The organism is Curtobacterium sp. 1544 (assembly GCF_040544915.1).
GTDB classification, from domain to species: Bacteria; Actinomycetota; Actinomycetes; order Actinomycetales; family Microbacteriaceae; genus Curtobacterium; species Curtobacterium pusillum_C.
The window spans coordinates 1-46,889 of record NZ_JBEPKX010000033.1 but is presented as its reverse complement, the minus strand read 5'-3'; the positions used below and the strand labels follow the sequence as shown (position 1 = coordinate 46,889).

Here is a 46,889-nt window from a genome sequence, read left to right as displayed (position 1 = left end):
GAGCACTCCCGGAAGAGCTCCTGCGGGTGGGTCTCCTGAAAGTAGCCGGAGCCGATCTCCGCCGTGGGGATGTGCGCCGCGATCGCCAGGACGGGTACCCGGGAGCGGTTGGCGTCGTACAGGCCGTTGATCAGGTGCAGGTTGCCGGGGCCGCAGCTGCCCGCGCAGACGGCGAGCTCGCCGGTCAGCTCGGCCTCGGCGGAGGCGGCGAACGCGGCCGCTTCCTCGTGCCGGACGTGCTCCCAGCGGATCGTGCCGTCCTTGCGCAGGGCGTCGGTGAAGCCGTTGAGGGAGTCGCCGGGAAGGCCGTAGACCCGTTCCACGTTGTTCTGACGGAGGGTGGCGACGATGTTCTCGGCAACGGTTGTCATGGGTGAAACACCTTTCTGGGAAGCGCTGGTGAGATTGGTCAGACGAGGTGTTGTTCTCTCGCAGCTTCCTCGAGCTCCGACCGGTGCTCGGGTGCTGCCAGTGCAATGAGTGCCCGCGCGCGGTCGCTCGATGACAGCCCGCGCAGGTTCGCGGTTCCGTGTTCGGTCACGACATAGTGAACGTCGTTGCGCGGTGTTGTGACTGGGCCCGACAGTCGGGGGACGATCTTCGAGATGGTTCCGCTGCGCACCGTGGATGGGAAGGCGATGATGGACAGTCCACCCTTCGAGGCTGCGGCGCCACGGATGAAGTCGAGCTGTCCCCCGGACGCGCTGAACTGGTGGCCGTTGAGGTGCTCGCTGTTCGCAGCCCCCGTGAGGTCCATTTCAATGGTTGAGTTGATGGACACGACGCGGTCGTTGCGTGCGATCACTGCGGGGTCGTTGACGTAGTCGACGGGAGCGGACATGATCGCCTGGTTCTCGTGCATCCACCCGTAGAAGTCGTTGTCTCCCATCGCGAACGTGAACACGGCGCGGTCCTTGTCGATGTTCTTCCGGTTGCCGGTGGCGTTCCCTCGGTCGATGAGGTCGGCAAGCCCTGGCCCGAGGGCTTCGGTGTGGATGCCGAGATCGTTCCGGTCCCGGAGCGCTGCGCAGACCGCGTTCGGCAGCCCTCCGACGCCGATCTGCAGTGTTGCTCCGTCAGGTACGAGGGCCGCGACAGCGGATCCGATGCTTTGTTCGTTCGGACGGACCGGTCGCGGTGCCAACGAGGGAAGGTCGCTTGTGTGCTCGATGATGGCGTCGACCTCCCGCAGATGTAGCGGATCGGCGCCGTAGACGCGCGGCATGTTGGGGTTCACTTCGACGATCAGCCGCTTTGCCATGCGTGCCACGGCTGATGTGTAGTCGTTGTTGGTTCCGAAGCTGAAGTATCCGTGTGTGTCCATCGGGGAGACCTGCACGAGGAAGGTGTCCACGGGGATGGCGTCGCGGAACGTGCGGACGGACTGGCCGAACGAGCTCGGCACGAAGTTGACGACCTTTCGGTGTCCGTCGGCGGCGCCCTGGTCGATGAGCTTGCGTTCGGGAGCCTGCAGGAAGAACGAGTACGGGTGTAGATCATCCATCAGCTCGTATCGGAGCAGCGTGTCAGCCATGGGCTGCTCCGAGTGAAAGTAGTACAAGCGGACGTCGCTCAGCCCGCCTGCCGCAGCGCGGTCGGCGAGGCATCGCATGAGCTGGGGAGGTTGCCCTGCTGCTTGGCCGAGGGCGACGGTGGAGTGTGACTCGATGAGCGCGACCGCAGTGGGGCCGTTCGTGAGGCGCTCTGCGTACTCGGCTTTGAGATCCATCAGTAGTTCGCCTCCCGCTCCACGTCGTCGGAGCGCTTGTGCACGAGCATCGTGCGTTCGAAGACCATGACGACGTCACCGTCCTGGTTCGTGCCCGTAGTCTCGATGGTGACGATCCCCTGCGTCGGACGCGACTTAGACTCGCGCTTGCTGAGCACTCGTGACTCTGCGTAGAGCGTGTCCCCAGCGAACACCGGGTGCGTCGCGCGGACCTTGTCCCAGCCGAGGTTCGCGACGACCTTTGCGCTGACGGTCTTCACGCTCATACCAGTGAGGAGCGAGATAGTGAGGGTGGAGTCGACCAACAGACGCTTCCATTCGGTCTTCGACGCGTACTCGGCGTCGAAGTGCACCTGCTGTGTGTTCATCGTGAGCAGTGTCATCCAGATGTTGTCCGTGTCGGTGATGGTGCGACCGGGACGGTGCTCGAACACGTCACCAGGGACAAAATCCTCGTAGTAGAGGCCGCTCGTCTCGCGGTACCGGTGCTCGCTGAGAGCGCGGAGCTGGGTGGGCAGGGTGTCCATGATCTCTTCCCTTCTCGTGTTGCTGGTTCTGGTGAGCTCAGTCGCCCGCGGTCTGCGGATCGCGGCTGAGCACGTTCCGGGCACGCCGGGCCATCGCTTCGTCGACCATCTGCCCGTCGACCGTCCCGACACCGCGATTCGCGACGGCGATCACGCGACGAGCCTTCGCGACCTGGGCGGAACTCGGTGTCCACACCGCGTTGATGGGCGCGATCTGGGCCGGATGCACGGCGCTCTTCCCCGAGAAGCCCTCGGAGAACGCGGCGCCGATGTCCCTCCGGAGACCTGCCTCGTCGTTGAGCGCGAACCACGGAGTGTCGAACGCGGGCTTCCCGTACGCCGCAGCGGTAAGAACGATCTGCCCCCGTGGCACGGTCAGGAGCGGGCGTGTAGGCTCGGGGATCCCGAGGTCTGCGGCGAGGTCAGCTGCACCGACGAGCACGCCGACCACATCGCGCTCAGCAAGGATCTCGTCGGCGTGAAGCGTCCCTGCGGCGCTCTCGATGAGCGGCAGGACCGGTAGTCGCTTGGTTGCGGTCTCGTCAAACGTGCCGCCGACTCGCATGATCGTCGCGGCGTTCTCGACCTTCGGCACGACGAGCAGGTCTGGTCGGCTTCCGGAGGCCCGCAGCGCGGCGAGGTCCCCGATGCCTAGTGGGGTGGTCGGGTCGTTGATTCGGAGCGCGCGGAGGGTGCGTCCGCTCCGAGCGCTCCGCAGGTACTCGATCGCGTGGTGTCGAGCTGCGTCCTTTGCATCGGGTGCCACGGCGTCTTCGAGGTCGAGGATGACCAGATCCGCGCCGGCGGCCGCCCCCTTGTCGAAGCGGTCTGGTTTGTCCCCAGGGGTGAACAAGAGGCTTCGGACCCCACGAAGCACGGGTTCGCTTCGATCGTTTTCGTTCATACCTCGAACGGTAGAACCGTCGCACCATTGCGTCTATTGTCAACAATTGCACCAAATGTTGCGATTGGAGCAAAGGTGGAACTGACCGCGCTTCGCTACTGCATCGCCACGGCGCGACTGGGCACCGTGACAGCAGCAGCAGAGGAATTTATGGTCGCCCCCTCGGCCGTCAGCCGGGCGATCCGGATTGTGGAACGCGAGCTCGGCGTCGAGTTGTTCGACCGCGTCGGCCGCAACGTCATCCCGAGTCGTCTCGGACAGGCATTCCTCGACGAGGCTGCCTCAGCGATCCAGCAGATCGATGCAGCAGCACGTGCAGTGCGACAACGTTCCGGCGTCGACCACGGGTCGGTCCGACTCGGGTTCCTTTCGTCGCTCGGGGCGGGCTTCATCCCCGCGGTGCTGCAACGCGTCAGCCGCGCTTACCGGGACCTCACTGTCGAATTGGCGGCAGGGTCTGAACGGGCTGTAGTGGACTGGCTTCGGACCGGAGCGATCGACATTGCCATCGGAGTCCCCGGCATGTTCGATACCGACGGCGTCTTGTGGGAACCGTTATACGACGAGGAGCTTGTCTGTGCAGTTCCGACCGGGCACGTAGCCGGTACGAAGGAGAGTGTCTCCTTCCGGGATTTAGCGCAGGTCCGGCTCGTGCTGCTCTCAGCTGACTTCAGCGTCCGACGGATCGTGGATGACGGTTTCCGATCGGTCGGCCTCGAGCCTTCGGTGGTGTTCGAAGGACCGGATGTGGCAACCCTGGGCGGTTTGGTCCGTGCAGGGATCGGTATTGGAATCCTTCCGTCGGACGCGATGAAACGCCAGCCAGATGACGCGGAACTCGTGGTCGTACCCATCACCGGAGGCCTGGTACGGAGCATCGCCGTCGGCCGCGTCCGGCGGAAGATCGAGGCAGCCGCCGTCCACGCCGTGAGAATCGCTATTGCCGATTGCGCAGACGACTGGCGTCGCGCCGAGATGCAGCGAGAGTCTCAGGCTGAGGCGGGGGATGCGCAAGATGATTGATGACGCGTCCATCCTCGACGATGGACGCCGCTGGTGTGGTCGTGGCTGCGGCTTCTAGGAGCGTGATGTCGATGCCTCGGCGACTGAAGAGGACGAGCGCTTCCCGGTCGCCTCAGTCGGGGAACACCGCGACCGCAGCGACGACACCGTTGATGCCGAGCCGCCGGAGCCCGGTGCCCGATTGGCAACCCGTACGATCGCGCTCTGGCAGGACGCGGACCAGATCTCTCCTCGGACGTGAGCGGACACGGCGGACGAGTACTTCTCCGACATCGAAGTCCGTCCAGTCGATAGGATGGGGCACTTCGTCCCGCTCGAAGCCCCGGAACCGTTGGCTGCGGCGATGACGGAGGTCAGTGGTCAAGCTCGCACCGGTGGTGCGCGTGGCGACGTCGATCGGGACACAGTCGAATCAAGCATCGGAGTGACGGTCCGCGCCGCCACCGCTGAAGACGGGCCGGCATTCGCGCAACTCGACGCGTCGGCCTGGCTCGAGGCCACCCAAGTGGTGCCGCCAACAGCCGCGAGCGCCCCGCTTTTCACCGACCACCGCCGAGTAGGACGATAGTCGCCGAGGCGCATCATCGCGGGCCGTTCTCCGGTGCGGAGCAGCGGGGCCGTGCGTCCCGTACGCGCGGCCCCGCCTCTGGGAGCACCGCTCCCCGAGCGGGACGAATCAGAGATCCCGCTCCGTCCGCCCGGTCGAGGGCGGACGTCTGTTCACCGCACGGACCGCGGCGAGAGCTGATCCGGGTTCACCCCTTCACCGCCCCGGCTGCGAAGGCGTCGATGAGTCGTCGCCGGAGGATCGCGTAGAAGACGAAGACCGGGACGACGCTGATCACGACGCCGGCAGCGAGTCTGCCGAGATCGACGTCGGCGCCTTGGAATGCGCCTTCGCTGCGGAGGAGCGGTAGCGCGACCTGCACCGTGTAGGAGGTGTTGGTCGTGATCACCTGGGCGAAGATGTACTCGTTCCAGGCGGACAGGAAGCACAAGATCGCGACAGTGGACAGCCCCGGGGTGACGATCGGCAGCAGGACGTGCCGCATCCGTTGAGCCGCCGTTGCCCCGTCCAGTTCCGCCGATTCCTCGATCTCCTTGGGTACGGCTCGGAAGAACGGGATCATGAGCAGCACCGCCAACGGGACGTTCATCGCCGCGTAGAACAGGACGAGGAACAGCAACGGCGCATGGATCAGCCCCGTCTTCACCGCGAACAGGTACGTCGGCACGAGCACGGCGAACTGCGGGATGAGGAACGCGAAGCCGAACGCAACCTGCGCGAAGGTCGAGAAGGCACCGGCACGGCGAGCGATCCCGTGCGCCGCCGGAGCGGCGAGCAGGATCGTGAGGGCGACCGAACCGATGGCGACGCCGAGCGAGTTGCCGGACGACGCCAGCAGCGCGACCGACCGGTTCGCGTCGAGGAACTTCTCGAACGAGAACGCAGGCGGCAATCCGAGCGGATTCAGGGTGATGTCGAGGTTCGACTTGAACGCGCTGACCAGCAGGTAGTAGAGGGGCAGCAGGATGAGGATCGCGTAGACAACGACGGGGGTGTACGCCGCCGTCCATCCCAGCGATCGTTTCACCCGGGTGGCACGTGGTTGCATCGTCACTCCCTGGTCCGGAAGGCGAATCGGATGACGCCCATGCCGATCAGCCCGACGAGCAGGCCGACGACACCGATCGCCTGGCTGTAGCCGATTCGCCCGGACACGAACGCCTGGTCGTACAGGTAGAAGGCGAGGGTCATCGTGCTCGAGCCCGGCCCTCCGTTGGTGAGCAGCAGGACGGTTCCCGCCGATCCGAGGAAGAGCCAGAGGAACTGCAACATCGTCATCAGTCCCACGAAGTCCTTCGTCATCGGGTATGCGATGGAGAACATCTCCCGCCAGACGCCCGCGCCGTCGAGCCGCGCGGCCTCGTACGTCTCGGGCGAGATTCGGCCGAGGGCAGCAGAGAAGATGACACCGGTCGCGCCGATACCGGCCCATGCTTCCGTGGCGATGACGGACCAGAGCGCGGTCGACGGGTTCGACAACCAGAGGTGCTGCAGATTCCCGAGCCCGACCGCACCCAGGATGCTGTTGATCGCGCCGGACGGCTGGTACAGGCCGGTGAACATCATCGCCCGCGCGGACGCTGACACAATCCACGGTGTGAAGAGGATCACCGACAGCACCGCGTGGCCCGGTGGTCGTCGGCTGAGGAAGAAGCCGAGCAGGAACCCGCCGGGGATGATGAGCAGCAGCCCGACGCCGACGTAGAGGACGGTGTTGACGATGGCGGTTCGGAGGATCTCGTCCTGGAACAGGTACCGGTAGTTGGTCAGGCCACCGAAGTGCGGCTGGGCGACGAGGCTGTTCCAGTTGAAGAAGCTCAGCGCGATCATCGCCAGCAGCGGCAGGACCATGAACAGCCCGTACCACGCCAGCGCAGGCGTCACCTCGGTGACCTGACTGCGCCGTTGTCGGCGGACGTGGCGCCGTCGAGCGATCGTGCTCGGCAGCGCAACTGACTCGATCAGTTGGCTTGCCATGCCTGCTCCAAGCTCTGCGTGACCTGCGCTGCGGTCGCACCCTTGACGAACGCCTGGGTCGATGCGCGGAAGAACGCCGAGGTCACCGTGGGTGAAAGGCTGTTGTAGGTGGGCTGGAAGACGGACGTGTCCTTCGGCAGTTCTTCCTGCGACTCGACGTTCAGTTTCGGCAGGGTCTTCGTGTCCAGGTCGAGGGTCCCGGTCTTCGCCGGCGACACGTACCCGAGGTTCGCGAACGCGGTGAGGTTCTTCTTCTCGTACATGAACTGCACGAACTTCTTCACCGCGTCGGCCTTCTTCTCGCCGTTCGGACTGATCCAGACACCGGTGGACTGGCCGGCGAAGCTGATCGGCTTGTCGACGGGGCTGCCGCTCGGGAGCGGGAAGCCGCCGAGCCGGATATCGAGGTTCCCGAACGAGTTAGCGGCGTTGCCGTACCCCCAGGAGCCGTCGAAGAGCATCGCTGCTTTCCCGGCTCCGAACGCAGCGACTTGGTCGGGGTACTTCATCCCGGCGGAGTCGTCATCGAACACACCCGCATCGCGGAGCTGCAGCGTGCCGTCGATGACCTTCTGGCCGTCGGCATCGGACCAGTCCCCGGTTGCGAAGAGTTTCGTCAAGCGCTTCTCGCCGATCTTCGCGAGGCCCACGAGGGTGATCACGGCGGGCGCGGGGTAGTCGGCGGCGCCGACGGCGAACGGTTGGACGCCGGTGTCGCGGAGCTTCTTCGAGTCAGAGATCAGCTCGTCCCACGTCGCTGGGGGCGTGTCGATGCCCGCCTTCTTCAGGAGGCCCATGTTGTACCACATCGGCCAGTTGTAGCCTTCGAGGGGGAAGGCCTGCAGTTGCCCCTTCGTGTTCGTCCACGCCTGCAGCGCGGACTTCGAGAACGTGTCGTCGAGGCCCCAGGACTTCAGGTACTTCTTCACGTCCACGGTGGCGCCGTTTTGCAGCCAGGTCGTCGGATCACCGACGAGGTTCGTCATGACGATGTCCTGCTCGTTGCCCGCGACGATCGACTTGCCGTACGTCGTGGGGAGGTCGGTCTGTGCGACGAAGTCGTTGCTCACGTCGATGCCGGGGTTCGCCTTCTCGAAGTCGGCACTGAGGCCGTTGAGCCACTTCCCGGCCGGGCTGCTACCGGAGTAGAGACTCAGGGTGGTGATCTTCGTCGTCCCACCGGACGTGTCCGCGGTCGTCGAGGTGGAGCAGCCGGTCATGGCGATCGCCACCGCAGCGGCAAGGACCGCCGCTGCGGTGCTCCTGCGCCGAATGGTCCGGCTGGTCTGGATGATGGTCATCGGGTTCTCGTTTCTCGTCGTTGAGTGTGAGCATGGTGGTGCGGGAAGGGGGCGCCGTCGACAGGTCAGGCGTCGGCGGCGACCCCGGTCATCGACGTGCGTGCACGATCAGGGTCGAGATCGTTGCCGGGATTCAGGGCGACTGCCGCGAACGCGGGGAGGTGCACCGCAGCCGTGTCGCCGTTGGCGTGGCGGACGGTCGTGTCGCTATCCACCCCGGCCGTGTTGACGACGATCGTGTGGACGCCGCCGTCGTTGGTCAGCAGGGTGTCGGCGAAGGTGTCGAGGTCATCGGTGCTGGCGTGCGCGGACACGCCTGCAACGACGGCCAGCGCTCGGTAGAGCTGGGCCAGTGGGCGGTGGTCGACGTGCGGTGTGCGCGCGCTGAGGAGCTCAAGTGGGTACGTGGAGAGCACCGTGCGTCCGAGGCCGCGTTCGTGCACGAGGATCGCGGGACGTCCGTGCCCGTCGCGCGCCACGACCTGCGCCCCCTCAGCGTTGACGGGCAGGAACGCTCGCGCCTCTGAGGCGCCTCCGGTGGGGAACTGCAGCACGGTGCCTTCTTGGATGTCGCCGAATTCGGCGCAGAAGCGGATCTCGATGAGGTCGTCGGTGATGGGTTCCGTGACGCCGTAGCGCGATCGCTTCCAGATGCCGAACACTTCGTCGGCGTCGGGCCACCACCACGCGCGCTGGTTCAACGTCTCTCCGACGCAGTGGCTGACCCAGACGGTGGAGCCCGCGGCGGCTGCGTTCAGGAGCGCTCGCGTTCCTGGAGTGGTGATGGCCTTCGCGGACGGGACGATCAGCAAGGACGCCGACGGGATGGCGGCATCGTCAGCGACCATGGCCGGTGGCGCGTCTGCAAGTCGGGAGGCGATGTACGCCTCGAGCAGTGCAGCGCGGATTGCGTCGTTCTCGGTTTCGGACCAGAACGGCTGGTGCTCGGTGAAGTAGCCGCTGACGACCAGCCCGACCTGCGCTGGGGCGCGGTGAGCAGTGGCGAGGCAGCGTTCTTCGACAGTGCTCGAGAACCGGGCGAGCTCCTCCAGCGCCGGCTTGGCTCGTCCGGTGGTATCAGTGAGGCCGAACGAGAGCTCGAAGGGGCGGTGGTTGTAGGGCTCCTGTGTGACAGCGGCGAAGTCGGTGTTGTTCCAAGCGATCCATCCGGTCACGCCGGCAGTGAGTGTCGTCCACAGGATCTGCCGGTAGTAGTCCGCGGCGTGGTCCTCGGCAACGAACGAGTCGCTCACACCGAATTCCTCGAGGACGACCGGCTTGCCGTACCCCGCGCAGAGCTCGGCGTTGAACGCCGGGATGAAGTGCTGACGGAGCAGGTCGTCGCTCATGTGGTAGGCGTGCGGTCCGATCCAGTCGACCAACGGCGCGGTCCAGGAAAGCCGGAACCCGTTGTCCGCTCCCATGACCTCTTTACCCCAGGCGCCGTCGCCCAACGAGACGGGCTGGTGGCCGCCTGCTGCACGGACGGCTTGCACCATGAGCTCTGCCCAGGACCGGATCGCGTCGCCGTCGACGTGTTCGGCGGGACTCATCAGCCCGCCGCCGCCGCCGTACAGCGGCATTTCGTTCGAGATCAACCAACCGCTGATTGCGGGGTGATCGTGGAAACGGGCCACCATCTCGCGGATGAACCACGCCTGACGACCAACCATCCAGACGTCGCTGTAGAGGTCGCGCCCCCCACGCCAGGCCGGATCCCAGTTCTGACCGGACATGTGGCCGATCAAGAACGTCGGGATCGTGGTCATCCCCAGTGCCTGGTGCAAGTCGAGGAACTCCTCGAAGGCAGCACACCGCGTCTCGTCGATCGACCAGGGCTCCGGGTGGAAATCGGGCCAGAAGAAGAACGACCGCGTGAACGAGACACCGTGCCGCCGCATCACATCCAGCTCCGTTCGGACAAGCGCCGCGTCGAAGTCGCGCCACATGAACGGGCCGCCGCCGCGTGACCAGAAGTTCACGCCCACGGGAGGGTCGAAGTGTGCGCGCATCGGGCGCTCGATCTGGGTCCGCATCACCCGGTCCTTCCGCTTCGTCGTCGGGGTGTCGGAAGAGTAACCACGAAAACCGCTCACGTGCAAGCATTTTGTTCCGGAGCGCGGTACGCTCGCCTCGTGACGAACGGGAAACGGCGCGGACCCTACGCGAAGACCGCCGCCCAGCGAGAGAACATCCTCGCGGCGGCGAGGCGCAGCTTTGCTCGGTTCGGGTACAGCGGGTCATCGATGCGCGGCATCGCCGAAGAAGCAGGCATGACTTTCGCCGGCCTCCGTCACCACTTCCCGACGAAAGACGAACTCCTCATCGCGGTGCTCGAGCACCGGGATCAGGAGCACCAGGACCAACAGCGGCAGCTGCACGGCTCGGCGTACGTCCGTGACTTGACGCGTCTGCTGATGCAGTCGCTCGGTGAGCCTTCGATCACGGAGGTGTTCACGACGCTCTCCGCCGAAGCGGTGGCGAGGGATCATCCAGCGCACGAGTTCTTCACGACCCGGTACGAACGCATCCGACACCAGTTCGCGGACGAGGTCCGCCGGGCCGAGGACGAGGGGTGGTCACCGCGGATCGGCTCGGACGATGCGGCGGTGCTGATCGCCGCTGTGATGGACGGACTGCAGTTGCAATGGCTCCTCGACGAACGCATCGACGCACAGCGGATCTTCGGCGAGTTCATGCGCATCGCGGGTCTCGAGGCAGGAACCGCGGTCACCGCTCCCGCTGGCAGCTTCGACGACGCGTCGGAACACCCGCAGGCGCCCGATGACCGGCGCTGAGGTGCGCGGGTCCGTGGCAGCGGGCTTCGACGCCGTCGCCGACGCGTTCAGAGCGAATTTCGCGCGCGGAGCCGAGACCGGCGCCGCAGTGAGCGTGTACCGCAATGGGGAACCCGTCGTGCAGCTGTACGCCGGGGTGACAGATGACGGATCTGCCTTCACTGGGGCCACCCGCAGCGTGGTGTTCTCCGTCAGCAAGGGCATCACGACGATCTGTGTGCTCATGGCAGCCGAGCAAGGACTGCTCAGCCTCGACGCTCCGGTCGCGGAGTATTGGCCGGAGTTCGCCGCAAACGGCAAGAGCACCGTCACACTCCGGCAGATGCTCGCGCATCGAGCAGGTCTGGTCGCCCCCGATGAACCGATGACGATGCAGCAGCTCCGAGCGTGGTTCCCCGTCGCGGACGCGCTTGCTGCGCAGGAGCCGACATGGGAACCGGGGACGGCGCACGCATATCACGCCATCACGTTCGGTTGGCTCGCCGGCGAAGCCCTCCGTCGCGCAACGGGCCACAGGCCAGCGGAGTGGCTGCAGCACCACATCGCCGAACCGCTCGGCATCCAACTGTCATTCGGCGTCGATCCGTCGAGCGCCGACTTCTCCTACCAGATCGTCCCACCGCCCAGCAGCACACCAGACCGTCCCGCTGCCACAACGGCCGATCTCGAAGCGGTAGCAATGCAGAACCGGATCATGGGGATGCACGGCGCGTTCGATGGTGCGCACCTGTTCGACAGCGCCAACCGACCGGACTTCCTCGCCGCGGAACTACCCGCCGCCAACTTGGTCGCCACGGCGGACGAACTCGCGCAGATCTACGCAGCCACGGTCGGCGGTCTCAACGGCGTCGAACTGTTGCAGCCCGCGACCGTGCGAGATGCCCTGCGGGTCCAGTCGAGCGGCCCACCGTTCCTTGGCGCCGACTGGGGACTGCGCTGGGGCACCGGCTTCATGATCGACTCACCCCAGCGCCGCATGGCAGGCGCAGGCAGCTTCGGCCACGACGGCGCCGGCGGACAACTCGCCTTCGCGCACGCCGAAACAGGCGTGTCCTTCGCCTATGTCACCAACCAACCCGGAGGCGACGCCGACAGCCGTGCGGAATCGCTCTGCGAGGCGCTCCGCACCTGCCTCTGACCGTCCGACCACACACCAGTTGAGGACCACCACCATGCCCCTCGATCCGTTCCTCGTCCACTTCCTCGAGGCGCTTGCCCCGACCCCGCCGAGCATCAACAACTGGCCAGCGTTCCGCGCAGCCGATGACGCCGCCGCCAACGCGTTGGTCGGACCGGTCATCGAACCCGGACCTCCGGTCCAGCAGGTCGAGACGGTCGTGGTCCCCGTGCGGGGCGGATCGGTGACCGCCGCGGTGTACACGCCCTTCTCGGACGGCCCCCACCCGATGCATCTCTACCTGCACGGGGGCGGATTCGTTTTCGGGTCCGCCCACACCGCCCCAGTCGACGCGCTCTGCCGGGAACGGACGGTGGCCGCCGACTGCGTCACGGTGGCCGTGAACTACCGCAAAGCACCCGAACACCAGTACCCGACAGGTCTCGACGACGCCCAGGACGCGCTCCTCTGGGCAGTCGACCACGCCGAAGAACTCGGCATCGACCCCAGCCGTATCAGCATCGGCGGAGGCTCCGCCGGAGCGAACCTCGCAGCTGCACTGACGCTGAAGCTCCGCGACGAAGACGGCCCACGGGTCATGTTCCAACTGCTCGAAGTACCGGCCCTGGACCTCACCTTCCAGAGCCCCAGCGTGCAGGAACACGCCACCGGCTACGGACTGGACTTGCCGACCCTGCACATGCTCGGCCCCCTCTACCTCGCCGACACCGCACGCGCCGCCGCAGACCCATACATCTCCCCCCTCCTCGCAGAAGACCTGTCCGGACTGCCCAAGACCTACGCAATGTCGGCCGAGTTCGACCCGCTTCGCGACGACGCCCCGCGCTTCGTCGACCGCCTCCGAGCATCGGGCGTACCCGCCTCCGGGTACCTCGGCCACGGGCACATACACGGCTCCGGCGCCTACACGGCCGCGATGGAATCCGCGCGCCGCTGGCGGCAGCACGCCCTCACTGCCCTCACCGCCGCGCACCAGCCCGAGGCACCTCAGTGACGTTCAGAGCACGGCACGTGACCCCACTTGCCAGACACGCCCTGACGACAGCGGCAACCGTCGCGATCGCGTACACGCTGCTCGCCCAGCTGCTCACCATCGTGCCGGTGTCGTGGACGAGCCCCCTGCTGCAGTGGGATGTCTCGCAATTCCTGATCATCCTCCTCGGGACGCTGCGCGATGCGCTCGGCATCTGGAACGTGGTCGTCGGGATCGCCGGCGTCGTCTGCGCCGCCATACTCTGGCGAACACCCGTGGCACAGCGCCGGCGTGACCAACCTGAACGGGCGAGGCATCCCCGCCATCGGCTTCCGCTTGCCCTGCTCCTGACCGGGTCAGCCGGGACCCTCAGCGCGATCACAGCGACGACGGTCCTCGCGATCTCGATCGCCTCACTCGGCACCGGGTCGAGCGCACTACTGCCAACACTGCCCTTCACCGGGCTGAGCAGCTCCCCAGACCAGACCGTGACGGTCGGCAGGGCCGGGAACACCACGCTCCGAGCGGACCTCTACCTTCCCCGTGGTACCGCTCCGGATGCAGGTTGGCCCGTTGTGGTCTCGATCCACGGCGGCGGCTTCTCCACCGGCACCCGAGGACCCAACGCGTACACCGGGTTCCTACCCGAGCACGGCTACGCCGTCCTCGACGTCGACTACCGCCTCGCCTCCTCGCACTACCACCCGTGGAGAACCCAAGTCACGGACATCGGCTGCTCACTCGCGTGGATCGGCAAGGCAGGCCACACGGAACAGCTTGACCCGAGCAGGATCGCAACACTGGGTCTGTCCTCTGGCGGGAATCTCGCTGTCAACGCCGCATACATGTCCGCGAACCAGACCCTCACCTCAAGCTGCGACCCATCGGACGCCGCGATCCCCACAGTGCGGGCAGTGATAGCGGGCTATCCGGCAGTCGACCTCAGCGGCATCGGGAACCGCAGCGCGATCGGCCGCCTCGTTGAGCAGTGGTACGTCGGCGGCACGCCCGCCCAGTACCCTGAACGGTACCGCTTCACGGACTCAGCCACCCACATCAGCGCCCATTCACCGCCGACACTGATCTACCAGGGCGGGCGGGACCACCTCGTCTTCGCCGACCGAGCACGCTCCTTCGCCCACATCCTTGCCGAACACCACATCACTTACCAGTACGTCGAGTACCCAGGATTGGAACACGGCGCTGGCGATGCGAATGGAACCCTCACTGCCGCAGCAGCCGCGAGCCGTCAGCTCGCCCTCGACTGGCTCCGACACCACGACACCTGAAGCAACCGGCACACCCGCACTCATCGAATCTTAGGACCGAATCATGAAGATCGACCACCTCGACCATCTCGTCCTCACCGTCGAGTCCATCAACTCCTCGGTGGCGTTCTACGAACGGCTTGGCTTCGAGCATGTCGTCACGGACGACCGGCACGCGCTGCGGTTCGGGCAGAGCAAAATCAACCTGCACCAACACGGACACTCGTTCCAGCCGTCCGCCGAGCACCCCACGCCCGGCAGCGGAGACCTCTGCTTCATCGTCGACGACGGCCCCGAGTCCATCCGCGCGGCCATCACCAGTGCCGGGATCCCAATCGAAGAAGGCCCCACCGAGCGCTCCGGTGCACTCGGGCCAATGACCAGCGTCTACATCCGAGACCCCGACCAAAACCTCCTCGAGCTCTCGACGTATCAATGATTTGAGGGTGCCGCCGATCACAACACAGCGCAGAACCACGTCGTCGGCGACCACGCTGCTTGTCCAGCCATCCTCGTACCGGCGCCGATAGCGTGCGCTTATGTCAGTTTGTCGAGTTCCCATACATTCCCCTTCGTCTAAGCGACCAAGTGGCTGGGGCGAGTATGCGAACCGCAGCTGACTGCCGACAACCAGGGGCAGCTCAGCCGGGCGACGACCCGAGGCCGGCGATGATGACCCCGATCGCGAAGTCGCGCCGGTCGTGCTCAGAGGGACCGACGAGTGCGCGGGCGGCGTGCGCCACGCGGGGGAAGCGCTCGGGGTCCATCGAGCGGTAGGCCTGTTCGACGCTGTCCCGGTCCTGCACGTCGCCGGGCGCACCGCGGAGTGTCCGTTCGGTGGCGGTCGCGGCCACGAACTGCGAGATCAGGTCGATCGCGAGGGCAGCCCGTGGCTCCGGGACGCCACCGCGGCCCATGAGTGCGAGCTCGTGGTCGGCGAGGCGGAGCGCTCCGGGCAGGGTCGGGATCGAGCCGAGCGCCACCGCGCCGAGCCCCGGATGGTCGGCGAGGGCCTCGATGGTGTTGACGATCGTGGCCGCGAGCGCGCTCCGCCAGTCGTCGTCGACGGCGTCGACGAGGACGACCTCGCCGTAAACCTCGTCCAGCACGTGCTCGAGGAGGACGTCGCGGTTCGCGAAGTACGCGTAGAGCGACGCTGCGCCGGTCTCCACCTGCTGCGCGACGTCACGGAGCGAGACCGCGTCGACTCCTCGCTCGCGGATGAGCCGTGCCGTCGCGAGGACGATGGAACGACGCGAGAGCGGGGACTTCGCCGGCCGTGCCCGCCGGGACACGGGCTCGCGTGCGGCTGGCATGCCGAGGACGTTACCACTTGACACGAGCAGGGTTTGTGACGAACACTGTTCGCGAACGTTGTTCGTTAAGGAGGCGAGATGTCGGTTCTGGTGGTCGGCGCGAGTGGAGCCGTCGGTGGCGCGGTGGTGGAGGGACTCGTCGGTCGGGGGGTCGACGTCCGCGCCTCGAGCAGGAGCCCCGAGCGGTTGCGGTTCCCGGCGCAGGTGTCCGTCGTCGCGGCCGATCTGCGGGACCCGGAGTCCTTCCGTGCCCCTCTGGACGGGGCCGAGCGGCTGTTCCTCTACGCGGACGTCGACGAGCCGGAGGAACTCGTGTCCACGATCGCCGCTGCCGGGGTCCGCCACGTGGTGCTGCTGTCGTCGTCCGCGGTGACGTTCCCCGGCGCCGAGAGCGAATTCAACGGCGCCCGCTTCCTCCGGGTGGAGCGTGCGGTCGCCGGTGCGGGCCTCGAGTACACGTTCCTGCGGCCCGGCGGGTTCGCGAGCAACGCGGCCCGGTGGAGCTGGGGGATCCAGCGCGACGGTGTCGTGCCGCTGCCCCACCCGGACGCCGTGCAGGTCCCCGTCCACGAGCAGGACATCGCCGACGTCGCCGTGGCGGCACTGACCGGTGATGCCCTGGTCGGTCGGACACCGGTGCTGACCGGCCCGGAACGGCTCACGCTCCGTCAGCAGGTCGCGATCATCGCGGACGTCGTCGGACGACCCGTCCGGGTCCTCGAGCAGACGGAGGCCGAGGCGTCTGCGATGCTGTCGGAGCACGTGCCCGCCGTGTGGGTCGAACAGATCATCGCGGACTGGCGGAGAGCGGTCGGGACGGCACCGGCGGTCTCCGACGAGTACCGGGCGATCACCGGACGGCCGCCACGGACCTTCCGCCAGTGGGTCGTGGACCACGCCCGACTCTTCACCGCGGCCGCGCGCTGACGTCGTCCTCGTCCTGACCCGACGCCGCGTGACCCGTGCTCTCGACGGTACGCTCGGCGGTGGCTGCGACCCCTTCTTCCCCACAGCCCAGGAGGCACGAGTCGATGTTCGGCAGGGTCCCGATGCTCCCGGTGGTCGTCCCGATGGCCGTCGTCCTGTTCGTGCTCCTGCTCTGGGTGCTCCACCGTCGCGGACGGCTCACACCGGCACGGGGCGCCGTCGCGGCCGCAGCGGCCCTCTACGCCGGCGGTGTCGCTGCGAACACGGTGTTCCCGATCTTCCTGGCGTGGCCGCGGTCCGACGGTCCCGACCCGCTGCCGCTCAACCTGGTGCCGGTCGTCGGGTACGAGGTCGGCGACGCGGTGACCAACGCACTGGTGTTCGTGCCGCTGGGGATCCTCGTCTCGCTGATGCTCGCGCGGCCGACCTGGGCGCGCACGATCGCCGTCACGGCGGGGATCAGCGCTGCCGTCGAGGTGACGCAGTTCCTCACGGCGCGGTTCGCGCACGGCGGCCACATCGCCGACGTCAACGACCTGGCCTCGAACGTCCTCGGGGGTGCGCTCGGCGCTGCGGTGTACGCGCTGGCGATGCGACGACCGGCTCTCGCGCGCGTCGTCGAACGATTCCGGTGGCACCGCGAGGTGACGGCGTGACGCCCACGTCGCCGAGTGGGGACGGGTCCGCTGCCGACCGTCCCCGCGTCGCCGTCATCGGCCCGGGCGCGATCGGGACGACGATCGCGGCCGTGCTCCACGCCCGTGGGTCGACGCCGGTGCTCGCGGGTCGCTCCGCGCGTGCGGAACTCCGGTTCGTCGGCGAGGACGGATCCGTCGTCGTCCCCGGGCCGGTGCTGACCGACGCATCGTCGGTCGTCGCCCCGGTCGACGTGGTGTTCCTCGCGGTCAAGGCGACACAGACGGCCGAGGCACGCGAGTGGTTGCGGGCGCTCTGCACGCCGGAGACCATCGTGTGCGTGCTGCAGAACGGGATCGAGCAGGTCGACTCGGTCCGGCCGTTCGTCCCGGCGAGCACGGTCCTGCCCGCGGTCGTCTGGTTCCCTGCCGTCCGCGAGGAGGACGATTCGGTGCGGCTGCTCGCTCCGGCCCGGCTGACCCTGCCTGCGGGCCCCGCGGCCGACGTCGTCGCGAACCTGCTGGACGGGGACCGCTGTTCGGTCGAGCTGGTCGCGGACTTCTCCACCGTCGCCTGGCGGAAGCTCCTGCAGAACGCGGCCGCCGGGCTGATGGCGCTCACGACGCGCCGCTCCGGCGTCTTCCGACGGGCGGACGTCCAGGTCCTGGCGCTCCGGTACCTGCGCGAGGGGCTCGAGGTCGCGCGAGCCGACGGCGCCGAGCTCGACGACGACGTCCCCGACCAGATCCTGGCCGGCTTCCGCACGGCCCCGGCGGATCAGGGCACGTCCATCCTCACCGACCGCGAGGCCGGCCGGCCACTCGAGTGGGACGTCCGGAACGGCGTAGTCCAGCGAAAGGGGCGAGCACTCGGAGTGCCCACGCCCATCAGCGACGTGATCGTGCCCCTCCTCGCAGCTGCGAGTGACGGCCCCGGGTAGCACCCTGCACGCCTTCTTAGCCCTCGTCCTCGGACGGGTTGCTGGAGCCGAGACTAGGGTCCTCAGCGGACCTGCGAAGCGCTTGCGACAGTTCCGCTTCCGTCGGGAGCGCCGCTTGCACGGACGGTGGCAGGAGGTCGTAGCTGGCGACGCCGATTGGTGTCTGCTGCCCGGCAAGTGAGTACCGCACCACAGCGTCGTTCTTGTCCGCGACGAGGAGCAGCCCGACGGTGTCGGCGTGCTGGGGCCGGCGGAGTTTGTCATCGACGAGGGCCACGTAGAAGCCGAGCTGGCCGAGGTATTCGGGCTTGAACTTCCCCGTCTTGAGTTCGATCACCACGTAACGGAGTTGCTCGACGTGGAAGAACAGCAGGTCGGCCTAGAAGTCGTCGCCGGCAACATCGAAGTGCACCTGCCGGCCAACGAACGCGAACCCCTCCCCGAGCTCGCGGAGGGTGTCAATTATGCGGTCCACGAGGACCTGCTCGAGGTGGCGTTCCTTTGCGTCCCCGTCGAGGGCGAGGAAGTCCAGCACGTACGGGTCCTTCGTGATCTGCTGCGCCAGATCCGACTCCCCCGGTGGGAGGACGTCGGCGAAGTTCGTCGGCGCCGCCTGCAGCCTCGTGTGCGCTGCGGAGCGGATCTGGTGCTCGAGCACGTTTCGCGACCAACCGTGTGCAGCCGCCTGGCCGGCGTACCAGTCGCGGAGCTCGTGGTCATCGAGCCGGTCAAGCAGGACCGTGATGTGTCCCCACGGGAGTTGTCCAACAGCCTGTTGGACAACTGCGTCCGCCGCCCACTCCCCCGCGAATCGGCGCATGTAGAACAGGTTCGCGCGGGAGAACCCTTTCATCTCCGGAAACTCTGCACGCAGATCCGTCGCGAGACGACCGATGACGTTACTGCCCCACCCCTCATCACCCTGGCGCTGCAGGATGGTCGCGCCGATCCCCCAGTAGAGACGGACGAGCTCCGTGTTCACGCGGCGCTGCGCGGTGAACCGGGCGGCGCGAACCTGCTGCTTCAGTTCGGTAAGAGCGGCGGCATACCCGGATACGGCTGGCGACGAGTCAGACATCACTACTCAGTCTGCCCGACCACCATGCGGGAAGAACCCGACCACCATGCGGGAAGAAGGAGCAACAAAGCGCTCTCCGGGATCTGCTATGCCAGGGTGGATCTGATCCCCAGAGCGAAAGGCGGCCTCCTTATGGCGCAGAAAGTCACTACGCACCTCGTCGACGACCTCACCGGCGACACCATCGAAGAAGGCAAGGGCCGCACCGTCGCCTTCGGATTCGACGGCACCCACTATGAAATCGACCTCACCGACGACAACGCCGACGCACTCCGCGAAGCGTTGTCCGACTACGTCGCAGCAGCCCGAAAGGTCAGTGGCCGCTCCGGTCGTACCAGCGCCGGCAACGGTCCGAAGCGCGGCAACTCGGAGGATCTCGCGAGGATCCGCGAATGGGCGAACGCGAACGGCCACGAGGTGTCCAGTCGCGGACGCATCAGCCAGGCCGTACGAGACGCCTACGACGCCGCACACTGACAGAGCTCTCGGCACAGAACGGCCGATCACCCGCGGGTGGTCGGCTGTTCTAGTTCGTGCCGATAGGGCGCTCTTATGTCAGTCCATCAAACGGTGAAAGCTTGTCCGCAGAGGACGCAGTGAATCGGCATGGAAGCATCTTCGGGTACCTTGACCGGCTCCCAGGGGTGGCACGGCGGAGCAACCATGGCCATGTCGTCGGGCTCCACCAACGGGTCCGGCTCGGCCGGCCCGTCTGCCTTGCCGCGTTTGAATGTCAGGCCACTGTTCTTGCTGCATTTAAGTTCTTGCTCGAGCGCGTCAGCGATTATTCCCGGAGCTACTGCTGCGACGACAGCTTCTTGGTGCAAGATCTGCTCCTGAGTAAACCACTGGTCAGGCCCCGCGGCCCGACCAGGGTGGCCGAGGCTAGGACGTCGGCGGGCATCAGGCCGATTAACCCCCTCAGGCGTGATCAGCGAACCACTGCCGGGCTCGTCGTTGCACCTGCGGGGCATTGGGGTGTGCGTAGAAGGCGAGGTGTGTGCCGTCTTTCATCACAACGAGGGTGCTGTCAGGGATCGTGTTGTGTGCGTCAAGGCTGTATTGCGGGATGGCGTCGGTGTCGGCGTCGCCGTGAATGAGGAGCACTGGGCACCAGATGCGGTCGAGCTCGAGGGAATCGATCGCCCTGTAGTTGGCGACGTCGTTGTCCCATCCGGCTCGACGCGGTCCGCTCCAACTCATGGTGCGTGCTACCTCCAAGACCGCACGCCGCTGGTCCGGGGCCGCCATGACGCTCCTGGTGAGCGCCTGGAGGTCATCACCTCGGACAGAGCCCTCACCGGCAAGGGCCCCACCGACGATCTGCGCGGGGGCGAGGCGGCTGAGGAGGCGAACCATCCAGTTGCCAACCCTGGTTCCGAAGAGGAACGCATCGGACGGCGAGTATTGCGGAGCGGTCCACCGGCCACTGACGGCCGCGACCTGGACGAGACACGTTACGCGATTGGGGTGTCGGACGGCGAGACGGTAGGCGGAGGGCCCCCCACCCGACCACGCGAACACTCCGGCGCGATCAATGGCGAGGGCATCGAGCACGGCCGCGAGGAGGTCAGCTTCATGATCGATCGATGTGCCATCAGGGGGCAGCGGCGTGTTGAGGTACCCCGGCCGGGACAGAGCGATGGTCCGGAAGCGTTCCGCGGGCAGGAACCTGCCCATCATCCGTGCGCCGTCCACCCCGCCGGGACTGCCGTGGAGGACCAACACTGGCACGCCCTCGCCGTGTTCTTCGATCTCGACGGGTCCAAGCGCCGTGGAGACCGTTTCGGGGGAGCGGCTCACGCCAGGATCCCTGCGCGGAGGTCGTCGAGGTAGGCGCCGACCGCGCCCATCTCACCGGCGTCGGAGATGAGCGCGACATAGCCGTCCGGGCGGATGAGCACGAGCGTGCCGTCCGTCGCGCCGTATGCCGCAGCGAGGGACCCGTCGCTGTCGTCCACATCGATCACGGTGACGCCGTCGACGGCCCCCAAAGGTGCGCCGCCGAAGGGCAAGAGCGTCCAGGTCCCACCCGCCGTGAGTTCGAACAGCCGATGCACGGAACCGTCCCTCGCGGTGAGTCCAGTCGCGTCGGGGGCACGATCCCCGGCGCGAAGGACCCCCTGCCCGTTCCGGTCGTCGCGAGCGAGTGGGGAATCGCGGTAGGAGATGTCGAGCTGGATCGTGCTGCTGTCCCGGCTGGCGGGCAGGGCTTTGTCGCGGATCACGGCATTCATCCGACGGTTGGACATCGACAGCACACGTTCCGCGACCGGCCGGCGCTCCGCTTCGTACGTTGCGAGCAGGTTCGCGCTGGCACCGGCTTCGACCGCCGTGAGCTTCCAGCCGAGGTTCGTTGCATCCTGGATCCCAGTGTTCATTCCCTGACCACCAGCCGGCGGGTGGATGTGTGCAGCGTCCCCAGCAAGGAAGACCCTACCGTGGCGGTAGCGCTCTGCCAGCCGTGTGTTCGCCAGCCATACCGACGTCCAGGGAGCATCGACAATTCGTACATCGCCGCGGCCGGATACACGGTCGAGGACGGCTTGGAGGTTCTGGACACTGAGGTCCGGTTCGACGCCGGGCTCGATGCCGGCCTGGAACTGGAAAAGGTCCGTCGACGGCAGCGGACACAGCGAGGCCATCTCTCCCTCTGACCGCCACATGTACCAGGAGCCACGATCAAGCCCGTCGACCCTCACGTCCGCCACCAGCATGCGGACGTCGGGTCTCCCCGACGAAGGCGATACCGGACTGCTTCCGAATCACGCTGTGTCCGCCGTCACAGCCGACGAGCCAACGCGCCCGGATAGTTCCGGTGCCTCCCCCGCTGGAGACCGTCGCGATGATGCCGTCGCTCTGCTCGGCGCACGAGTCGAACGTCGTCCCGAAACGCACCGTGTGTCCGAGTCCCCCGAGCAGGTCGCGCAAAGCTCCTTCGACACGCCACTCCGGCGTGATCACGCTCGCTGGGTAGGGGATGTCGGATCGGCCGAGCAGCGATTGCGGAACCTCGTCGACGCGACTCGTCGAACCGTCCGGTGCGATCGCGAGCATCGGCATGACCTGGGCGTCCGAGAGGACCGCCTCCACAACCCCGAGATCCTCGAGGACCTCCAACGATCGAGGTTGCAAGCCCTTGCCCCTCGATCCGGCGTGCGGCCCCGGGGACGCCTCGATGATCTCGAAGAGCACGCCGCAGCGTGCGAGTTGGCACGCGAGCGTCAGACCGGTCGGCCCGGCACCGACGATGAGCACCGCGGTCGTTACTTCACCCATAGGAACTCCAGAGATAGTAAAAGCTATCTAATAAACGTAGTACGCCTTTGAGAAGGAAGTCAAAGCTTTCTAAACTGGCCGAATGGTTGAAGCGAACCCGGGCAAGCGCCGTCGGGGTACGGAGCTCGTCGATGCGATCCTCGAGGCAGCTTGGGTTGAGCTCGTGGAGGTCGGGTACGGGCGGTTGACGATGGACACCATCGCTCGCCGTGCACGGACGAGCGAACCGGTCCTTTACCGCCGATGGCCTAACAAGGATGCCCTGGTCGTCGCTGCGATCGAGCACCGTCGGGTGACGCACCCGGTTTCGGTCGAGGACACCGGCTCGCTCCGCGGCGACCTCGTGGCCGAGCTCACCGCGGCAGCATCCGCGCGGGCTGAGTTTTACGCAATCACGATGGCCGCGGCGTACGCGGGACTCACCGTCGCCGGAGTGAGGACCCCGAGCGAGGTGCGTGACCGCCTCATGGGTCCGCACCGATCGGGGCGCGATCGACCGCTCTACCAGCGTGCGTCGGATCGCGGTGAGATCGATCTCCGAGCTACCCCGGACATCGTGCTCGAGATGCCGTTTGCTCTCGTCCGACTGGACCTGCTGATGAACCTTGCACCCCCAAGTGCCGCGCGGGTCCAAGCAATCGTCGACGACTGCTTCATGCCGGCGATCGAGCACCACCGCCCGCACTGAGCTGCACAGATACGATCTGTCTCGATGCGCGCCGCAAGAGCGGATGAACGACCGAAGCGTTGTCGCCTTCGTTTGAGCTGGACTGCCTAGCCGGCGCCTTGGGAGGGGTGAGCGAACCGTCAGAATCGGGGTACGGGCGCGATCGACGCGGCTTTCGCTGCTCGAGACATCTCGTCGACGAGGATCTCTTGCTCGCCAGCGGCGATGGCGGCCAGTGCTGCGTCGGCAACCGAACGGGGGTCGAGCTTCGCGCCGGGGAAGTCGGCCATCATGTCGGTGTCGATGAATCCTGCGTGGATCGCGGTCACCTGCACGCGCTGCGACGCCAGTTCGGCTCGCGTGTTGTTGGTCAGCGACAGCGCTGCCGCTTTCGAGACCGCGTACGCCATGTTGCCCGGACCGGCGAGCCAGGAACCGGCCGACAGGACGTTGGCGATGACGCCGCTCCCGTGCGCGATCAAAGCTGGGGTGAAGGCGGCAGTCACGGCGAGCATGCCGAGCAGGTTTGTCCGCAGCATGGAGTCGACGACCTCGATCGCGTCGTCATCGAACAGCGTCGCCCGCCGATGAATACCCGCGTTGTTGATCACCATGGTCACATCCGAGAGCTCTCGGGCGAGTGTCACGACCTGGCCACGGTCGGTGACATCGAGACGCACCGGGGTGACGCCCGCCGGTTGAGGTGCCCGCGGATTGCGAGCGGCTGCATAGACCTTCGACGCTCCGAGCTCTACGAGCGCGCTCGCGAACGCTGCCCCGAGGCCGCGATTGGCGCCGGTCACGAGGACACGGTGATCGCTGTAGTAGCTCATGCTTGCTCCTTCGATCGGTGTCACCGACGCTCGCAGAGACCACTCACACCTCACTGACGTCACCCTGACACACGTCGCGAGCCATCGAGTCCCGGCACTTGACCAGGCTCAGGCATGGCCGTACTGTGCTGGTGTACATACACAGTCTGTCAGGAGTGGCGTGCGGATCATCTTGTCGAGCACGAGTTCGGTGCCGATGTACGAGCAGATCAAAACCCAGGTCCGTAACGCGGTGCACGCCGGTGAGCTCGCCGAGGGTGCGCTCCTGCCATCACTTCGGCAACTGGCGCTGGAACTGCGGGTGAGTGTCATCACGATTACCCGTGCTTACAACGACCTCGTCGCCGAGGGGCTCGTCCGAAACGAACACGGACGTGGCTTCGTTGTGCGCGAGGTCGACGCCGACCTCGCGGGGACGGCACTCGCTGGACGGGTCGAGAGCGCCACCAACGAACTCGTCCAAGCAGCTCGAGCGGCTCACATGAGCATCAACGACATCCGAAAGAAGGTTGAGGACGCATGGAACCGAACCTGATCGACGCCGCCGTCGCGGTCCGTTCGCTCCACAAGCAGCAAGGGGCGTTCGCGCTCCACGATGTCGACGTCACTGCTCCCACCGGGCTCGTGACCGGACTCGTGGGTCCGAACGGCGCCGGCAAGACCACCCTCGTGAAGACCGTGCTCGGCCTTGTACGAGCCGACCGCGGATCCATCACACTGTTCGGCAACCGGTACCCTGCGGACGCCGCGGTCCACGACCGGATCGGGGTGGTGCTCGACCAGGCGACCGCCGCGCCCGAGTGGCGCGTCGGATCGGTCGGGCGGTACGTCGGCCTGCTCTTCCGGCGCTGGGACGACCGTCGTTTCCGCGACTTGCTCGACCGGTTCGACGTGCCAGTCGGCAACCGCGTTGGCGGCCTCTCACGCGGGCAGACCGTGAAGCTGTCCCTCGCGATGGCGCTTGCGCATGATCCCGAGCTACTCGTACTCGACGAACCGTCGAGCGGCCTCGACCCGGTCGCCCGGCGAGAACTTGCGGACACGATCCGAGAGTTCGTTCTCGACCCGGGCCACACGGTGCTCTTCTCGACGCACATCACCGAGGAACTCGACGACCTCGCCGACCACCTCGTCGTGCTCGCTGGCGGCGCAGTCGCCTACGAAGGTGGCGTCGACGAGCTCCATGACGCGTTCGCCGTCGTCCGCGGAGCAGGACCATTCCCCGAAGCCGCAGGACCGTCAACGATCGGCTTGCGCCGCGACTCCACCGGGCGATGGGAAGGCCTCATACGCTCCCGTGACACCGCCTGGTTCGGACCGGACGTCGTCATTGACCGGGCGAGCACTGACGATGTCGTCGTGCACGTCGCCCAAGACTCGCGCGCACATCAGAAGGTGTCCGCATGACCGCCGTACTCCAGTTCGCCCGGTTCGACCTGCGCACCATGGCACTCACCCAGCCGCTGCGCGTCCTGCTGCCGCTCCTGTTCACCGTCGTCTTCTGCGTCACGCTTCCCGTACCCGGCTTCGGGATCGCGATCGGCGCGGTCGTTGCGACAGTCTCCGCGTCCATCCCGTTCCAGGGCGACGAACGCGGACGACTCGACACCCTCTACGGCATCGCCCCAATCGGCCGGACCGCGGTGGTCCTTGGCCGGTACTGCTCGATGACCGTGTTCGCCCTAACAGCGATCGGGGTCGGCACCGCAACCACCCTCGTCATGCGAGTTGTTCGACACCAGGACTTCGGATGGCCACTCGTCGGCACGATGCTCCTCGCGTCGCTCGCATGCGTCGGCGTCGCGTACGCCGTGCAACTGCCCTGGTTCTTCGCCCTCGGCTTCACCCGCGGACGGCCGATGATCTACATCCCGGTCGGGATTATCGCCGTCGCCGGGACCATCGTCGGCCGGAGTGGGTGGTTCGCGACTCCGAGGTCGATCGACGTGCTCGTACCCCCACTGTGGCTCGTGGCCCTCGTCTTCGCTGCGGTACTCGTGCTGCTCGTCTCCGCCGGGATCGCCATGCGGGTGTACCGGAGGCGGGAGCTCTGACGCACCCGCGAACAGCGCCGGCTTGTGCGCCGAGCGACCGGGCACTCGCAGTCGGATCACGTTGCCCCCTCGTACGGTCAGCTCCGTGCGAGCACGGCGACTGCGAGGAGACCGCCTCCGGCGGAGACGAGCAGGGCGAGCAGCGCGGCAGCGGTCACGGCCAACCCACTCCGATCATTCCCGACGAGGAGTCCCTTTGTCCGCAACACCCGCCCTCACCAGCACTCTCGATCTCGGTGGGATCACCCTGACCTACATTCCGGACGGCGAGTTCCGCGCCGAGCCAGCGCTTGCGTACCCCAGCGGCCACGAGGCGATGCTGTCCGACGACCTCGACGTCGTCGACGACGACGGCATGCTGGTCCTGAGCATCGGCGCGGTCCTGATCAGCACCCCGGACCGGAAGGTCCTCGTCGACACCGGCATCGGCATCGGCATCGGCATCGGCATCGGCATCGACAACCGGACTATCCCGCTCGTCCGCCCCGGAACCGCCCGGGATGCCTTCATGCGAGGCGGCACGCTGCTCGACGAACTCCGCAAGCTGGGCGTCCAATCCACGGACATCGATGCCGTGCTCCTGACGCACCTGCATGCCGACCACGTCGGATGGATCGACGGCATCTCGACGTTCCCGAACGCGGACTACCTCGCCGACAGCTCGAGGACGGCTCCGAACCCGTGGCCGGTGTCACGGCGATCTCCTCGACCGGACACGCACCGGGACACGTCGCCTTCGCAGTCCAGGGAAGTCGTTGTCGCGCGCTGATCGTCGGCGACGCTGTGCACTGCCCGGGCGAGCTGATCCACCCCGACGTGGTGTGGGTGGGCGATCACGAACCCGCCGAGGCGGTCGACACACGGCGTGCCATCGCCGACCGTGTCGGGGACGGCGACATGGTCGTCGTCGGACCACACTTCCCAGACGCAGTGTTCCGACAGTTCCACCATGATTCACCAACGGCGCTCACCGAGGTGATGGCGGGCGTCAGCCACAGCAGCAGTCCGGCGCACAGCTCCTCGGCCTGACGAGATCGTGCGGACCGTCCCTGCTGCCGAGCGCGAGGACGGTCCGATCGGCCGTCAGCCGGTCACGGACATCGAGGCCGCGAAGCCGCGAAGCTGACGCCAGCATCGCAAGCAGCACCCTCCGCGCATACTCGATCGGCGGCTGCGTCATTACGGAACGACGCCAAGGTCGAGCGTTGAGGGGTCTACTCCAGGGATACGCCGGCGCGGGCCTCCTCGCGCTATCCCGACGAACCCGGCTGAGGCGAACACGCACCCGGCGGGGGTCACAGCGCGGATGAAGTCGATGATCTTCTCCAGATGCGCGAAGGGTCCCGACATGGGCACGAGCAGGGTTCGGACCGGCTCGTCTGGAACGAAGTACGAATCCCCCGGGTGGTACACGTTCTCCTCGACGATGTAGCTGACGTTCGCCGACACCGGCAGGTCGGGGTGGATGATGGCGTGCGCACCGCCGACGACCGCCACGCGGAACCCGGCCACGATGCCGCTGTCGCCTGGAGCGACCACGCGGACGCGGTCCGGGCGATCGGGCAGGAGAGCAGCGACGCTCGCTGGTGCCCAAACAGTCAGGGTGGGCTGGCCATCGAGGGCGGCGGTGACGAGGTCGACGTCCGCATGAACCGGGTGCTCGTGGGTGATCAGCACCGCGGCCGCGGCACGGATCAGCTCCGGTGCCGCGGCGGTGAAGGTCCCTGGGTCGATGAGCAGCGATTTGCCGTTCTCTTCGAGGACCACAGTCGGGTGCGCGTACTTCCGCAAGATCATCGGTGCGAGGAGCTCTCCGCCGTCGTCGCAGTGCCGAGGTTCTGGGCGATCCAGGTGGCAAGCGTGGTGGTCGGGATGTTCCGCCGCGCGTTGAACGTTTCGGCCTTCGGCCACGCGACGCCGCGTCCCTGCGCGAACGCGGCCCGGTACTTCCGAGTCATGTTCTCCGGGTCAGCCGCGAGCTCCGCCATCAGCGTCGACTCGGACCACACCCGCAGCTCGAACGGACGCTCGAGGACCGTCTCGAGGGTCTCCGCGAGCTGGCCGTAGGTGATCGTGTCGCCGGCGACGTAGACGATCTCGTCGCGGATCCGCGGCTCGGTGAACACGATCTCCGCGGTCAGGGCGCCAATGTCCTCCGGAGTGGTGACCGTGACGGCGGTGTCCGCCGTGCCGAGGGCGTTCACGGTGGTGTTCGGCAGGTCGACCATGCCGGAGTCGGCGTCGAAGAGGTAGTTCATGAACATGCCGGTGGAGATGATCACCCACTCCGTGTCGTGCTGGGAGCGGAGCAGGTCACGGACGTCGAGCTGGGAGTCGAAGATGTCCTGGGGGCTGCCCCGGCCGATGACGTCGAAGTCGACGCCGAACTGCCACGGGAAGTACCGCGGCAGCTCCGCCACGAGTGCGGCCTGCGCGACCTTCATCGGGGTGTCGAGGCCGGCGGTGATGCCGGTGCAGCCGATGACGGTGTCGTAGTCGCGGAAGATCGCAGCGAGGTCCTCGACGCTGCTCTCCACCAGGTCGCCGCGGATGATGCCGATGCCGAGCTGGCGGATCTCGGCGACGTCGCGCTGCTTCGCTGGGACGGTCGAGTCGAGCGTTGTGCTCCGCAGCAGCACGTCGATCGTCGAGCCCTGCACCGCAGGTGCCCGGCGGGCGAGGTTTCGAAGGACGGGCATCCCGAGCTCTCCCGCTCCGATGACGAGGATCTTCCGTGACGTGCCGTCCCAGCTGCGCGCTGACATGTGTTCCTTCCTCCCGGGTTCCGACCGTCGGAACCAGGTACGCCAGGAAGGCTAAACTTTGACATCACTGTCAAGGTCAAGTCGGAACCCCGTGGAGGAGTCGAACAGCATGAAGATCAGCGACGCGGCGGAAGCGGTCGGAGCACCGGCGCGGATGCTCCGCTACTACGAGCAGCAGGGCCTCATCCAGGCATTCCGGTCGTCGAACGGGTATCGGGACTACACGGACGAGCAGGTCGAGCACGCGCGCCACGTGCGTGCTCTCGTGGAAGCAGGCTTGTCCACCCGGATGATCAAGATCGTCCTCGACATCGAAGCACCCGACCCCGGGCCGCGAGAGTCCCCCGGCGGTCGCGCCGCGGCGGAAGAACTCGCCCGTGAACTGCGGGTGGTCGAGAACCGGATCGTGTGCCTCGAGAAGAGCCGCGACGCGGTCACCGAATACCTCCTGCGCTCCGAGCACGCCGACCTCCTCAGCCCCGCACTCGCCTGACCCGTCCTCGGGCGGCTCGACTCCGACCGCCGGCAGGGCAACGGTGAGCCCCACCGCTGACGCGTCAACCCGCTCCGGGTGGCGCCGCATGCTCGGCCGCTGACACGACATCAGGCGCAGCATGCGGCTCTTCGATGCCAACGTCGTACCGACGCACGCCCTCCTCGCACCGCAGCACCGCAGCACCGCAGCACCCGTGACGGTGCACCACTACGCGGCAGCCTCTCCAGTCCCGGCCGGCTCCCCTCCCCAAGTCTCCGATTTGACCTTGACACAGATGTCAATGTTTACGCTGGCGAGCACGTGGGCGGACTCAGCGATTCCGCGACTCCCCCCTCCAAGGGGATGGGCGCTCATGCCGAGCCCGCGCATCCTGAGCGACGTTCCGGGTGACCAATCGCAACGCCCATGGAAACGACTCACCATGTCGAGAGAGAAATCATCTGAGATGAGCACCATGAAAGATCTGACCGCCCGAGAGTTCGGCTACGGGCACCCCACACCGCTGTTCATGATCGGCACCTACGACGAGGTCGGCAGGGTCAACTTCATGAACTCCCACTGGGGCGCGCTGAACCACGGCGGCTACATCAACCTCAACATCAACACCAATAAGAAGACCCATCGGAACATCGAGGCAATGGGAGCCTTCACGGTGACGCTTGCCACAGAGCAGCTGATGCCCTACGCCGACTTCTTCGGCATCCACTCGGGGTACCAGGTGCCCGATAAGTTCGCTAAAACAGGCTTGACAGTCCACAAGGCCAAGCATGTCAACGCGCCGATCATCGACGGCAGCACGCTCGTCATCGAGTGCGAGTTGGTCGAGGTTCTGTACGAGAAGCACATTCACACGGTGATTGGGCGCATCGCCAACGTTTCTGTTGATGAATCGGTACTCAACGCGAGCGGTCGAGTTGATGCGGGGAAGTTGGGCATGATCTTCTTCGACTCATTCAGCCGAGGGTATTTCACGTTGGGCGACAGGGTAGGCGACGCGTGGAGCGAAGGCCGGATCCTCTCGCCGCGATAACGCGAGGTCTCGGAGTGAGTCCCCGGTGAGGGATGACATCCGGAGCGTCCGCAACATCGGGAATACGCCGCGCCGACCGCCCGTTTGGTGACACGTCATCTAGATGCGGCGCCCCGCTGCCTTAGACAGCACCCACCCTCTTCCGATCGAAGGACACACCATGACGCTCACCGCCTCCGCCATCCCCGGCTACCAGACCGGCACCTGGAAGATCGACCCGACGCACTCCGAGGTCACCTTCTCGGTCCGTCACCTCGCCATCAGCAAGGTCAAGGGCTCGTTCGAGCGCTTCGACGCGACGCTCGTGACCGCCGAGAACCCGCTCGACACCAAGCTCGAGGCCTCGATCGACGTCGCCAGCATCAACACCAACCAGGCGCAGCGCGACCAGCACCTCGCCACCGGTGACTTCTTCCTGACCGAGGAGCACCCGCAGATGACCTTCGTGTCGACCGGCATCCGCGAGGACGGCGACGACATGCTCATCGACGGCAAGCTCTCCCTCCGCGGCGTCACCAAGGACGTGACCCTGAAGACCGAGTTCGGCGGCGTCACCACCGACGGCTACGGCCAGGTCAAGCTCGGCGCTGAGGCGACGACGAAGATCGACCGCACCGAGTTCGGTGTGAACTGGAACGCCGCACTCGAGGCCGGTGGCTTCACGCTCGGCAATGACGTGACGATCAACCTCGACGTGCAGTTCGTCCTCCAGGCGGCCTGAGCAACTCTGGCAGCAGCAGACGGCCCGCTCGCCCGATAGGCGACGGGCCGTTTGCTGTTGCGTTCGGTAGAAGGAGGGCCCCGCCGCGTGGGCACGAAGCACACTGAGCGCCTCGCGACGGCCCGGCCCGAGCTCGCTCGCTCGTGCCGCACCGGCGTCGGCGTGGGCTAACCGAGGACGCCGGTTTCCGCTGCCACGGCGTCGCCGTCGGCTTCTTCTGCCGTGTGGTCGGCGTCGCTGCTGTCGTCGCGTTGACGGTGGGCCGGGTGCCGGTGTCGGCGGTGTGTGTGCCGGTCCGTGTGCGCAGGCCCGTCGCCGCTGACATGGACGGTGACTTCCACCGGACCGGATTCCGCGGACGCTGTCGCGGTGATCAGGAGCCCGCTCCCGACTGATGGCGCGACACTCGGCACGTCATGATGCGGCGTGTGGGGTCGCCGCTCCTGCTGCACGAGAACCCCACCGCCTCCGCCGTGCGTCTGCGGGGCTTCGGTGTCAGCGGCGTGCGTCGACGCGTTCGCGTCGCGGCCGATCGTGGTCCAGTCATCGACGGGGGTGACGTAGCCGGCGTGGGTCAGTGAGGCGATCTGTGCGGAGGCCATCATGGAGCGCTTCCCGGCCCTGCGGTGCCGGCGGGCCTTCGCGATGAAGTACGGGCGCCCAACCAATGCCAGCAGGACGCCGGCGGCAGCGTAGCAGCCGAGCAGCAGCCAGCCCTGCCATGACGCGGGGCCGACGTCGTAGACAGTGCGCCGGAAGAGGTCGACGGTTGCGGTGCCGGTGACGAAGTCGTGGAGGAACTGGAACGGCTGCGGCAGCAGCTCTGCCGCGTACGCGCCGCCGGAGGCGGGCACGTTCGCGAACACGAACACCAGCAGCGCCGCTCCGGTGACGAACCTGCCGAGGAAGTACGCCAACCCGTTCACGACGCATCCCACAGCGAAGCTCGTCGACGCGCCGACGAGCCACAGCATCCAGAAGTGCCCCTCGACCGCGTGCACGACAAACCGGACCAGGACGACGGCGACGAGCGGGAGGATGACGCTGCCGGCGGCGATGACGGTGAAGCGTTGCCAGTGTCGGAGTCCCCCGCCCATCATCCCGACGAACATCGCGACCATGTACCCGGCGATGGTGCACAGCAACGTCAGGTAGAACAACGACGTCCCAAACGCGTCCGCCTTCGGCAGCGGCGCCAGATCGTCAATGGTGACGGTGGCTTTTGACGCGGTAGCGACGGAGCCGAAGAACTGTTGGGCGAAGGTGGAGAGCTGATAGTTCGCCGCGCTCGCGACCACGATCGTCGCCCGGCCTGTGCTCGGGTCGGGGGCGTAGGCGGCAGCGATGCTGCCATCGCGTACGGCTGTTCGCGCCTGCTCGAGCGTGCTGATGGTCGAGATGTTGACCGTGTCGCCGGCCGAGGTGCGGATTGCTGCTGCGGTCGGTCCGGTGATCTGGCTCTGCCCGACGACGGCGACCGGGATGTGGTGGAACGCCGGGGCGTGGAAGGCGAAGAGGTAGCAGAACACGAACGCGATGACGAAGAAGATCGGCAGCCACAGCTGCAGTCCGATCATCTGCAGCGCTGGCGGCAGCGTCTCGTACCAGGACCGGTACCGGCCGCGAAGGGACGGGCGGGACAGGGGGGTGACTGCGGTGTCGGTCATGCGTGCTGGCTCCTCACGGTCGCGGTGAGCCGCTCGGCGGCGTTGGTGTTGAACCGGCCGAGGAGCTCGGCGAAGCGCTCGAGGTCCTCGTCGGAGAAGTCGTTGGTGACCTCGCGAATCGTCGCGGCGCCGCTCAGGGACAGCTCGTCGAGGTGGCGTTGTCCTTCATCGGTCAGCGTCAGCAGCGACGCGCGTCGGTCGGCTGGATCGGTGTCTGCGGATACGAATCCGTTCGCCTCGAGCGCGGTGATCCGGCGGCTGATCGCTGCCCGGGAGAGCCCGGTGTCGCGTGCTGCGTCGCTGGAGCGGACCGGGCCGTTCAGCGCGATCGACTTCAAGATCAGCCGGGTGAGGGTGTCGGATCGTTCGTCACCCTCGGTGATGGCAGCGACGGTCACGTGGCGGTTCCACAGGCGGCTGACTTCTTCGTAGAGGCGGCGCTCGGATTGCTGTCGATGCTGGGTCATGTTGCGGACCACTATAGTTGCGCTGCGCACACAACCGATTCAGCATCCTTCTCCTGCACGCGGGAAGCGTCACATCAGGAGGCGCCTTGGGCGCTCACGAGGCGGGTAAGAAGGGCGGTGAGGGTGCGCTGTTCTTCGGTGGTCCACCCGTCGACGGACGCTCGAACCATGGCGGTTGCCGCGTCGCGCATCGCCGCGGCAACGTCTTGCCCCTGCTGGGTGAGGTGGACCAGTGCTGCGCGGCTGTCGTCGGGGTCTGGTTTCTGCCGGACGAGCTGCTGGTCAGCCAGGCGCCGCAAGGCTTTGGAGATGCCGGCTTTACCGATGCCGGTGGCTTTGACGATGTCGATCGCGCGAGCGGGCGGCTGCGCGTCGAGGCGCCAGATGATCCACCCTTCCGTGCTGTCGAGCGGAATCGGGAGCGTCGCGTTGAAGGCTTCCTGTCGAGCTCGAGAGCGCCAGAGGTCGGTGTAGGCGCGCAATGCGGTGATGAGCTCTGGGAGTGGATCCTCAGTAACAGGTTCCGGCGTGGGCACGACTCGACGGTAACACCGGCGTATGGTTTCCCAAGGAAACCAAAGCGGCGAGGGTGCCGCAGAACGGAGCAAGCATGTCTCGGACCATTGCTGTCACGGGAGCCGCGAGCGGCCTCGGCGCTGCAACCGCGGAAGCGATCGAGGCCGACGGCGACCGCGTCATCCGAGTCGATCTCCGCGAGGGAGATGTCACTGTCGACCTGAGCACCCGGGAGGGGCGCACCGAGGCGGTTGCGAAGATCGGTGAAGCAGCCGGCGACACCCTCGACGGGATCGTCACCTGGGCGGGCCTGGGCAGCGGAAGCGTGGCAACGCTCCTGGTGAACTATTTCGGATCGGTCGACGTCATCGAGGGCGTCCACGATCTCCTGGTCCGCTCACCGCAGCCCCGCGTCGTTGTCACCTCGTCACGGATGTCGCTCTACCCCGCCGATCATGGCCTTGTCCGACAGCTGCTCGAGCACGACCTTGACAGCATCGAGGCGCTCGGAGACGAGCCGGAGCAGTCGTTCTACTACAAGGCGTCGAAGACCGCGACGGCGAAGTGGATGCGGAAGAACGCTGTCGCACCCGAGTGGGGCGGGCGAGGGATCAAGATCAACTCGATCGCGCCGGGACTGATCGAAACTCCCATGACTCGGGGCACGCTCGACTCGCCGGAACACGCCCGCATGCTGCTTGACATGCACCCTCAGGCAGAGGACGTGCTCTCGCAGCCGTCCGAGATCGCGGCGATCGCACGCTTCCTCGCCAGCCCCGACGCTGGCCTCCTCGTCGGGCAGTGCCTGTGGGCCGATCGCGGCACCGAAGCCATTGAACGCGGCACGGACATCTGGTGAGCCCGGCAATCTCCACACAGTGCTCGCTGCGGCGCGACGTCGCGCGCAGGCAGTCTCAAGGAGCCCTGTCGTGAAAGCGTTCCGTCTCCTCGACGTTAATCAAGCCTCCGTCCAGTAACTTGACCAACCTGTTCCCGGTCAAGGGCAGGTGCTGGTCAGGGTCGCCGCCGCCAGCTTCTGCCAAAGCGTGCGGCGGATCGTCGACTGATCCCAGTACCGATGTACACGGTGAGCCCTGCAACTACCGTCTGAACGCCCCTGCAGCGCTACTAGGCGTCCCTTCGCCAGACCGCGGCACAAGCGGGCGATCACGGTCTATCGGGATTTAGCAGGCGAAGGAGCTCCTGGAGCCATCGGGAACTCGGGCCGGCGGCGCCAACGGCGACGGCAACGGCGACGGCGGCGGCGGCGGCGGCGGCGGCGGCGGCGGCGGCGGCGGCGGCGGCGGCGGCGGCGGCGGCGGCGGTGACGTCATGCTGCTCCAGCGGTACGCGGGATCCATGAACCTGATCACCGGCGTGAGCTCGTCACGAAGTTAGGTAAGGGCACGACGCTGGTGTGCCGGCGCGCGGCAGGGGGGTATCGGCTGTGTGCGCCGCATGACCCGGGCAACTCTCGGCCGTGCTCACGCTTCGCCGTGGAGCGTGTCCGGTTCTGGCCGCAAGGCGGAAACTAGATCAGCTTCTGAAGGAAGCGCCGCACGTGCCGCGGGCGGGAGTAGGTCGTAACTGGCAACCCCGACCGGGCTCTGCTGGCCCGCGAGGGAGTAGCGGACGACAGCGTCGTTCTTGTCCGCGACCAGCAGCAGACCAACGGTGTCGGCATGCTGGGTGCGGCGGAGGCGGTCGTCGACGAGGGCGACGTAGAAGCCGAGCTGGCCGAGATACTCGGGCTTGAACTTCCCGGTCTTGAGCTCGATGACGACGTAGCGGAGTTGCTCGACGTGGAAGAAGAGCAGGTCGACGTAGAAGTCGTCGCCGTCGACGTCGAAGTGCACCTGCCGGCCGACGAACGCGAACCCCTCACCGAGCTCGCGGAGCGTGTCGATGATCCGGTCGACGAGCGCTTGCTCGAGGTGGCGTTCTTTCGCGTCGCCGTCGAGGGCGAGGAAGTCCAACACGTACGGGTCCTTGGTGAGCTGCTGCGCGAGGTCAGAGTCTCCCGCCGGCAGAGTTGCCGGGAAGTTCGTCGGTGCCGCCTGCAACCGGGCGTGAGCGCTGGTCTTGATCTGATGCTCGAGGACGTTGCGCGACCAGCCATGCGTCGCTGCTTCGTGGGCGTACCAGTCGCGGAGGTGGTGATCATCGAGCCGGTCGAGGAGCACGGTGATGTGACCCCAGGGCAGTTGTCCAACAGCCTGTTGGACGACCGCGTCCGCCGGCCACTCTCCCGCCAGCCGGCGCATGTAGAACAGGTTCGCGCGGGAGAAGCCCTTCATGTCCGGGAACTCGGCTCGCAGATCCGATGCAAGCCGGCCGATGACGTTGCTTCCCCACCCTTCTGCCTCCTGCCGCTGCAGGATGGTGGCGCCGATTCCCCAGTACAGCCGCACGAGTTCCGTGTTCACTCGCCGCTGCGCAGTGAACCGCGCATTTCTCACCTGCTGCTTCAGTTCAGCGAGGGCTGATGCGTACCCGGACGGGATCGGCGTGGTGTTGGTCATCACGACCATTCTGCCTCGTAACCAGGTTTGATCGTCGCCCTCATGGCGCAGGGGTCGATCCAATTTCTATGCCACAGAAGAAGCGCAGTCCCTCGAATGAAAGGCGGCGTTCCTATGGCGCAGAAAGTCACCACGCACCTGGTCGATGACCTGACCGGCGACACCATCGAGGAGGGCAAGGGCCGTACCGTGTCCTTCTCGTTCGATGGCAACCACTACGAGATCGATCTCTCCGACGACAACGCCGAGACGCTTCGGGAGGCATTCTCCGACTACGTTGCTGCCGGTCGAAAGGTCAGCAGCGGCCGTCAAGCGCGCACCAGCGCCGGCAGCACAGCCAAGCGAGGCAACTCCGACGAGCTCGCGAAGATCCGCGAGTGGGCAAACGCGAACGGACATGAGGTCTCGAGCCGCGGCCGCATCAGTCAGGCAGTGCGCGACGCGTACGACGCCGCACACTGAGGATCTACGATGATAGGACGGCCGCTTTCCCCTCGGGGGGCGGCTGTTCTGTTGCGCCAAGATATGCGGCGGAGGCGCCCGGGATTTTCTGGTGGTACGGCCTGGTGCCATCTGGCCAAGCAGAAGGCGGGCGAGCAGCGTGGCAACCCGAATGCCGTGCTGCTCGCCCGACTCCACCCTCCAAAACCGGAAGCCAGACAGCAAGCATCGTTCGTGAAGAGGACTGGGTGTGGTGCTGGTCGTCCCGGCGCGACCGAGGCGGTCGCCACCGGTCGGGTGCGACTGCCAGCACCACACCAACCTGTCTAACCGGCCCCATTGCTCATCGCACCGGTCTACCCGCGCACTGGGGCCGTAGACGCTCAATTTCGTGGATGGGCGCCCACATGGGGTCGAACCGTGTGGGCGGTTATGCGCAGGATGCGGCTTGAGTAAGGGCGTCGGTGGTGACTTTGAGATCGAGACCCGGGCCGGCGGACGGAGTGCCGTGTTGGGTGACCTCCCACACGGCGCCAATGGGGTCGGCCCCCATGAGGGTCGCGACGGACGGGAAAAACTCGTGTCCCATCCCGCTTGATGAGGATGCCCATGCGAGCTCGAGTTCGTCATCGAACGCGGCGTGCATCGAGGGTTGGCGGTCGATGCTGACGTGCGGCGTGAAACCGCCTCGTAGGGGGTTCTCCGCACCATAGGTTGATAGGGCGGGCATGCAGGTGCCGTTAGCGAAGCGGGTGGCGTGGTTCGCGTTGACGATCGTGCCCGTGAGGGTGTCGCCGTCGGTGTGCTTCTCGAACTGGATCGCGACCGGGAGGGTGTCGTGTTCGTCATACCCGAGGCCGGATCCGCGGTAGGGGGAGATAGTGCCGGCGAGGATCTTGCCGCCGAAGACGCTGCTGAGGATCACGGAGTTCGGGATGCTGAGCACTGCACGAACACCGGTGACTGTGGATCCGACAACGTCAGCTTCGTACACGGTGGTCGCGTAGGCATTTTTCTCTGAAATCTGCTTCGACACGGCGCTGTTCATGGACAGCTTCTTCCCGTCAGCGCTCAGGAATGCCTTCCCGTCGCGCCCGACAGCGCCAACCACCGCACCGCTGGTGGGCAGACGGAGAGCCTTGCCGGTGGTGTACGCCGCCGTGCAGGCGAGCTTTCCATCGACCTTCGCGATGCTGGCGCATGCCTTGGACAGGTCAACGGTCTGCGGCTGCATCGAGCAGCCGGCAAGGGTCGTGACCGCGGCCGCTCCGACAAGGAGCGCGGCGATGGTTGTGGTCGTGCGGGGGGAACGCATGAGGGGTCCTGTCTGCTTGGGGCGCGAGAGCGTCGGTGGAGCGGGGGGTCAGGAGCGGGGTGGTCAGGTGAGGGTCTGGTGGGGTGGGGTCATGAAGACGTGCACGATGACATGGCAGATCGTCTCGGCGTGGTCGGATAACATCGCGGCGCACGGCCCGGCCCCGTCGGCGTGCGCGGGGCGGGCAGCGAGGAGCAGCAACGTGGCAGCGGTGACAGCGACCACCGCCAAGGCAACCGCGACTTGAACCCCGGCTGTGGCGGCGGGCTGCCGGTTGGTCATCGGTCGGTCACAGTCACGGTGAAGGTGGTGCGGTGGCCGTACCGGTCAGTAACCCATGCGGTCGTGGTCCCGGGCTTGGTGAAGGTGAACCCGGCGTTGAAATCGACACCATCGGAAAATTGAGCGGCGCGGAACTGGGCGATCGCCGGGACGGCCGATCCGCCCGTCCACTGGGTTCCGTCGGGACTACTCACGATGAGAACGTCACCGGTGCGGACGATCACTGATCCGGCTTCGAGCTGCTCTTTCGTGCGGAACAGCGGAGCCGGTACGCCGCCGAGCTCGTGTGTGCGAGAAACATCGGGAGTGGTGTGCACGTCTGCGTGTTCGTTCCCGTGGCGGTGGAGCGCTTCGTCGAATCGAGACGACGCGATCGCGGCGCTCGCGCCACCTCCGACGATGACGATCGTGGCCGCGGCAGCGGTGAGGAGGGCGGTTGTCCGTAGAGGCATGGTGATCCTTTCCGTGTCCGGAGCTGAGGACGAGTGGGCTGGTGTTCCAGCCCGTCGTCACCTACATGGCCGGTACCTCTCGGGGGCTTTCACACGGTGCGAAGTTTCTTGGACACGGGCCGGTGAAAGGTTGGGCCGGGGGTCGGCCATGATGTTGCATGTGCACCCGCCTGGCCGAACCGTTGCGTACGAGGTGTTCGTGCGGACCCACGGCGATGCGGTGCTGCGGTTCCTGCGCCGTCGAACCGATGCGGACACTGCGGATGACGTGTTCGCGGAAACGATGCTCGTCGTGTGGCGCCGCTTCGACGTGATCCCGTCCGAACCGCTGCCGTGGCTCTATACGACCGCGCGGAACTGCCTCCGAGACGCTGAGCGGGCTGCCCGTCGTCGGCACCGGCTCGTCAATCGGATCACCACCGTTGATCCGCCGGTGGTCGCGTACACGCACTCCGCCGGCGAGGACGATGACCGGGTGTCGAAGGCGCTGACAAGCCTCCGGCCCGCCGACGCAGAGATCCTGCGGCTCTGGGCGTGGGAAGAACTCACTCCAGCACAGATCGCCAGCGTGCTGACGATTACCGTTAACGCAGCAACCATTCGGCTGCATCGGGCGAAGAAACGCCTCCGCACACGCCTCGAGTCGATGGAGATCGATCCCGCGCAGCGCACCACCACGGAAGGAACGGTGTGATGGACATCCGCGACGATGACGAACTGCGCGCTGCGCTTCGCCGCACCGATCCTCACCGTCACCCGTCCCGTCTCGACGACACGCGCATCCGTCGCCTCGTCGCGGCCGCTGAACGCGGCGAATCGCTCACGTCCACCGGCCGGCGTCGTCCGCGGACGACCCGCCCCAGATGGCTGCTCCTCGGCGGGGCCACGACCACGCTCGCTGCGGCCGCCGCCGCGTTCGCGATTCTCACCCCAGTGACGACTCCAGCCGGTGAGCACACCGGATCAGGAGTGATGCAAACCCCACCTTCCGCGTGCCCCACGCTGAGCGTCGACCAGATCCGCGCGAACGATACCGCGTTCGAAGGAACCGTCACCCGGCTCGACGGGGACACCGCAACCCTGCAGGTCTCGAAGGTCTACGCCGGCACACCAGGTACTACGCAAAGGCTCACCCAGATCCCGGACGACACCACCGGATCCGACACGCTGTTCATTGATGGGAAGACATATCTCGTCGCACTTTCCAACGGCGCCGTCACCGGATGCGGTGAAACAGGAGTCAGCACACCACAGCTTGAAGCACTGTTCAACGAAGCATTTCCACCCAGTCGTACCCACTGAGCAGTGCCCGATCAACGTCCCGGCGTGAGCGATAACGGCTGCCCCCGTCGGGAGCCGGCGGCCGCTGCTGCTGCCGGCAGAGCAGCAGTCCACGAGCCCAGTTACGAGTGAGGAGCCTGATCCTCGAGGGTGTGCGTCACGGCGTCGGCGACGATGTGCGCGACGTGCGCGTCAGCGAGGGAGTATTCCGCTTCGCGCCCGTGCCGGGCCACCGTGACAAGCCCGGCGGTGCGGAGGGTTCGCAGGTGCTGTGACACGAGGGGTTGTGAGAGCTGAGCTGCATCCGCGAGGTTCCCAACCGACGTGGGTTGCTCGCTGAGTAAGCACAACAAGTGCAGACGCGATGCCGACGACAACACCTTGAAGAGCTCAGCTGCAGGTTCGAGGTTCGCTCGGGGTGTCACACGGAAACATTAGTACTTGGACATGCGTTGCAACAGCAGCGGCGCTCTCCCGTCCGGGAGAGCGCCGCTGCTGAAGCGAGCTCAGTGCTCGTCGTAGTGGCCGTCGTGCTCGGCGTGCTTGTGGCCGTCGTGCAGATAGTCGACGTGGTCATCGTGCTGGACGGCTTCGTGGCCGCAGTCAGCTGCGTGCTGGTGCTCGGCCACGGTGTGCTCAGCGTGCGTCTCAGTGGCTGCCATGGGGGTCCTCCTGGTGTGGGTGTAGCGATGGTGTGGTCTCAGTACACCCGTTGTATGCATCAGTTGCAATGCTTTCATGTGAGAGCCTTCCAAGCTCGCTTGCCCTCGAGCACGGCGACGGCGCCGCCTCCGAGGGAACGCTCGTCGCGCTCACCCTCGTTGCCTTCGATCGCGCGTTCGCCGCAACCGACGACGCGAGTGGGGTCGCTGCGACGATCACGATGTCACGAACCATGGCCGGAACGGCCGGGGCGTTCGAGACGCGTACGAAGCTGCACACTAGGCCGAAACGCACTCCTCCGGGCTACGCTCCACTCGAGCACCGCTTGCCCGGAGCTCCGGCCGGACCGTCACGACACTGACAGTCCGGCCGTTCTCGTTAAAGCGCCGATAGCGGTCTCTTATGTCAGTTTGATCGTCCCGAGCATGCCTCTCCACCGCCACCCCCTCTTTTTCATCGCAGCCTGCGAGGAGCGCTAGGGCATGTAACGTTTGGCGCCCCTCACCGGGCATTCTTGCGGGACAGCTACACGCGAATGCCCAGGTCAACCAGCACACGGGCAAGTTGTCGCGGTTGACGCCTCGTCCCATGCCCCCATCAGGGACCGGCTATCGAGATGGCGCTGGTGGGCTGTCGAGCGCGAGGTGTTCGAGGACTCGCACCAGCGCAGCCTGGTCGGTGCCCTCGGTGCGTTGCAGGAGGTGTTTCCGGACCGCGTCGGCGTGGATCGGTCGGGCCACACGCACGAGACGCGCTCCCTCGTCCGTGATCCGCACGAGCACACCACCATCGACCGCACTGCGGCTGACGAGTCCGCGCTTCTCCATCCGCGTGAGCTGGTGGGACAGACGGGTGCGATCCCACTGCAGCGAGGCGCTGAGGTCGTTCTGTCGGAGCTCGCCGCCCCCGAGCTCGACGAGTCGGGTCACGATCCCGAAGTCTTGGTCGGAAAGTCCGCAGCCAGCCTTGATGTCCTCGGCCACCCGCTGCCGGACGGTGTCCGCTGCGGTCTTCCACGCATGCCAGAGGCGTTGTTCCTGCTCGGTCAGCGGCGCGGTCATGGGGCGACTCTATCGACCCTCTGTTGACGCATCAACACTGAGGGAGCATGCTGTTGACATGACAACGCCAAACAGGATGCAGAAGGTCGCGCTCGTCACCGGCGGGAACAAGGGCATCGGGATCGCGATCGTCCGCGGTCTCGCGCGAGAAGGTTTCACGGTCCTCCTCGGCGCGCGCAGCGCCGAGGTCGGCCGGGCAGCCGCCGCCACCGTCGACGGTGACGTGCGCCCGGTCGTTCTCGACGTGACGAATCAGGACCAGATCGACGGTCTCGTCGCGGACGTCGCTGACGAGTTCGGTCGGCTCGACGTCTTGGTGAACAACGCCGGCGTGAACACGCTCACGTTCCGGCCACTGGAGGACCTGCCCAAGCCGAGCGAGGAGACCGTCGACGACTTCAAGAACGTGTACGAGGTCAACGTCTTCGGCGTCGTGCGGATGATCGCCGCATTCCTGCCGCTGCTGACGAACGCAGCGGCGCCTCGGATCGTGAACGTGACGAGCAAGCGCGGCTCGATCGGCGAGGCGGGGGCCTGGGTGGGGCAACCCTCGATGGTGTACTCGAGCTCGAAGACCGCGGTCAACGCCATCACGGTGCACTACGCCCGCGAGTTCGCGGACACCACGCTGAAGATCAACGGCGCCGCCCCTGGACACGTCGCCACGGACTTCAACGACTTCCGCGGCACGCGCACCCCCGAAGAAGGTGCGGCTGTGGCGGTGCGACTCGCGACCCTGCCCGCTGACGGCCCCACCGGCGCGGTCTTCGAGGACGACACGCAGCTCGCATGGTGACCGCGACCTCGCGCGAGATCCCGGTCGCCGGCAATCCCGAGATCCATCCGACGAGACAAGCATCCCGGAAAGGAAGCGGTCTCAACCGGCACTCGGCTCCTAACGAGGGGGCGTCCGGTGAGGGGGTGCGATCAGTTCGAGGAATCCGCCGTGCGCACCCTCGAGATAGATAATGCGCGTGCCGGCGCGGGCACCGTTAGTCATCCGGTGTGGCGTCCCGGCTGGTCGCCAGCCGTGTATGGCACACAACTCGAGCACCCGATCGAGATCCGAGACCGTCAGCGCGATGTGCACCGTGCCGATGCGCGCCGGGGAGCCCGCTCGCTCCGGCGGCTCGGACGGGGTGTACTGCAACAGCTCGACTCGTTGGTGACCGAGCGTGACTGTAGCTGCGCGGATCGTCGCCCCGCCGACGCCGGTAGTCGCGGCCGTCGTGTCTGCGTCGAGCGAGAAGACACGTTCGAGGGTGGAACCGAGCCCGGAACACCACAGCGACAAGGCGTCGTCCAGGTCACGGTGAGTCCGGAGTGAGCGACGTTCGAGACGAGCGGTGGTGTCATCAGATCAGTAACGGGCTCGAACTCGTAATCACGATCTGCGGGCGACTGGCGCCGACACGGCCGTGTTCAGGGCGTGCTGCGCCAGTGGGGCGAGCCGTGAGTCGCTGGTACGCGGGCTGGCAGTATCCGCGAACGACGCGTCGCGGCTTCACAATGGGCCGTTGCTCGTCAGTTCCTGAGCTGCGGTCTTCAGGAGTGCGGTGTCGATGCCTCGGCGGCCGAAGAGGACAAGCGCTTCGCGGTCGTCTCGGTCAGGGAAGACCGCGACCGCAGCGACGGGTTCCTTTGAGAGGCCGTCACTCCAGGCCGTTCGTCGCCGCCGGATGGTGGGCAGGAGCCGTTCGTATTCGTCGACGAGCTCCGGATGCGCTGGGCGCGCGTCGCGAAGCACGTTTGCACGCACGTCCTTTGGCGCAGCGCTCAGGAGGAGCCGCCCGGCGGCGGTCGTGAGTGGGTTTCTCGGGAGGTACTGATCAGCAACGACGGCGAGGCGCTCGTCGAAGGGCCGCTGTGATCTTGCGGTGTAGACGACGTGGCGGCCGAGGAGAACGGCGATCGCAGTTGCGGTGTTGAAGCGTTCCGCGATCGCGTCAACGTCGATCCGGGCCCACTGGACGTGCCGCGCGGCGAGGAGTTCGAGGACCAAAGGAGCCGGCCCGATACTGAGTCCACGCTCGGTGCGGATGAGCCAGCCGCGCGACACCAGCCCGAGAGCGATGTCCTGAACGGATGACCTCGGGATGCGCAGTCGGCGCGCCAATTCACTCACCGTCAACGGGACGTCCGCGCGGGCCACCATGTCGAGTACGTCGACGATCCGATCAACGCTGCGATGGACACTCACACGTCCAGGGTGCCGCAGATGCGGCAATTCTGTGATCTGCACCATCGGTGGCCCGAGGCTTCGCGTATGAACTCCACGCCGCTTCAGGACCTGTCCAAAGTTCTTCGCCTCGATCTCTCGAACGCAGAGATCGATGGCTCCGAGCCCGAGACGACCTCCCCCCACCGCCTCGCCGAGTGCATGGCGGCGGCGATGGCCGCACACGGCTTGGCGGCAGCGGGGTTCGGTGCGCTGCGAGGCGGTCCAACACGATCTGTGCGCGTCCGAACCGAGGATGCGCTGCTGCAGCTCATGGCCGTCTTCGCGACGCGGATCGGTGACGTGCCAGCCGCGTCCACCATGGAGGACCCGCACCTCTTGAGCGACAGCGACTTCTACACGTGCCGTGACGGCCGCGAGATCTTCATTCTCCTGTCCTTCCCGCACCTGCGCGATCGAGCTCTTCGCGTGCTCGGCTGTGCGCCGGGAACTGACCGGATCGCGGCAGCAGCCGCGGGCTGGGACGCGCTCGCACTCGAGGAAGCAATCGTTGCCGCTGGCGGGACGGCCACCATGGTGCGGTCCCGAGAGGAGTGGGCAGCGTCGGCCGCAGGGCACGCGATCGCCGGAGAACCCTTGGTGCGCATCGAATGCACCGGTGATGCCTCCCCCGTTGGCCGCGCGGCGCTCGCTCCGTCCGATCCACCACTGTCCGGTGTTCGTGTCATCGACTTCACGCATGTGATCGCCGGGCCGATCGCTGCTCGTCTGCTCGCCGAGCTTGGCGCAGAGGTGCTTCATGTGTCGCGTCCCGACCGGGCCGACCCGAACGCCATGATCATCGAGACCGGCGTCGGGAAGCGGAACGCGTTCTGCGACCTTCGGACGGCAGCGGGCAAGGCGCAGTTCGATGACGTTCTCGCCGGTGCGGACATCGTCATCCACAGCTACCGCCACCTCGCCAGATTTGGATTGGATGCAGCACAGCTCGCGACCGAACACCCGGGCCTCGTCTTCGCCGACGTGCACGGCTGGGGCGACCGCGGGCCGTGGGCAGACCGAGGCGGGTTCGATCAGCTCGCCTGCTCCGCGACCGGTTTCGCTCTCGAAGAGGGCGGCGGGGAGCATGCCGCTCTCCCGCCGACGTACCTGTTGAATGACTACGTCGCCGGGTTCCTTCTGGCAGCAGGGATCGAGACCGCACTGACCCGGCAGGCGACCGATGGCGGTTCCTGGCACGTGCACGTCGACCTCGCACGGGTCTGCACGTGGGTGCAGTCATTCGGACAGAATCCGAACCAAATCACGGCGGGACCCGACCTTCGCGCTGGGCTCGCCGCCGTTGACACTGTGCAGATCGACGGACCGTTCGGACGAATCAGTGCCCTTCCGAGTTTCGTGCAGATCACCCCACCCTGGGATTCTGTACGCGGTGTTCCTTCCCCGTTGGGATCATCCGCAATGAAGTGGTCAGACGCTCACTGACCTTCCTGGACTGCCGCCCGGGCGACTAGTTGATTCGCGGACCGTGGGTAGCACGATCACATTCGCGGCTGAGGCGACCCGTCGGAACGGCATCTCCGGTGCGGAGCGGCGGGGCCGTGCGTCCCGTACGCGTCGCCTGGGTCGCTTCGCGTGCTGCGCGCCGAGCGGTGCGCCAAAGCTGCCGTACCGTCCGAACACACGATCGCGGACCGCTTCCGGAGTGCTCTCCCACTTGTCCAGTAGCATTCGAAACCGTCGGATCGCGACGTGGCTGCCACCGTTCATCCACGGAGCGTCGGACGCGCCAACCCAGACGGTGTCACCGGACAAGCCCCGGCTGACGGCGCTGTTGTTCATCCCACGGATTTGGCCCATCAGGTTCAGGTCGTTCGTGCTGCCAGCTCCGCCTGCTCGACTGCCTTTGCCGACGGCGACGCTGCAACACTGATGCCGTCGTCGCGGTCCGCGAGCCGAAACCAGCGGGCCAGGCAAGACCCGGACACCCCGAAGTCCTTCGCGACCTGCCGCGCCGACGTCTCACCGCTCCAAGCGACCGCGATCACGTCACGTCACGTCACGGCGGAACTCTTCCGGATTCACCTTCACCATGGTGCACATCCGTCCAGCAGGAGCCAAAGCTCCTACCTGTCAGGAGTCAACCGAACCTGCAGCAGTCCCTTACGCTGTTGATAGCGCAGCGGGGAACCATTGAACCGTGCCGGGCCTCAGCGTCGAAAAATCGGCCGCACTGCACTGACCTGAGAGCAAACCAGCCATCAAAGGTCCGGGCCAGCGGCGGGCGGTGAGATCAGCTCGAGGAAACCTCCGTGCGCGCCCTCGAGGTAGATGATATTCGTGCCGGCCCGGCTTCCTTTCGGCATGAGATGCGATGGCCCGAACGCATGCCAGCCATGCGCCGCACAGATATCGAGGACTAGGTCCAGATTCGCGACCTCGAGAGCAAAGTGAATAATGCGTATCTGCGAGGGCGAAGAAGACGCGAGCGCGGATCCGGGCGGTTCGCGTACCGAAGGAGCTCGACTCGCTGGACCCCGAGTGTGACCGTAGCGCCCCGGATCCTCGTCTGCGCGACGCTGGTTGTCTCTTCGTCGAGCGTAAACAACCGCTTCGGAGTGAGCCCGAGGCCTGAGCGCCACATGTCGAGTGCATCGTCTAGATCAGCGACTGTAAGCTCGGCGTGAGTTACCTCGGTGATCAGGGACGACATGGCATCATCATTTCGCGCTCACCGGCGAAGCTGCCTAGCGATTGGCCGTTATCCCGCGTCGCGAGACCGTCGTTGGTCTGTCGTAGCCGAGAGGCTCCGCAATACGCTGGAGCGGTATAGGACAGGTCCGCGATCCCTCGTCCGATCGACCGTTGCACTAAATGTCTCACAGCAACTGGCGGAGGTTCGTCGATGCGAGGTCGAGCAGCTCGTCGCCGCGGCCGGACAGCACGGTGCGGATCGCGTAGAGCGTGAAGCCCTTCGCCTGCTCGAGGGTCACCGCCGGCGGCATCGAGAGCTCCTGACGGTCGGCCTTCACCGACACGAGCGCGGGGCCGTCGTGCGCGAGGGCGGCGGCGAGCGCGTCCTCGAGCTGGTCGGA

General features: G+C 66.5%; 52 protein-coding genes and 2 pseudogenes. 24 read left to right on the top strand and 30 right to left on the bottom strand.

Features of this window, described 5'->3' with window-relative positions:
• The 4 genes from ABIC61_RS16130 to ABIC61_RS16115 all read right to left on the bottom strand — a co-directional run.
• On the bottom strand, positions 1–371 hold a 371-nt coding region (locus tag ABIC61_RS16130; RefSeq protein ID WP_354030728.1), incomplete at its 3' end, for a thiamine pyrophosphate-binding protein.
• A gap of 38 nt (positions 372–409) precedes the next feature.
• Positions 410–1,729 (bottom strand): acetyl-CoA hydrolase/transferase family protein, encoded by a 1,320-nt coding sequence (locus ABIC61_RS16125; protein ID WP_354030727.1) that lies wholly within the window; start codon positions 1,727–1,729, stop codon positions 410–412.
• A complete protein-coding gene (locus ABIC61_RS16120; RefSeq protein ID WP_307224615.1) occupies positions 1,729–2,256 on the bottom strand; it encodes a MaoC/PaaZ C-terminal domain-containing protein in 528 nt (175 codons plus the stop codon). Before ABIC61_RS16120 ends, ABIC61_RS16125 begins: the two co-directional genes overlap by 1 nt.
• A 37-nt stretch (positions 2,257–2,293) precedes the next feature.
• Positions 2,294–3,160, bottom strand: a complete 867-nt coding sequence (locus tag ABIC61_RS16115) for an HpcH/HpaI aldolase/citrate lyase family protein (protein ID WP_354030726.1) — start codon at positions 3,158–3,160, stop codon at positions 2,294–2,296.
• Between the two features lie 75 nt (positions 3,161–3,235).
• Between ABIC61_RS16115 and ABIC61_RS16110 the strand changes: the two genes are divergently transcribed.
• Positions 3,236–4,183: a LysR family transcriptional regulator gene (locus ABIC61_RS16110; protein ID WP_354030725.1), complete on the top strand. Its 948-nt coding sequence runs from the start codon at positions 3,236–3,238 to the stop codon at positions 4,181–4,183.
• Positions 4,184–4,938: 755 nt separating this feature from the next.
• On the opposite strand, the gene ABIC61_RS16105 is transcribed toward ABIC61_RS16110, so the two are convergent.
• From ABIC61_RS16105 to ABIC61_RS16090, 4 genes are all read right to left on the bottom strand, one after another.
• Positions 4,939–5,778 carry a carbohydrate ABC transporter permease gene (locus ABIC61_RS16105; protein WP_354030724.1) on the bottom strand — a complete coding sequence of 280 codons (840 nt, stop codon included), beginning with the start codon at positions 5,776–5,778 and terminating at the stop codon, positions 4,939–4,941.
• Positions 5,779–5,801: 23 nt separating this feature from the next.
• Positions 5,802–6,728: a carbohydrate ABC transporter permease gene (locus ABIC61_RS16100; RefSeq protein ID WP_354030723.1), complete on the bottom strand. Its 927-nt coding sequence runs from the start codon at positions 6,726–6,728 to the stop codon at positions 5,802–5,804.
• Positions 6,713–8,029 (bottom strand): ABC transporter substrate-binding protein, encoded by a 1,317-nt coding sequence (locus ABIC61_RS16095; protein ID WP_354030722.1) that lies wholly within the window; start codon positions 8,027–8,029, stop codon positions 6,713–6,715. The genes ABIC61_RS16100 and ABIC61_RS16095 overlap by 16 nt, the downstream gene beginning before the upstream one ends.
• Positions 8,030–8,094: 65 nt before the next feature.
• Positions 8,095–10,065: a glycoside hydrolase 5 family protein gene (locus tag ABIC61_RS16090; RefSeq protein WP_354030721.1), complete on the bottom strand. Its 1,971-nt coding sequence runs from the start codon at positions 10,063–10,065 to the stop codon at positions 8,095–8,097.
• Positions 10,066–10,164: 99 nt separating this feature from the next.
• Between ABIC61_RS16090 and ABIC61_RS16085 the strand changes: the two genes are divergently transcribed.
• The 5 genes from ABIC61_RS16085 to ABIC61_RS16065 are packed head-to-tail and all read left to right on the top strand — an operon-like array spanning position 10,165 to position 14,645.
• Positions 10,165–10,827 (top strand): TetR/AcrR family transcriptional regulator, encoded by a 663-nt coding sequence (locus ABIC61_RS16085; RefSeq protein WP_354030720.1) that lies wholly within the window; start codon positions 10,165–10,167, stop codon positions 10,825–10,827.
• The gene (locus ABIC61_RS16080) at positions 10,814–11,965 is read left to right on the top strand and encodes a serine hydrolase domain-containing protein (RefSeq protein ID WP_354030719.1); all 1,152 of its coding nucleotides are present in this window, start codon (positions 10,814–10,816) and stop codon (positions 11,963–11,965) included. The genes ABIC61_RS16085 and ABIC61_RS16080 overlap by 14 nt, the downstream gene beginning before the upstream one ends.
• 34 nt (positions 11,966–11,999) lie before the next feature.
• On the top strand, positions 12,000–12,959 hold the full coding sequence (locus ABIC61_RS16075) for an alpha/beta hydrolase (RefSeq protein WP_354030718.1): 960 nt from the start codon (positions 12,000–12,002) through the stop codon (positions 12,957–12,959).
• Positions 12,956–14,227: an alpha/beta hydrolase fold domain-containing protein gene (locus tag ABIC61_RS16070; protein ID WP_354030717.1), complete on the top strand. Its 1,272-nt coding sequence runs from the start codon at positions 12,956–12,958 to the stop codon at positions 14,225–14,227. The genes ABIC61_RS16075 and ABIC61_RS16070 overlap by 4 nt, the downstream gene beginning before the upstream one ends.
• A 43-nt stretch (positions 14,228–14,270) precedes the next feature.
• On the top strand, positions 14,271–14,645 hold the full coding sequence (locus tag ABIC61_RS16065; RefSeq protein WP_309887469.1) for a VOC family protein: 375 nt from the start codon (positions 14,271–14,273) through the stop codon (positions 14,643–14,645).
• A gap of 202 nt (positions 14,646–14,847) precedes the next feature.
• Here ABIC61_RS16065 and ABIC61_RS16060 read toward each other — a convergent pair whose 3' ends face one another.
• Positions 14,848–15,522: a TetR/AcrR family transcriptional regulator gene (locus ABIC61_RS16060; RefSeq protein ID WP_354030716.1), complete on the bottom strand. Its 675-nt coding sequence runs from the start codon at positions 15,520–15,522 to the stop codon at positions 14,848–14,850.
• A 78-nt stretch (positions 15,523–15,600) separates the two neighbouring features.
• Between ABIC61_RS16060 and ABIC61_RS16055 the strand changes: the two genes are divergently transcribed.
• The 3 genes from ABIC61_RS16055 to ABIC61_RS16045 all read left to right on the top strand — a co-directional run bounded on the left by ABIC61_RS16055 (position 15,601) and on the right by ABIC61_RS16045 (position 18,025).
• Positions 15,601–16,449 carry an SDR family oxidoreductase gene (locus tag ABIC61_RS16055; RefSeq protein ID WP_354030715.1) on the top strand — a complete coding sequence of 283 codons (849 nt, stop codon included), beginning with the start codon at positions 15,601–15,603 and terminating at the stop codon, positions 16,447–16,449.
• Between the two features lie 104 nt (positions 16,450–16,553).
• Entirely contained in the window at positions 16,554–17,105 is a 552-nt protein-coding gene (locus tag ABIC61_RS16050; protein ID WP_354030714.1) for a VanZ family protein, read from the top strand.
• The gene (locus ABIC61_RS16045; RefSeq protein WP_354030713.1) at positions 17,102–18,025 is read left to right on the top strand and encodes an oxidoreductase; all 924 of its coding nucleotides are present in this window, start codon (positions 17,102–17,104) and stop codon (positions 18,023–18,025) included. Before ABIC61_RS16050 ends, ABIC61_RS16045 begins: the two co-directional genes overlap by 4 nt.
• A 16-nt stretch (positions 18,026–18,041) precedes the next feature.
• Here the strand turns inward: ABIC61_RS16045 and ABIC61_RS16040 are convergent.
• Positions 18,042–19,103 (bottom strand): annotated as a pseudogene (locus tag ABIC61_RS16040) (PDDEXK nuclease domain-containing protein).
• Positions 19,104–19,235: 132 nt separating this feature from the next.
• Between ABIC61_RS16040 and ABIC61_RS16035 the strand changes: the two are divergent.
• Positions 19,236–19,580, top strand: a complete 345-nt coding sequence (locus ABIC61_RS16035; RefSeq protein ID WP_309887661.1) for a histone-like nucleoid-structuring protein Lsr2 — start codon at positions 19,236–19,238, stop codon at positions 19,578–19,580.
• A 444-nt stretch (positions 19,581–20,024) separates the two neighbouring features.
• Here ABIC61_RS16035 and ABIC61_RS16030 read toward each other — a convergent pair whose 3' ends face one another.
• Genes ABIC61_RS16030 through ABIC61_RS16020 form a run of 3 tightly spaced genes read right to left on the bottom strand, consistent with a single transcriptional unit; the run spans position 20,025 to position 22,382 of the window.
• Positions 20,025–20,906: an alpha/beta fold hydrolase gene (locus ABIC61_RS16030; protein WP_309887430.1), complete on the bottom strand. Its 882-nt coding sequence runs from the start codon at positions 20,904–20,906 to the stop codon at positions 20,025–20,027.
• Positions 20,903–21,820 (bottom strand): FAD-dependent monooxygenase, encoded by a 918-nt coding sequence (locus ABIC61_RS16025; protein WP_354030712.1) that lies wholly within the window; start codon positions 21,818–21,820, stop codon positions 20,903–20,905. Before ABIC61_RS16025 ends, ABIC61_RS16030 begins: the two co-directional genes overlap by 4 nt.
• Complete coding sequence (locus ABIC61_RS16020; protein WP_354030711.1) at positions 21,786–22,382, bottom strand: FAD-dependent monooxygenase; 597 nt, start codon at positions 22,380–22,382, stop codon at positions 21,786–21,788. Before ABIC61_RS16020 ends, ABIC61_RS16025 begins: the two co-directional genes overlap by 35 nt.
• Before the next feature lie 82 nt (positions 22,383–22,464).
• Between ABIC61_RS16020 and ABIC61_RS16015 the strand changes: the two genes are divergently transcribed.
• Positions 22,465–23,070 carry a TetR/AcrR family transcriptional regulator gene (locus ABIC61_RS16015; RefSeq protein ID WP_309887426.1) on the top strand — a complete coding sequence of 202 codons (606 nt, stop codon included), beginning with the start codon at positions 22,465–22,467 and terminating at the stop codon, positions 23,068–23,070.
• A 119-nt stretch (positions 23,071–23,189) separates the two neighbouring features.
• Here ABIC61_RS16015 and ABIC61_RS16010 read toward each other — a convergent pair whose 3' ends face one another.
• Positions 23,190–23,882 carry an SDR family NAD(P)-dependent oxidoreductase gene (locus ABIC61_RS16010; protein ID WP_354030710.1) on the bottom strand — a complete coding sequence of 231 codons (693 nt, stop codon included), beginning with the start codon at positions 23,880–23,882 and terminating at the stop codon, positions 23,190–23,192.
• Positions 23,883–24,042: 160 nt separating this feature from the next.
• On the opposite strand from ABIC61_RS16010, the gene ABIC61_RS16005 reads away from it, so the two are divergent.
• The 4 genes from ABIC61_RS16005 to ABIC61_RS15990 all read left to right on the top strand — a co-directional run bounded on the left by ABIC61_RS16005 (position 24,043) and on the right by ABIC61_RS15990 (position 26,705).
• Positions 24,043–24,417, top strand: coding sequence for a GntR family transcriptional regulator (locus tag ABIC61_RS16005; RefSeq protein ID WP_309887422.1), 375 nt, complete (start codon positions 24,043–24,045; stop codon positions 24,415–24,417).
• Positions 24,402–25,289, top strand: coding sequence for an ABC transporter ATP-binding protein (locus ABIC61_RS16000; protein WP_309887420.1), 888 nt, complete (start codon positions 24,402–24,404; stop codon positions 25,287–25,289). Before ABIC61_RS16005 ends, ABIC61_RS16000 begins: the two co-directional genes overlap by 16 nt.
• Positions 25,286–25,936 (top strand): ABC-2 transporter permease, encoded by a 651-nt coding sequence (locus tag ABIC61_RS15995; RefSeq protein WP_309887418.1) that lies wholly within the window; start codon positions 25,286–25,288, stop codon positions 25,934–25,936. Before ABIC61_RS16000 ends, ABIC61_RS15995 begins: the two co-directional genes overlap by 4 nt.
• Positions 25,937–26,132: 196 nt before the next feature.
• Complete coding sequence (locus ABIC61_RS15990) at positions 26,133–26,705, top strand: MBL fold metallo-hydrolase (protein ID WP_354030709.1); 573 nt, start codon at positions 26,133–26,135, stop codon at positions 26,703–26,705.
• A gap of 410 nt (positions 26,706–27,115) precedes the next feature.
• On the opposite strand, the gene ABIC61_RS15985 is transcribed toward ABIC61_RS15990, so the two are convergent.
• Positions 27,116–27,733, bottom strand: a complete 618-nt coding sequence (locus tag ABIC61_RS15985; RefSeq protein ID WP_354030708.1) for an MBL fold metallo-hydrolase — start codon at positions 27,731–27,733, stop codon at positions 27,116–27,118.
• Positions 27,730–28,701, bottom strand: coding sequence for an aromatic alcohol reductase (locus ABIC61_RS15980; protein ID WP_309887412.1), 972 nt, complete (start codon positions 28,699–28,701; stop codon positions 27,730–27,732). The genes ABIC61_RS15985 and ABIC61_RS15980 overlap by 4 nt, the downstream gene beginning before the upstream one ends.
• A 109-nt stretch (positions 28,702–28,810) precedes the next feature.
• Here ABIC61_RS15980 and ABIC61_RS15975 point away from each other — a divergent pair, with 109 nt between their 5' ends.
• The 3 genes from ABIC61_RS15975 to ABIC61_RS15965 all read left to right on the top strand — a co-directional run bounded on the left by ABIC61_RS15975 (position 28,811) and on the right by ABIC61_RS15965 (position 30,948).
• A complete protein-coding gene (locus ABIC61_RS15975) occupies positions 28,811–29,194 on the top strand; it encodes a MerR family transcriptional regulator (RefSeq protein ID WP_354030707.1) in 384 nt (127 codons plus the stop codon).
• 448 nt (positions 29,195–29,642) lie between these two features.
• Positions 29,643–30,227, top strand: a complete 585-nt coding sequence (locus ABIC61_RS15970) for a flavin reductase family protein (protein ID WP_354030706.1) — start codon at positions 29,643–29,645, stop codon at positions 30,225–30,227.
• A gap of 160 nt (positions 30,228–30,387) precedes the next feature.
• Positions 30,388–30,948 (top strand): YceI family protein, encoded by a 561-nt coding sequence (locus ABIC61_RS15965; RefSeq protein ID WP_354030705.1) that lies wholly within the window; start codon positions 30,388–30,390, stop codon positions 30,946–30,948.
• A gap of 167 nt (positions 30,949–31,115) precedes the next feature.
• Here the strand turns inward: ABIC61_RS15965 and ABIC61_RS15960 are convergent, their stop codons facing one another.
• From ABIC61_RS15960 to ABIC61_RS15950, 3 genes are read right to left on the bottom strand one after another with little or no spacing between them, the layout of a single operon-like run.
• Entirely contained in the window at positions 31,116–32,615 is a 1,500-nt protein-coding gene (locus ABIC61_RS15960; protein WP_309887406.1) for an ABC transporter permease, read from the bottom strand.
• Positions 32,612–33,112, bottom strand: a complete 501-nt coding sequence (locus tag ABIC61_RS15955) for a MarR family winged helix-turn-helix transcriptional regulator (protein WP_309887405.1) — start codon at positions 33,110–33,112, stop codon at positions 32,612–32,614. Before ABIC61_RS15955 ends, ABIC61_RS15960 begins: the two co-directional genes overlap by 4 nt.
• Positions 33,113–33,156: 44 nt before the next feature.
• Positions 33,157–33,618 carry a MarR family winged helix-turn-helix transcriptional regulator gene (locus ABIC61_RS15950; protein ID WP_354030704.1) on the bottom strand — a complete coding sequence of 154 codons (462 nt, stop codon included), beginning with the start codon at positions 33,616–33,618 and terminating at the stop codon, positions 33,157–33,159.
• 74 nt (positions 33,619–33,692) lie between these two features.
• Here ABIC61_RS15950 and ABIC61_RS15945 point away from each other — a divergent pair, with 74 nt between their 5' ends.
• Positions 33,693–34,457: an SDR family oxidoreductase gene (locus ABIC61_RS15945; RefSeq protein WP_309887404.1), complete on the top strand. Its 765-nt coding sequence runs from the start codon at positions 33,693–33,695 to the stop codon at positions 34,455–34,457.
• A 625-nt stretch (positions 34,458–35,082) separates the two neighbouring features.
• Here ABIC61_RS15945 and ABIC61_RS15940 read toward each other — a convergent pair.
• A complete protein-coding gene (locus ABIC61_RS15940; protein WP_354030730.1) occupies positions 35,083–36,120 on the bottom strand; it encodes a PDDEXK nuclease domain-containing protein in 1,038 nt (345 codons plus the stop codon).
• A gap of 114 nt (positions 36,121–36,234) precedes the next feature.
• Between ABIC61_RS15940 and ABIC61_RS15935 the strand changes: the two genes are divergently transcribed.
• Positions 36,235–36,582: a histone-like nucleoid-structuring protein Lsr2 gene (locus ABIC61_RS15935; protein WP_354030703.1), complete on the top strand. Its 348-nt coding sequence runs from the start codon at positions 36,235–36,237 to the stop codon at positions 36,580–36,582.
• A gap of 409 nt (positions 36,583–36,991) precedes the next feature.
• Here the strand turns inward: ABIC61_RS15935 and ABIC61_RS15930 are convergent, their stop codons facing one another.
• The 3 genes from ABIC61_RS15930 to ABIC61_RS15920 all read right to left on the bottom strand — a co-directional run bounded on the left by ABIC61_RS15930 (position 36,992) and on the right by ABIC61_RS15920 (position 38,475).
• The gene (locus ABIC61_RS15930; protein WP_309887401.1) at positions 36,992–37,876 is read right to left on the bottom strand and encodes a hypothetical protein; all 885 of its coding nucleotides are present in this window, start codon (positions 37,874–37,876) and stop codon (positions 36,992–36,994) included.
• 63 nt (positions 37,877–37,939) lie between these two features.
• A complete protein-coding gene (locus ABIC61_RS15925; RefSeq protein WP_309887400.1) occupies positions 37,940–38,158 on the bottom strand; it encodes a hypothetical protein in 219 nt (72 codons plus the stop codon).
• Entirely contained in the window at positions 38,155–38,475 is a 321-nt protein-coding gene (locus ABIC61_RS15920) for a hypothetical protein (protein ID WP_309887399.1), read from the bottom strand. Before ABIC61_RS15920 ends, ABIC61_RS15925 begins: the two co-directional genes overlap by 4 nt.
• An 82-nt stretch (positions 38,476–38,557) precedes the next feature.
• On the opposite strand from ABIC61_RS15920, the gene ABIC61_RS15915 reads away from it, so the two are divergent.
• Positions 38,558–39,304 carry an RNA polymerase sigma factor gene (locus ABIC61_RS15915; protein ID WP_354030702.1) on the top strand — a complete coding sequence of 249 codons (747 nt, stop codon included), beginning with the start codon at positions 38,558–38,560 and terminating at the stop codon, positions 39,302–39,304.
• A complete protein-coding gene (locus ABIC61_RS15910) occupies positions 39,304–39,912 on the top strand; it encodes a hypothetical protein (RefSeq protein WP_309887397.1) in 609 nt (202 codons plus the stop codon). Before ABIC61_RS15915 ends, ABIC61_RS15910 begins: the two co-directional genes overlap by 1 nt.
• A 101-nt stretch (positions 39,913–40,013) precedes the next feature.
• Here ABIC61_RS15910 and ABIC61_RS15905 read toward each other — a convergent pair whose 3' ends face one another.
• From ABIC61_RS15905 to ABIC61_RS15895, 3 genes are all read right to left on the bottom strand, one after another.
• Positions 40,014–40,316 (bottom strand): ArsR/SmtB family transcription factor, encoded by a 303-nt coding sequence (locus tag ABIC61_RS15905; RefSeq protein ID WP_309887396.1) that lies wholly within the window; start codon positions 40,314–40,316, stop codon positions 40,014–40,016.
• An 81-nt stretch (positions 40,317–40,397) separates the two neighbouring features.
• Complete coding sequence (locus tag ABIC61_RS15900; protein ID WP_204621140.1) at positions 40,398–40,553, bottom strand: zinc transporter permease; 156 nt, start codon at positions 40,551–40,553, stop codon at positions 40,398–40,400.
• A gap of 609 nt (positions 40,554–41,162) precedes the next feature.
• A complete protein-coding gene (locus ABIC61_RS15895) occupies positions 41,163–41,615 on the bottom strand; it encodes a MarR family winged helix-turn-helix transcriptional regulator (RefSeq protein ID WP_354030701.1) in 453 nt (150 codons plus the stop codon).
• A gap of 58 nt (positions 41,616–41,673) precedes the next feature.
• On the opposite strand from ABIC61_RS15895, the gene ABIC61_RS15890 reads away from it, so the two are divergent.
• A complete protein-coding gene (locus tag ABIC61_RS15890; protein WP_354030700.1) occupies positions 41,674–42,411 on the top strand; it encodes an SDR family NAD(P)-dependent oxidoreductase in 738 nt (245 codons plus the stop codon).
• Between the two features lie 99 nt (positions 42,412–42,510).
• Here the strand turns inward: ABIC61_RS15890 and ABIC61_RS15885 are convergent, their stop codons facing one another.
• Positions 42,511–42,921 (bottom strand): VOC family protein, encoded by a 411-nt coding sequence (locus tag ABIC61_RS15885; protein WP_354030729.1) that lies wholly within the window; start codon positions 42,919–42,921, stop codon positions 42,511–42,513.
• A 198-nt stretch (positions 42,922–43,119) separates the two neighbouring features.
• Positions 43,120–43,815, bottom strand: coding sequence for a helix-turn-helix domain-containing protein (locus ABIC61_RS15880; protein ID WP_354030699.1), 696 nt, complete (start codon positions 43,813–43,815; stop codon positions 43,120–43,122).
• A gap of 66 nt (positions 43,816–43,881) precedes the next feature.
• Here ABIC61_RS15880 and ABIC61_RS15875 point away from each other — a divergent pair, with 66 nt between their 5' ends.
• The gene (locus ABIC61_RS15875; protein ID WP_354030698.1) at positions 43,882–45,279 is read left to right on the top strand and encodes a CoA transferase; all 1,398 of its coding nucleotides are present in this window, start codon (positions 43,882–43,884) and stop codon (positions 45,277–45,279) included.
• Here the strand turns inward: ABIC61_RS15875 and ABIC61_RS15870 are convergent.
• Both ABIC61_RS15870 and ABIC61_RS15865 read right to left on the bottom strand, forming a co-directional pair.
• Entirely contained in the window at positions 45,265–45,654 is a 390-nt protein-coding gene (locus ABIC61_RS15870; RefSeq protein ID WP_354030697.1) for a hypothetical protein, read from the bottom strand. The two genes, ABIC61_RS15875 and ABIC61_RS15870, sit on opposite strands and share 15 nt — an antisense overlap.
• A 1,019-nt stretch (positions 45,655–46,673) precedes the next feature.
• Positions 46,674–46,889, bottom strand: a pseudogene (locus tag ABIC61_RS15865) (ubiquinone-dependent pyruvate dehydrogenase); the annotation flags it as partial.

Coding starts and splice junctions, on each gene's coding strand:
- ABIC61_RS16125 (WP_354030727.1), bottom strand. CDS start 1,729: ATGGATCTCAAAGCCGAGTACGCAGAGCGCCTCACGAACGGCCCCACT.
- ABIC61_RS16120 (WP_307224615.1), bottom strand. CDS start 2,256: ATGGACACCCTGCCCACCCAGCTCCGCGCTCTCAGCGAGCACCGGTAC.
- ABIC61_RS16115 (WP_354030726.1), bottom strand. CDS start 3,160: ATGAACGAAAACGATCGAAGCGAACCCGTGCTTCGTGGGGTCCGAAGC.
- ABIC61_RS16100 (WP_354030723.1), bottom strand. CDS start 6,728: ATGGCAAGCCAACTGATCGAGTCAGTTGCGCTGCCGAGCACGATCGCT.
- ABIC61_RS16095 (WP_354030722.1), bottom strand. CDS start 8,029: ATGACCATCATCCAGACCAGCCGGACCATTCGGCGCAGGAGCACCGCA.
- ABIC61_RS16090 (WP_354030721.1), bottom strand. CDS start 10,065: ATGCGGACCCAGATCGAGCGCCCGATGCGCGCACACTTCGACCCTCCC.
- ABIC61_RS16080 (WP_354030719.1), top strand. CDS start 10,814: ATGACCGGCGCTGAGGTGCGCGGGTCCGTGGCAGCGGGCTTCGACGCC.
- ABIC61_RS16075 (WP_354030718.1), top strand. CDS start 12,000: ATGCCCCTCGATCCGTTCCTCGTCCACTTCCTCGAGGCGCTTGCCCCG.
- ABIC61_RS16065 (WP_309887469.1), top strand. CDS start 14,271: ATGAAGATCGACCACCTCGACCATCTCGTCCTCACCGTCGAGTCCATC.
- ABIC61_RS16060 (WP_354030716.1), bottom strand. CDS start 15,522: ATGCCAGCCGCACGCGAGCCCGTGTCCCGGCGGGCACGGCCGGCGAAG.
- ABIC61_RS16055 (WP_354030715.1), top strand. CDS start 15,601: ATGTCGGTTCTGGTGGTCGGCGCGAGTGGAGCCGTCGGTGGCGCGGTG.
- ABIC61_RS16050 (WP_354030714.1), top strand. CDS start 16,554: ATGTTCGGCAGGGTCCCGATGCTCCCGGTGGTCGTCCCGATGGCCGTC.
- ABIC61_RS16035 (WP_309887661.1), top strand. CDS start 19,236: ATGGCGCAGAAAGTCACTACGCACCTCGTCGACGACCTCACCGGCGAC.
- ABIC61_RS16025 (WP_354030712.1), bottom strand. CDS start 21,820: ATGCTGGTGGCGGACGTGAGGGTCGACGGGCTTGATCGTGGCTCCTGG.
- ABIC61_RS16020 (WP_354030711.1), bottom strand. CDS start 22,382: ATGGGTGAAGTAACGACCGCGGTGCTCATCGTCGGTGCCGGGCCGACC.
- ABIC61_RS16015 (WP_309887426.1), top strand. CDS start 22,465: ATGGTTGAAGCGAACCCGGGCAAGCGCCGTCGGGGTACGGAGCTCGTC.
- ABIC61_RS16010 (WP_354030710.1), bottom strand. CDS start 23,882: ATGAGCTACTACAGCGATCACCGTGTCCTCGTGACCGGCGCCAATCGC.
- ABIC61_RS16000 (WP_309887420.1), top strand. CDS start 24,402: ATGGAACCGAACCTGATCGACGCCGCCGTCGCGGTCCGTTCGCTCCAC.
- ABIC61_RS15995 (WP_309887418.1), top strand. CDS start 25,286: ATGACCGCCGTACTCCAGTTCGCCCGGTTCGACCTGCGCACCATGGCA.
- ABIC61_RS15985 (WP_354030708.1), bottom strand. CDS start 27,733: ATGATCTTGCGGAAGTACGCGCACCCGACTGTGGTCCTCGAAGAGAAC.
- ABIC61_RS15980 (WP_309887412.1), bottom strand. CDS start 28,701: ATGTCAGCGCGCAGCTGGGACGGCACGTCACGGAAGATCCTCGTCATC.
- ABIC61_RS15975 (WP_354030707.1), top strand. CDS start 28,811: ATGAAGATCAGCGACGCGGCGGAAGCGGTCGGAGCACCGGCGCGGATG.
- ABIC61_RS15970 (WP_354030706.1), top strand. CDS start 29,643: ATGAGCACCATGAAAGATCTGACCGCCCGAGAGTTCGGCTACGGGCAC.
- ABIC61_RS15965 (WP_354030705.1), top strand. CDS start 30,388: ATGACGCTCACCGCCTCCGCCATCCCCGGCTACCAGACCGGCACCTGG.
- ABIC61_RS15960 (WP_309887406.1), bottom strand. CDS start 32,615: ATGACCGACACCGCAGTCACCCCCCTGTCCCGCCCGTCCCTTCGCGGC.
- ABIC61_RS15945 (WP_309887404.1), top strand. CDS start 33,693: ATGTCTCGGACCATTGCTGTCACGGGAGCCGCGAGCGGCCTCGGCGCT.
- ABIC61_RS15940 (WP_354030730.1), bottom strand. CDS start 36,120: ATGACCAACACCACGCCGATCCCGTCCGGGTACGCATCAGCCCTCGCT.
- ABIC61_RS15935 (WP_354030703.1), top strand. CDS start 36,235: ATGGCGCAGAAAGTCACCACGCACCTGGTCGATGACCTGACCGGCGAC.
- ABIC61_RS15930 (WP_309887401.1), bottom strand. CDS start 37,876: ATGCGTTCCCCCCGCACGACCACAACCATCGCCGCGCTCCTTGTCGGA.
- ABIC61_RS15925 (WP_309887400.1), bottom strand. CDS start 38,158: ATGACCAACCGGCAGCCCGCCGCCACAGCCGGGGTTCAAGTCGCGGTT.
- ABIC61_RS15915 (WP_354030702.1), top strand. CDS start 38,558: ATGACGATCGTGGCCGCGGCAGCGGTGAGGAGGGCGGTTGTCCGTAGA.
- ABIC61_RS15910 (WP_309887397.1), top strand. CDS start 39,304: ATGGACATCCGCGACGATGACGAACTGCGCGCTGCGCTTCGCCGCACC.
- ABIC61_RS15900 (WP_204621140.1), bottom strand. CDS start 40,553: ATGGCAGCCACTGAGACGCACGCTGAGCACACCGTGGCCGAGCACCAG.
- ABIC61_RS15895 (WP_354030701.1), bottom strand. CDS start 41,615: ATGACCGCGCCGCTGACCGAGCAGGAACAACGCCTCTGGCATGCGTGG.
- ABIC61_RS15890 (WP_354030700.1), top strand. CDS start 41,674: ATGACAACGCCAAACAGGATGCAGAAGGTCGCGCTCGTCACCGGCGGG.
- ABIC61_RS15875 (WP_354030698.1), top strand. CDS start 43,882: ATGAACTCCACGCCGCTTCAGGACCTGTCCAAAGTTCTTCGCCTCGAT.
- ABIC61_RS15870 (WP_354030697.1), bottom strand. CDS start 45,654: ATGGGCCAAATCCGTGGGATGAACAACAGCGCCGTCAGCCGGGGCTTG.